Below are 57,671 nucleotides of genomic sequence, written 5' to 3' on the forward strand. Positions count from 1 at the left end.
CGACACCTATGGGCCATGCGTGTCGCCCAAGCAACCCTTATGGGCCATACGTGTCGCCCTGGCAACCCCTCTGGGCCATGCGTGTCGCCCTGCGCAATCCCCATGGGCCATGCGTGTCGCCCAGGAAACCCCCAGGGGCCATACGTGTGCCGCTGCGCGACACCTATGGGCCATGCGTGGCGCCCTGGCAACCCCTATGGGCCATGCGTGTGGCGCGGCGCGACACCTATGGGCCATGCGTGTCGCCCTGGCAACCCCTATGGGCCATGCGTGTGGCGCGGCCCGACACCCATGGGCCATGCGTCGCGCCCAGGAAACCCCCATGGGCCATACGTGTGGCGCTGTGCGGCACCTATGGGCCATGCGTGTCGCCCTGGCAACCCCTATGGGCCATGCGTGTGGCGCGGCGCGGCACCTATGGGCCATGCGTGTGGCCGCACGCGAGGTCCGATTCCCGCGGGAACATGTCGGCCGGGCGGATTAGTTTCGAGAGCGTGTCACGGCGAGCTGCGGTGCTCTTCGGCGCGATGTGCGTCATCTGGGGCATCCCCTACCTGCTGATCCGAGTCGCGGTCCGCGACTTCGACCCGGCTGCGGTCGTCTTCGGGCGCACCGCGATCGGCGCGCTGCTGCTCACCCCGATCGCGGTCTGGCGCGGCCAGCTGCGCTCATTGCGCGGTCACTGGTTGTGGCTGCTCGCCTATACCGGCTTCGAGCTGACGATGCCGTGGTACCTGCTGACCAGCGCCGAGCAGCACCTGACCAGCTCGCTCGCCGGGTTGCTGGTCGCCGCCGTACCGCTCGTGGGCGTCGTGCTCGGGCGGATCGTCGGCGGCGCGGAAGCGGTCGGCGGCCGGCGACTGGCCGGCCTCATCATCGGCGTCCTCGGCGTGGCCGCTCTGGTCGGCCTGCAGGTCGGCCACATCGACATGGTTGCGGTGCTCGAGGTGTTCTTCGTCGCGGTCGGCTATGCGGTCGGGCCATTGATCCTGTCCCGGCGGCTTTCCGAGCTTCCGAGCATGGCAGTGGTCTCGGTGTCGCTCGTCGTCACCGCGCTCGTCTATGCGCCGTTCGCGCTGACCAGCCACCCGACGAATGTCGGCAGCAAGTCGATCGCCTCCGTCCTCACCCTCGCGGTCATCTGCACCGCGTTGGCGTTCCTGTTGTTCTTCGCACTGATCGCCGAGGTCGGTCCGGTGCGGGCGACCGTCATCACCTACGTCAACCCGGCGGTCGCGATCCTGCTCGGCGTCACCATCCTCGGCGAGCACCTCACCGCAGGGATGATCGTCGGCTTCCCGCTCGTGCTGATCGGCTCGGTGCTCGCCACTGGCCGCGGTTCGCTCCGGCGGCGGAGCCGACCACGCGACGCGGAGGCCGAGCCGATGCCCGCGGTTACGACCGGTTGATCGCACTCACCAGCGCGTAGAGCGACGCGGTGGTGATGCTCGGCGAGACCCCGCAGCCCCATAACACCGAGCCGCCGACGGCGACCTCGAGGTACGCCGCGGCCTGCGCCTCCTCGCCGGCGCCGGTCGCGTGCTCGTGGTAGTCGAGCACGCGCGCGTCGATGTCGACCTCGGCGAGAGCGTGCACCAGCGCAGCGATCGGACCGTTGCCCGCACCCTCGATCTCGTGCTCGACGCCGTCGACCGTGACCTTGGCGCGGATCCGGTCGGCCTCGCCGCTCTCGATCGAGTAGCCGAGCAGCTGTAGCGGCGCGGTCCGGTCGAGATAGTGCTCCCGGTAGAGCTCCCAGATCCGCGCCGGCGCGATCTCGCCGCCGTCGGCGTCGGCGACCGCCTGCACGATTCGGGAGAACTCGATCTGCATCCGCCGCGGCACGTCGAGGTGGTAGTCGTGCTTGAGCACGTATGCGACCCCGCCCTTGCCGGACTGCGAGTTGACGCGGATCACGGCCTCGTAGCTGCGCCCGACGTCGAGCGGGTCGATCGGCAGGTACGGCACGCCCCACGGATAGTCCTCGACCGGTACGCCGGCCGCGGCCGCGTCGCGCTCGAGCGCCTCGAAGCCCTTCTTGATGGCGTCCTGATGCGAGCCCGAGAACGCCGTGTAGACGAGGTCGCCGCCGTACGGGTGGCGTGGGTGCACCGGCAGCTGGTTGCAGTACTCGACGGTCCGGCGGATCTCGTCGATGTCGCTGAAGTCGATGCCCGGGTCCATGCCCTGGCTGAACAGGTTCAGCCCCAGCGTCACCAGGCACACGTTGCCGGTCCGCTCGCCGTTGCCGAACAGGCAGCCCTCGACCCGGTCGGCGCCGGCCTGCACGCCGAGCTCGGCCGCGGCGACCGCGGTGCCGCGGTCGTTGTGCGGGTGCAGGCTGAGGATGACCGCGTCGCGGCGGGTCACGTTGCGGCCGAACCACTCGATCGAGTCCGCATACACGTTCGGGGTCGCCATCTCGACGGTGGCCGGCAGGTTCAGCACGACCGGCCGCTCGGCGGTGGGCTCCCACACATCCATGACCGCCTCGCAGACCTCGACCGCATAGTCGAGCTCGGTGCCCGTGAACGACTCCGGCGAGTACTGCCAGCGCACGTTCGCGGACTGGAGCAGCGACTCGGCGTACTTCTGGCAGCTCTGCGCGCCGCGTACGGCGATGTCCTTGATGCCCGCCTTGTCCAGCCCGAAGACGACACGACGCTGCAAAGTAGACGTCGAGTTGTAGAGGTGGATGAGCGTGGTGCCGCGGAAGCCGACGAGTGACTCGCAGGTGCGCTCGATCAGCTCGTCGCGGGCCTGGGTGAGCACCTGGATGGTGACGTCCTCGGGCACGAGGTCGTCCTCGACCAGGGTGCGGATGAAGTCGAAGTCGGTCTGGCTCGCGGCCGGGAAGCCGACCTCGATCTCGCGGTAGCCGAGGCCGACCAGCAGGTCGAACATCCGGCGCTTCCGCTCGCCGTCCATCGGGTCGATGAGCGCCTGGTTGCCGTCCCGTAGGTCGACGCTGCACCACTGTGGAGGGCCGGTGATCACGCGGTTCGGCCAGGTGCGGTCAGGGAGATCGATCGGAGGGAACGCGGTGTAACGGGAAGCCTTCGCCATGCCTGTCATGAGGTTTGCTCCAGAGTCGTCGTCGAGAACGAACGGCAAACCGGCGAGCTGGTGATGACACAGCCGAACCCCGCAGCGGGGGGCCGGTCGAAAGGCCCCGCTACGGGCGGCTAAGCAGGAGCAGCGATGTCATTGCGGTGAGGGTACCAGCCGGGCGTTCCACCGCGCACGGACGAAAACGATCGCCCCGAGCAGGGCGAGCGCGACGACACCGTCGAGCCAGTAGTGGTTGGCGGTGACCACCACGACGTACGCCGTAATGACCGGATGCAGGACGGCGAGCCAGCGCCAGCGGCTCCGGCTGACCGAGATGATCGCCGCCGCCACGATGACCGCCCAGCCGATGTGCACCGAGGGAATCGAGGAGAGCTGGTCGGTGATCCCCTTGCCGAGCGCCGAGTAGACCGACTGGTGATAGCGGTCGGCGAGATCCACCATCCCGAAGCTCGGGATCAGCCGGGGCGGCGCGACCGGGAGCAGGCCGATGAGCAACGAGATTCCCGTGAACGCAACCACCAGGTTGCGCCAGCGCGGGTAGGCATCGCGGTGCCGCCAGAGCAGCCAGATCAATGTTGCGGCGAGCAAGCCGGCGTGGGCGTACTCGTAGTAGCCGTTGCAGATTCTCGACAGCGTGACGTGCGGCAGGATCTGGCGCTGCAACGCCGCCTCGCTCGGCAGGTGCAAGGTCCGCTCGAGGTTCCAGATCCAGCGCCCGCGCCCGAACGCACCGGCCTCGTGGAACACCGAGACGTGACCGACGATCCGCCAGACGACGAACAGCACGTTGAGGACGACGAAGTCTCGGAGCACGAGCGCCCATCGACCCCAGTCGCGCGGGGTCGACGCCGCGCGGGCACGAGCAGGCGACAGGGCCAAGCCCTCGCCGAAGGCCCGCCCGCACGACGTGCAGGTATCCGCGGACATCGGCACGCGCGCGCGGCAACCGACGCACACCCACTCCGGCCCATCCCCCGCCGGGAGGGCACCGGCGGGCGCCGCCGCAACGTCCGTCACCTACCGGGTATCGGCCATTCGAGTGATCCACCTGAGCCGCCGCCGCTCCCGGCGCTCGCCGGATCGTGAAGGCTCCAGCCTGCACAACCCGTGAAACTCACGGTTGGCTGTACGCGGTGGAACCTCTTTGACGGTCCACGAGGTCCCTGTCTGTTGCTGGTGCTGCTGGCCGCAGGTGAGCGACCCGCCCAAACGGACGCGATCGTCCCCGCGACGCTCTGCACGCCCTGAACCAACCCAGCCACACCAGCAGCGCTTTCGCGGAAGCACTCGCGGCGGTCTAGGCGCCCACCCAGCGGCATCGTGTCCTGACCCGAACCCGACGAGCCGAGCAGCGCAAGATCAGTTGAGCTCGCGAACCCTGACGGTGTCGACGTGCTGCTGGAAGGCCTTCGCCTTGCCGTCCTCGACGGTCCACACGTGAGCCATCTTCACCGCCGCGGGCTCCCCGGAGCTCTTGCGCTTCCAGGTGTAGTTCCCGAGCACGACAACGGTGTCGCCATCCGCGACGAACTGCTCGGGCACCACGGCGAACTCGTCGCCTACTTCGACGAGTCGCATGAAGACCCCTTCCAGCACGGCCTGCGGGCCGACGTACGTGCCTGCGAGCGGGAAACCATCCGCCTCCGTCCACTGGATGTCCTCGGCCATCGCGCCAAGCGCGGCGGGTATGTCCCCCCGCGCAAAGCTCGCATACGCGGCTTCGATCAGGTCCTTGTTCGTGGCCATCGGGTTCCCCATTCCTCGGCACGGTGCCGGCTTGCACCGTAGTGCACTCATCGCCGTCCACGCCCGCTTCGCTCCGCGATCAGCGAAGGAACCCCGCCACCGTTTCGCGGAACTGTTCGGGGGTGTCGACCCAGGGGTAGTGCGCCGCTCCTGGGAGTTCGGCGACGCTTGCATGCGGCAGGCAGCCGGCGACGATGTGGCCGGCCTTGACTCCGGTCATGCCGTCGAGGTCGCCCACGATGACGAGCACCGGAGCGGTCACCGCCCGCAGCGCGTCGAGAAAGCTCTGACCCTCTGCTCGGAAGGACTCCGAGGCGAACGCGGCCATCGCGCGCAGCGACATCTGCCCATCGGTCGACGCGGCGTGCGCCCGCGAGCGCTCGTCCCAGCGGGCGTAGCCGAATGGTCGCAGTCCCCGGTCCATCCCGCCACCGGCCCGGCGACGCGGGGGCAGGTGGTGCAACTCCGCGTCGAGAGCAGCGACCTCGGCGTACCACGGCTCCTCACTTCGGCTCGCCCTGATCCGCTCGATGTCGTCCGTCACGTCCCCGAAGCCGCGCGCCGAAGGCGTCACGAGCACCATCCGCGACAAGCGGTTCGGATAGCGCGCCGCGTACACCAGCGCGACGAAACAGCCGGCCGAGTGCGCGAGCAGATCGATCGTGTCGAGGCCGCGCGCGATGCGGATGTCCTCGATGTCGTCCGCGAGTCGAGGGAACTGCAGCGACTCCCGATCATCCGGCAGCTCGGACACGCCGGTGCCGCGCAGGTCGAACCGCAGCAACGTGAAGTCGGCGGACAACCCGGCCAGCTCCTCGAGGTACTCCGACGCACGGCCCGGCCCGCCGGGCACGCACACCACGGGCGGACCCGAACCGAACACGTGCATCCCCAGCCGGGTGCCGTCCCGCGCCTCGAGGTGGACGACCGACGCCTCCGCCACGCCTACTCCTCGGGCAGGTACGCCGCGCGGATCTCCGACGCGCCCACAGCGGAGGCGATCTCCCCGAGGATGTCCGGCGGGATGACCGAGTCGACCGTCATCACCATCAGCGCCTCGCCGCCCTCGGCGGTACGCGAAACCTGCATGCCGGCGATGTTGACGCGCGCTTGGCCGAGCAACTGGCCGACGATGCCGACGATGCCCGGCCGGTCGACATAGGTGACGAAGACCATGTGCTCGTTGAGCGCGACCTCGATGTCGAAGCCGTTGACCTCGACCAGCTTCTGGATCAGCCGCGGACCGGTGAGGTTGCCACCGACCGAGACGACGCGCCCGTCCGCCATCGCGCCGCGCACGGTCAGCACGTTGCGGTAGTCGGGGCTGTTCTCCGTCGCGGCCAGCCCGACCTCGATCCCGCGCTCGGCCGCGAGCAAGGGCGCGTTGACGTACGTCACCTGCTCCTCGACGACGTCGGTGAACACCCCGCGCAGCGCCGCGAGCTGCAGCACCTTGACGTCGTACGCCGCCACCTCGCCCTTGATGTCCACCGTGAGGTTCGCCGGTACGCCGCCGGCCAGCGCGGTGAACAGCCGGCCCAACCGCTCGACCAGCGGCAGGCTCGGTCGGATCTCCTCCGCGACGACGCCCCCCGCCTGCACGTTGACCGCATCCGGCACGAACTCACCCGCGAGCGCGAGCTTCACCGATCGCGCCACGGCCAGGCCCGCCTTGTCCTGCGCCTCGTTCGTCGAGGCTCCGAGGTGCGGCGTGACAACCGCGTTCGCGTGCGCGAACAGCGGCGAGTCCGTGCACGGCTCGCTCACGAACACGTCGACCGCGACGCCTCCGATCCGGCCCGCTTTGAGCGCCTGCGCCAACGCGTGCTCGTCGACCAGCCCGCCACGGGCGGCGTTGACGAGGATCGCGCCCGGCTTCACGAGGGCGAGCTCGCGCTCCCCGATCAGCCCGCGCGTCTCCGCCGTCTTGGGCAGGTGGATCGAGATGAAGTCGCTTTCTCGCAGCAGCTGGTCGAGCGAGACGAGCTGAACCCCGACCTGCGCCGCGCGGGCCGCGGGGACATACGGGTCGTACGCCAGCAGCCGCACGCCGAAGCCGGCCATCCGCTGCGCAAACAGTACGCCGATCCGCCCGAGACCGACGACGCCGACAGTCTTCTCCGCGACCTCGACACCGGTGAAGGCGCTGCGCTTCCACTCACCTGACTTCAAGCTCGCGTTCGCGGCCGGAATCTTGCGGGCGGCGGAGAGCAGCAACGCGATGGCATGCTCCGCCGCAGAGACGATGTTCGACACCGGAGCGTTGACGACGAGCACGCCGCGTGCGGTGGCGGCCTCGACGTCGACGTTGTCCAGCCCGATGCCCGCACGAGCGACCACCTTCAGCCGATCACCCGCAGCAAGCGCCTCCGCGTCGACCTGCGTCGCGCTGCGGACGATCAACGCGTCCGCACCGGCGAGGGCGGCGAGCAAAGCTGCCCGGTCGGTGCCATCGACCTGACGGACCTCGCCGTCCTCGGCGAGCACCGCCAACGCCGCCGGCGCCAGCTCCTCGGCGACGATGACCACCGGCTTCGGCACGCCGCCCACCCTACTGAGCGCTCAGTCGGACTTGATCCAGGACATCAACCCGCGCAGCCGGCCGCCGACCTCCTCGATCGGATGGGCCGCACCCTCCGCCCGGTACTTGTCGAACTGCGGGCGGCCGGCGTCGTCCTCCGCGATCCACTCCCGGGCGAAGCTGCCGTCCTGGATCTCGGCGAGGATCCGCTTCATCTCCTGCTTGGTCGCGGCGTTCACCACGCGCGGTCCGCGGGTGTAGTCGCCGTACTCCGCCGTGTCGGAGATCGACCAGCGCATCTTCGAGATGCCGCCCTCGTACATCAGGTCCACGATCAGCTTCAGCTCGTGCAGGCACTCGAAGTACGCCGCCTCCGGTTGGTACCCGGCCTCGGTCAGCGTCTCGAAGCCGGCCTGGACGAGCGCCGAGATGCCGCCGCAGAGCACCGCCTGCTCGCCGAACAGGTCGGTCTCGGTCTCTTCGGTGAACGTCGTCTTCAGCGTCCCTGCGCGCGTCCCGCCGATGCCCTTGGAGTAAGCCAACGACAGCGGCAGCGCCTGCCCGCTCGCGTCCTGCTCCACCGCTACCAGGCACGGCACGCCGCGCCCTTCCTGGAACTGCCGGCGGACCAGATGCCCGGGACCCTTCGGCGCGACCATGCACACGTCGACCGTCGACGGCGGCGCGACGTAGCCGAACCGGATGTTGAACCCGTGGCCGAAGAACAGCGCGTCACCCTCGCTGAGGTTCGGCTCGACCGCCTCGGCGTACAGGTGTCGCTGCACCGTGTCCGGGGCGAGCACCATGATCAGGTCCGCCTCGGCGCAGGCCTCGGCCGGTGCCACGACCCGCAGCCCTTCCGCCTCGGCCGCGGCCCGGCTCTTGGAGGCCTCCGGCAGGCCGACGCGTACGTCGACGCCGGACTCGCGCAGGTTCAACGCGTGCGCGTGCCCCTGCGAGCCGTAGCCGAGCACGGCGACCTTGCGGGCTTGGACGAGCGCGAGGTCGGCGTCGTCGTCGTAGTAGATCTCGGGTGCCATGGTGCTCAGGCTGTCCTTTCCACGGAGCGGAGCGATCGGTCGGTGATGCTGCGGGCGCCGCGGCCGACCGCGACCATCCCGGACTGGACGAGCTCGCGGATGCCGAACGGCTCGAGCACCCGGATGAAGGCCTCCAGCTTGTCCACGGTGCCGGTGGCCTCGATCGTCACGGCATCCGCCGCGACGTCGACGACCTTGGCACGGAACAGCTGGACCACCTCGAGGACCTGCGACCGGCTGGTGAGGTCGGCCTTCACCTTCACCAGCAGCAGCTCGCGCTGGACCGACGCGTCGGTGTCGAGCTCGACCACCTTCAGCACGTTGACCAGCTTGTTCAGCTGCTTGGTCACCTGCTCGAGCGGGAGATCCTCGACGTTGACCGCGATCGTCATGCGCGACACGTCGGGATGCTCGGTGGGACCGACCGCGAGCGAGTCGATGTTGAACCCGCGCCGGGAGAACAGCGAGGCCACCCGGGCAAGCACGCCGGGCTTGTTCTCGACCAGCACCGACAGCGTGTGCCTACTCATCGGAGCTGACCTCACCCATCTCGTACTCGAAGTCCGGCGCGGTCTCGCGCGCGATCTTGATGTCGTCGTTCGAGGTGCCCGCAGCCACCATCGGCCAGACCATCGCGTCCTTGCCGACCACGAAGTCGACGACCACCGGTGCATCGTTGATCGCCATCGCCTTCTCGATCGTCGCGTCGACGTCGTCGGCGTTCTCGCAGCGAAGGCCGACGCAGCCCATCGCCTCCGCGAGCATCACGAAGTCGGGAATGTAGCGAGCGCCCTTCGCAAGATCGGTGTGGGAGTACCGACCGTCGTAGAACAGGGTCTGCCACTGCCGCACCATGCCGAGCGCCCCGTTGTTGATGATCGCGATCTTGATCGGGATGCCCTCGACCGCGCAGGTGGTGAGCTCCTGGTTGGTCATCTGGAAGCAGCCGTCGCCGTCGATCGCCCAGACCAGCGCCTCCGGCCGCCCGACCTTCGCGCCCATCGCCGCCGGTACGGCGAAACCCATGGTTCCGAGCCCGCCGGAGTTGATCCAGGTGTGCGGCTGCTCGTACGACACGAACTGCGACGCCCACATCTGGTGCTGGCCGACCCCGGCGACGATGACCGTCGACGGCCCGCAGACCTTGCCCAGCCGCTCGATCACGTACTGCGGCGCCATGGTTCCGTCGTCCGGGTGGTCGTATCCGAGCGGGTAGGTCCGCCGCCAGGCGTTGCACTGCTTCCACCAGGCGGTGAAGTCGCCCTTGCGACCGTCCGCGTGCTCCGCCTGGATCGCGATGATCAGATCAGCGATCACCTCACGCACGTCGCCGACGATCGGCACGTCCGCCGTACGGTTTTTCGAGATCTCCGCCGGGTCGATGTCCGCGTGGATCACCGTCGCTTCCGGCGCGAAGCTCGACAGCTTGCCGGTCACTCGGTCGTCGAACCGTGCACCCAGCGTGACCAGCAGGTCGGATCGCTGCAGCGCCGTCACCGCCGACACCGAGCCGTGCATCCCGGGCATGCCCAAGTGCTGCGGATGGGAGTCCGGGAACGCACCGCGCGCCATGAGCGTCGTGACGACCGGGACGCCGGTCAGCTCGGCGAGCACGCGTAGCTCCTCGGTCGCGTGTGCCTTGAGCACACCGCCGCCGACGTAGAGCACCGGTCGCTCGGCGTCCACGATCAGCCGGGCCGCCTCGCGGACCTGCTTGCCGTGCGGCTTGGCGGCCGGCCGGTAGCCGGGCAGGTGCATCTCCACCGGCCAGGTGAAGGTCGTCTCCGCCTGCAGCGCATCCTTCGCGATGTCGACCAGCACCGGTCCGGGCCGCCCGGTCGCGGCGATGTGAAACGCCTCCGCGAGGGTCCGCGGGATGTCCTCGGCGTTCTGGACGAGGAAGTTGTGCTTGGTGATCGGCATCGTGATGCCGCAGATGTCGGCCTCCTGGAAGGCGTCCGTCCCGATCGCGCCCGACGGCACCTGCCCGGTGATCGCGACCAGCGGCACCGAGTCCATGTAGGCGTCGGCGATCGGCGTCACGAGGTTGGTCGCGCCAGGACCGCTGGTCGCCATGCACACCCCGACCCGACCGGTGGCCTGCGCATAGCCGGTAGCCGCGTGCCCCGCGCCCTGTTCGTGGCGGACCAGGATGTGCCGGACCTTCGTCGAGTCGAACAACGGGTCGTACGCCGGGAGGATCGCGCCGCCGGGGATGCCGAACACCACCCGCGCGTCGAGCTCCTCCAGCGCCCGCACCATCGCCTGCGCGCCGGTCAGCCGTTCCACTGTCACCACTCCTACATCGGGTCCTTCATCGGGCCTTGCTTCCGGTGTGCCTGCATGAAAAAACCCCTCGCGCGAAGCGCTGAGGGGCGGCACGTGATCCAGGATCAGATCACGTGCTCACAAGTACGAGAATTCGCCGCACGCCACAACGGTGGACTACGGGTCCGGCCGGTGTCAAGGACGCGCGGGTGAAGATCGCGCATCCAACCGCGTGGGCAACCCGTCGATGCTCTCGGCGTTCCGCTCCGCCCGGTAGTCGGCGATCGCCTGGTCGTCCTTGCGCTCTGCCCACCGCTCGAGCAGGTCGCGGTCCTCGACGTAGTCCATGCGAGGTACCGCGAAACCGCACGAGTCACTCACGCGGGTCACATCGACCACAATGATCGCGCGGGCGCCCCGGCGCGCCGGGAACCGCGCGGCCAGCTGCTCCCACTCCGGATCGGCCGGCTGCACCGCCCTCCCGCTGCCGTGCAGCCGGACGATCTGCGGCGGCCCGTCGAACGCGCAGAGCATGACGACCACCCGGCCGTTCTCGCGCAGGTGCGCGATCGTCTCGGCCCCGCTGCCGGTGAGGTCGAGCCAGGCCACCGTGTGCTGGTCGAGCACGGCGAGCGAGCCACGCCCGCCCCGCGGCGAGACGTTGATGTGTCCATCCGCAGCCAGCGGCGCGGTCGCGACGAAGAACACCGGCTGCTGCTCGATCCAGGCGCGCAGCCGCGGCTCGATCCCGTCGGGGTGAACCTTGCTCATCCGAACACCACGCTCATCCGAACACCACGCTCATCCGAACCCCGCGCTCATCCGCACACCGCGCCCTGAGCCGCCGAGCCGACCAGCTTGACGTACTTGCCGAAGACGCCGGTCGGGTACCGCGGCGGCAGCGCGGACCACTCGGCGCGGCGGCGTTCGAGCTCGGCCTCGTCCACCAGCAGGTCGAGCCGGCGAGCCGGTACGTCGAGCCGGATCGGGTCGCCGTCGCGGACCAGCGCGATCGGCCCGGCATCGGCCGCCTCGGGCGCGACGTGCCCCACGCAAAGCCCGGTGGTCCCGCCCGAGAACCGGCCGTCGGTGAGCAGCAGGACGTCCTTCCCGAGCCCGGCGCCCTTGATCGCGCCGGTGACCGCCAGCATCTCCCGCATCCCCGGACCGCCGCGTGGGCCTTCGTACCGGATCACGACGACGTCGCCGGCCCGCAGCCCACCGCCGGTGACCGCGTCCATGGCCGGGCGTTCGGTGTCGAAGACGCGAGCGGTTCCTTCGAAGACCGCGGTGTCGAACCCGGCCGTCTTGACGACCGCACCATCGGGGGCGAGCGAGCCACGCAGGATCACCAGGCCACCGGTCTGGTGGATCGGGTCGGCCAGCGCGTGGATCACGGTGCCGTCCGGGTCTGCCGGCGCCACGTCCGCGAGGTTCTCCGCGACCGTCTTGCCGGTCACGGTGAGGCAGTCGCCGTTGAGCAGGCCCGCGTCGAGCAGCGTCCGCATGACCACCGGGATCCCCCCGACCCGGTCGATGTCACTCATCACGAAGCGCCCGAACGGTTTGACGTCCGCGAGGTGCGGGGTGCGGTCCCCGATCCGGTTGAAGTCGTCAAGGGTGAGGTCGACCTGCGCCTCGTGCGCGATCGCGAGCAGGTGCAGCACGGCATTGGTCGAACCGCCCAGCGCCATGACGACCGTGATCGCGTTCTCGAACGCCTCGCGGGTCATGACCGACCTCGCCGTGATGCCGGCATCGACGAGCGCCATCACGGCCTCGCCGGAGCGGATCGCGTAGTCGTCGCGACGCCGGTCGACCGCAGGCGGCGCGGCGCTGCCGGGCATCGACATGCCCAGCGCCTCGGCCGCACTGGCCATGGTGTTCGCCGTGAACATGCCGGCGCATGCACCTTCTCCCGGACAGGTGTTGCGCTCGATGGCACCGAGCTCGTCCTGGCTGATCAGCCCCCGGGCGCAGGCGCCGACCGCCTCGAACGCGTCGACGATGGTCAGGTCGCGGTCGCCGATGTGCCCCGGCAGGCTGGTCCCGGCGTACAGGAAGACCGAGGCCAGGTCGAGGCGCGCGGCGGCCATCAGCATGCCGGGCAGGGACTTGTCGCAGCCGGCCAGCAGCACCGACCCGTCCAGGCGCTCGGCGAACATCACGGTCTCCACCGAGTCCGCGATCACCTCACGCGACACCAGCGAGGCGTGCATCCCCTCGTGACCCATCGAGATGCCGTCGGAGACCGAGATCGTGCCGAACTCCAGCGCGACTCCCCCGGACTGCCGGATCCCGTCCTTCGCGCGCTTCGCCAACCGGTCGAGCGAGAGGTTGCACGGCGTGATCTCGTTCCACGACGAGGCGACGCCGATCTGCGGCTTGTCCCAGTCGTCGTCGGTCAGCCCGACTGCGCGGAGCATGGCCCGCGCCGGCGCGCGCTCGTACCCGTCAGTGACATCTCTGCTTCTCGGCTTCCGGTCCACGGCCAGAAGCGTATGCGGCGCGGGAGATTCGCCGTACGACGGCTCAGACCGACCCGCCGAGCCGTTCGAGCAAGAGCTCACGGGCTCGCTTCGCATCCGCCGTACCTCCGGTGGCCTTCATGACGGCGCCCACGAGCGGGCCGACCGCGCCGAGGTTGCCGTCCCGCACCTTCTGCGCGGCATCCGCCTGGCCGGCGATGGCGGCGTCAACCGCGGCGACCAGCTCGTCGTCGCCGGCGACCTGCCAGCCGTGCGCCGCGATCACCGCGTCAATGCCGCCCTCACCGCCGAGCATCGCGTCGACCACCTGCCGGGCCAGCTTGTTGGTGAGCGTACCGTCGTCCTCCATCGCGGACAGCCGCGCGACGTCGGCGGGGGTCACGGCCAGCCGGTCGACCTCTTCCCCGCGCTCGGTGGCCGCACCGACGAGGTAGCCGAGCCACCACCCCTTGGCCTTCGTCGGCGACGCCCCTGCCGCGATCGTCGCCCCGACCAGGTCGAGGATGCCGGCGTTGGTCATCTGCTCGAGGTCGAGCGGGCTGTAGCCGTTCGCCTCGGCGAAGCGGGCCCGCCGCACGCCGGGCGGCTCCGGAAGCGACGCCCGGATCGCTTCCACCTGCTGTGGAGGCGGCGCGAGCGGGACCAGGTCCGGCTCCGGGAAGTACCGGTAGTCCTGGGCCTCTTCCTTGCTGCGCCCCGAGCTCGTGGTGCCGCTGTCCTCGTGGAAGTGCCGGGTCTCCTGCACGATCCGCTCCCCGGCGTCCAGCCGGGCGCCTTGACGCTCGACCTCGTGGCGAACGGCCGCCTCGACCGAGCGCAGCGAGTTGACGTTCTTCGTCTCCGTCCGAGTGCCCAGCTCGGTCGACCCCTTGGGCATCAGCGAGAGGTTCACGTCCGCCCGCAGCGAGCCCTGCTCCATCCGCACGTCGGACACCCCGAGGTCGCGCAGCAGGTCGCGCAGCTCGCTGACATACGCACGCGCGACCTCGGCCACCCGCTCGCCGGTGCCGGCGACCGGTCGCGTGACGATCTCGACCAGCGGGATGCCTGCGCGGTTGTAGTCGACCAGCGAGTGGGTCGCACCGTGGATCCGCCCGGTGGCACCGCCGACGTGCAGCGTCTTGCCGGTGTCCTCCTCGAGGTGCACGCGCTCGATCTCGACCCGGTAGGGCTCGCCGTCGACGGTCACGTCCAGGTACCCGTCGGTGCAGAGCGGCTCGTCGTACTGGCTGATCTGGTAGTCCTTCGGCATGTCCGGATAGAAGTAGTTCTTGCGCGCGAACCGGGACCACGACGCGATGTCGCAGTGCAACGCAAGGCCGATCCTGATCGTCGACTCGATCGCGGCAGCGTTCGTCACCGGCAGCGACCCCGGCAGGCCGAGGCAGACCGGGCAGACGTGCGTGTTCGGCGGAGCGCCGAACTCGGTGGAGCACCCGCAGAACAGCTTGGTCACGGTGCCGAGCTCGACGTGGGTCTCGAGACCGAAGACCGGGTCGTAGCGGGTGAGGACGTCGTCGTATGCGGCCAGAGTCGCGGTCACGTCTCCAGTCTGGCAGCCGGGCGCAAACCCGATTCGCCGCAACCCGCGAGAATCAAGGGATGGCGGAACGCGCGATCAGGCTGTGGGGCGATCCGATCCTTCGCACCCCCTGCGACGAGGTGACCGGCTTCGACGACGCGATCGCCGCGCTCTGCGCCGACCTGCTCGACACGGTCACCGCACGGGACGGGCGGGCGGGGCTGGCGGCCAACCAGATCGGCGTCGGGCTGCGTGCCTTCAGCTGGTACGTCGACGGGCGGGCCGGCGTCATCGTCAACCCGCGGCTGGTCGAGCTGGCCGGCGAGCAGGACGGACCGGAGGGCTGCCTGTCGCTGCCCGGGCTGTGGTTCGACCTCCGCCGGGCGGAGCGAGCGGTGGTCGAGGGTCAGGATGCGGTGGGACGACCGCTACGGGTCGAAGGCAGCGGCCTGCTCGCCCGTGCGTTCCAGCACGAGTGCGGGCATCTCGACGGCGAGCTGTTCATCGACCGGCTCGAGGGTGACGCCCGGCGCGAGGCGCTGCGCGCGGCACGCGCGTTGTGAGCCGGACTCGCTCCGCAGGCCGGCTCAGGCGGTGGCAGCCAGCTCGGTCGCGGCGTCCTCGGTCGGCGGCTCGAGCGGGAAGTGGCAGGCCGCGAGGTGCCCGGGCCCGAACGGTCGCAGCAAGGGCACCTCGTCCGCGCACCGCTGCTGCGCGCGGGGGCAACGGGTGCGGAACCGGCAGCCGGACGGCGGGTTGATCGGGCTGGGCAGCTCGCCCCGGACGCCGACGTCGTCCTTCGCCCGCTCCACCGTCGGATCCGGAATCGGGATCGCGGTGAGCAAGCCGGCGGTGTAGGGGTGCACGGGGTGGTTGTAGATGTCGTCGCCGCTTCCGGTCTCGACCAGCCGCCCGAGGTACATGACGCCGATCCGGTCGGACAGGTACTTCACCACCGCGAGGTCGTGCGAGATGACGACGTAGGTCAGGTTGTGCTCGGCCTGCAGGCGCTTCATCAGGTTGAGCACCTGCGACCGGATCGAGACGTCCAGCGCGCTCACCGGCTCGTCCGCGACGATCACGGCGGGGTTGAGCATCAACGCGCGCGCCAGCCCGATCCGCTGCCGCTGGCCGCCGGAGAACTCGTGCGGAAAGCGGTCCACCGCGTTCTGCGGCAGGCCGACCTCGTTGAGCATCTCCGCGATCCGCTTGCGCCGGCTCGAGCGGCTCCCGACGCCCTGGATCACCAGCGGCTCAGCGAGGATCGTGCCGACCCGCATCCGCGGGTCGAGCGAGGCGTACGGGTCCTGGAACATCATCTGCAGGTCCCGACGGCGGCGGCGCAACCCGCGCCGGCGCATCTTCGAGATGTCGTCACCGTTGAGCAACAGCTCGCCCTGGTTGGGCCGGTCGAGAGCGACGATCAGCCGGCCGAGCGTGGTCTTCCCGCAGCCGGACTCGCCCACCAAGCCGAAGGTCTCGCCGGCCCGGACCGTGACCGAGACGCCGGACACCGCCTTCACCGACTCCCGGTACTTCGCCGGAAGCAGGGTGTTGCCGACCGGGAACTCCTTGACCAGCTCGCGGATCTGCAGCAGCGGCTCGGCGCCGTTGGTCGTGAAGGCACGTGCCGCACCCAGCGCGGCGACCGGCCGCTCGGCCGGCCCGTCGACCGGGTGGTGGCAGGCGTACTTGTGGTCCGGCGTGTCGGCGAGGAGCAACGGCTCGTCGGTGCGGCAGCGGTCCGTCGCAAGATGGCAGCGCGGGGCGAACCGGCAGCCGTCCGGCGGGTCGGCGAGATCCGGCGGCAGCCCGGGAATCGAGAACAGTACGGCGTTGGCGTCCTGGTCGAGCTGCGGGATCGAGCCGAGCAGGGCCTGCGTGTACGGGTGGTGCATGTGCTCGAACAGGTTGCGGGTCGAGGTCGCCTCGATCATCTTGCCGGCGTACATCACGTTGATCCGGTCCGCCCGCCCGGCCACGACCCCCATGTCGTGGGTGATCAGCAGGACCGCCATGCCGAGCTCTTCCTTGAGCCGGTCCAGCAACCGCAGGATCTGCGCCTGGATGGTCACGTCGAGCGCAGTCGTCGGCTCGTCCGCGATCAGCACCTTGGGCTCGCACACCAGGGACATCGCGATCAGGACCCGCTGGCGCAGGCCGCCGGAGAGCTGGTGCGGGTAGTCGTCCAGCCGCTCCCGCGGGCGCGGGATGCCGACCATGTCGAGGACCTGCGCGGCGCGGTCGAGGCCTTCCTTGCGGCTCAGCCCCCGATGCAGCCAGGCCGGCTCGGCGACCTGGTAGCCGATCGTCTTGGTCGGGTTGAGCGCGGTCAGCGAGTCCTGGAAGACCATCGCGATGTCGTTGCCACGCACGTTGCGCATCTCGTCCTGCGACAGCGCCGCGAGGTCGCGACCGTCGAAATCGACAGTGCCCTCGACGATGCTCCCGCCGGGCGGCAGCAGCCGCATGATCGACAGCCCGGTCATCGACTTGCCGCAGCCGGACTCGCCGACCAGGCCTAGGGTCTCGCCCGCGTCGAGGTGCAGATCGATCCCGTCCACGGCGCGAACCAGCGCCGAGGAGAGCTGGATGTGGGTCTTCAGGCCCTTGATGTCGAGGACGCGTTCGGGCACGTCAGCGCCTCCGCATGCGCACGTCGACCGCGTCGCGCAGCGCGTCACCCATGAAGTTGAACGCCATGACCGTGAGGATCAAACAGATACCTACCGGATAGATCTGCCACCAGTAACCGTCGCCAAGGTAGTTGACGCCGTTGGAGAGCTGGTCGCCCCAGTCGACCTGGGGGAAGTGCAGCCCGAAGCCGAGATAGCCGACGAAGGCAACAGTGAGGATCGCGTCCGCGATCTGGAAGGTCGTGTTGACGATGACCACGGACAGCGAGTTTGGAATCAGGTGGCGGTAGATCTGCCGGCTCTGGCTGGCCCCCATCGCGCGAGCGGCCGCGACGTAGTCGCGTTCCCGAATCGTGAGCACCTCCCCGCGAACCAGCCGGGCCGGCACGAACCACGCATTGACCCCGATGATGATCGACAGGCTGATCACCGTGGCGCTGTAGCGCGCGGAGATGATCAGGACGACGAACAGCGTGGGGATCGACAAGCCGACGTCGACGATCCGCATCATCAGGCCGTCGATCCAGCCCCCGACCAGACCGGCGACCGCGCCCCACAGCGTGCCGATGACGGTCGCGATGAGCGCGGTCAGCAGGCCGATCTCCAGAGCGGCCTGGCCGCCCTTCATGATCCGGCCGAGCTCGTCGAAGCCGTTGTCGTCGGTGCCGAGCGGGTGACCCTTGCCGGGCGGCAGGTCGTTGGCGCCGAGGTTTCCCGAGATCTGGTTCGAGTGGTAGAGGTGCGGCCCGACGAAGGAGAACAGCAGGAAGAACACGACCAGGCCGATGCCGACCAGCGCGAGCCGGTTCTCCGCGAACGCTTTCAGGGTGATCTTGAACCCGCTGCCCTGCTCGTAGACCTCGCCGGCGTCGGCCGGACCGAGCAGCGGCTCGAGTGCTTCGAGCCGCTCGCGGTTGCGCGACGGCATCCCTGGGATCAGGTTGGTCATGTCAGCCGGATCCGTGGGTCGGTGAACGTAAGTGCGATGTCGGCGATCAGGTTGCCGAGCACGACCAGGATGCCGCCGACCAGCGTGTAGGCGAGCAGGATCGGGTAGTCCTCCGTGCCGAGACTGTTGAAGAACAGCAGCCCGAGCCCCGGATAGTTGAACACCTGCTCCGTGATCAGGTTGCCGGCCAGCAGGTCGGGGATCGAGAGGCCGATCAGGGTGACCATCGGCAGGCTCGAGTTGCGGACCAGGTGCCGGAACAGCACGGACCGCTCCGACAGGCCCTTGGCCCGGGCCACCTTGATGTAGTCCTGGGCCAGGTTGTCCAGCGCCGAGGAGCGCATGTATCGCGAGTAGCCGGCGACGGAGAGCGCAACGAGTGATACGACCGGCAGGACCATCGACCGGGGTTGTTTGAGGACGCCGATGACCGTCGTCGACTGGCTCGCCTCGAACGGGAACCAGTGCAGGTGCAGAGCGAAGATGTCGATCAGGATCAGCGAGATGAAGAAGATCGGCATCGAGTAGAGCGTGAAGCTGACGCTCGTCAAGAGGTAGTCGGAGATCGAGTTGCGCTTGACGGCCTGGTAGATACCCATCGGCACGGCGATCAGGACCGCGAGGAACACGGAGACTCCGGACAGCAGCGCCGAGCGACCTGCGTTCTCCTTGAACAGGTCGGTGACCGACTGGTTGAGCTTGTAGGAGTACCCGAAGTTGAAGTGGACCGTCTGGTTCATGTAGGTGAGGAACTGGCGGGCCAGCGGGCGGTCGTAGCCGTGCTCGTGGTTGAAGCCGGCGATCGCGGCCGGCGAGGCCTTGATGCCCAGGACGGCACGCGCCGGCGAGGGCGCGATGATGTGCAGCATCGTGAACGTCACCAGCATGATCCCGATGACCACGATGACGGCGCTGACGAACCGGCGCAGGATGTAGGAGATCATCCTGCGACCGGCCCGTCCGCTCGCATGTCAGACATCTTGCGATGCCGTCGTCGTTTTGGCTACTTGCCGGTCACGAACCAGAACTCGGGCGTGAACGCGAACTGGGTCAGGTCGGCGAAGGAGTCCGGCGGGCCGGAGACTCCCTTCCAGGCGTAGATCCGGTCCTCGTTCGGGGTGAAGATCGCGGGCAGGTTGCTGGTGAGGTACTGCGCTTCCTTCTGCACGGCATTCGGGTCGCTGGAGTACTCCGAGTTCTTGATCAGCTGGTCCGCCTGCGGGCTGCTGTAGCCGCCCTCGTTGAACGAGCCCTTGGTGTTGAAGATCTCGTCGGTGGTCGGGTAGATGTCCATGCTGAACCCGCCGAAGTTCTCCATCTGCCACTTGTTGTCGTTCTGCGGCGCGGACGGGTCGTCGTAGTTGTCGATGATGTAGTTGAACGTCTTCGCCACCGGGTTGATGTTGATCCCGACCTGCTTGGCCGCCGAGGCGAGCTGGGTGGTCTCCTGGCCGGCGACCGGCGGGTCGTTGGTGTAGGGGATCGTGATCGAGATCTTCTGCCCCTTCGGGATGCCGGCGCCGCACTGGTTGGGCCCGCTGCCCGGGTTCTGGCAGGTCGTCGTGCCGTTCGGCACCACGTGCCAGCCGTGCGAGCTCAGCAGCTGGCTGGCCGCCGAGGTGCTGTACGGGTACGGGTTGGTGGCCGCGTTCGACGGCACGTATGCCGTCGCGGGCACCGCGGGGACCGGACCGTAGGCCTGGGCCGCGGCGCCGTGGTAGGCGCCGTGGATGACCGCCACCTGGTTCTCCAGGTGCGCCATCGCCTGCCGGAAGTACAGCTGGCCGACGAGGTTGGCCCAGTGGTCGGTCTGGTCCTTGAAGTTGAACACGATGTAGTCGAAGCCCAGGTCCGGGTAGCCGTAGACGTTGTAGCCCTCAGCCTTCAGCTTCGGAACCTGCGGCAGGCTGTCGGACGGAACCTCGCCCTCGTTGAGCTTGCCGGCCAGCATCGCGTTGAACTCCGCGGTCGATGATGCGAAGTACTCGGCCTTGAGGGTGCTGAAGACCGGCTTCTGACCGCCGTACGTCGCGTTCGGAACCATCGTGTTGGCATCCGTGGTCGGGTTGAACTGGGTCAGCTTGAACGGGCCGTCGACGTCCTGCCACAACGGGTTGCTCGCGTAGGTCGAGACCTTCTTCGACTGCGCGTTGAGGTAGTCGTAGATCTTCTTGGCGTTGGCCGGGTTGTTGAAGTTCAAGTGCTTCCCGCCGGCCGATGCCACGTTCCAGACGGTGGACGGGAGCGGCGAGATCACGTTGAGCTGGGTCTCGGTGTACCAGTTCGGGTTGTAGGCCTTGGTCAGGTGCAGGACCACCTGGAACTGGCTCGGCGCGGACATGCTGGCGATGTTGTCCGGAAGGTTGCCCTTGGTGTAGTTGCCGAAGTTCGCGGCGTTCTCGTGCACCGCGGCGGCGAGCTCCTTGAGGAAGAACAGCACGTCCTGCGCGTCGACCGGCTTGCCGTCTGACCACTTGTAGTTCTGCTTCATGTTGATCGTGATCGTCTTGTTGCCGTTGGAGTAGACCGGCAGCGAGGCCAGCGACAGCGTCGGGTCGATGATCGGCCGGTTGCCCTGCGGGGTCCAGTACAGCGGCCGCCAGAGCAGGTACTGGAACTCGGCGTTGTAGACCGAGGAGTTCGCGCCCGGCGTGATCGGCATGATGTACGTCGGCTGCGAGCCGGCCTCGATGCCGTAGGTGATCGTGCCGCCCGGCTTGGGCGTGCCGGTCTGGTTCGGCAGGCTGCCGTACTCCCCTGCCGTCGTGCTGGTGTTGCCAGAGCTGCTGCCGCCGCTCGGCTTGTTGCCCCCCGATGAGCTCGAGCCGCACGCGGCGAGCACGAGCACGCTGCTCACGGCCGCGATGAACGGCAGCTGGCAACGTCGCAGAATCGATCGCTTCATGGCTGACAACTCCGGTTCGACAGGTATGTCCGACGGTTAGCGGTTGGTGACGTTTTACCGTACGCCCGACGTACTCACAAGAAAATCCGGTCTAGGCCGCGCCGATGCTACAGATTCGTTACCTGGCGGGCGAACCGGCCATAGATCACGTAGCCCGGCCCGGCTCGGTTCAGGCCGGCTACTTGGTGAGGTACCAGTACTCGGGCGAGAACTCGTACTGGGTGAGGTTGGAGAAGGAGTCCGGCGGGCCCGAGATCCCCTTCCAGGCGAAGATCAGGTCCTGGTTGGGCAGGAAGATGCCCGGCAGGTCCTTGGTGATGAAGGCCGCCTCGGCGCGCACCGCGTTCGGGTTGCTGCTGTACTTCGAGGCCCTGATCAGCCGGTCCGCCTCGGGATTGTTGTACTCGCCCTCGTTGCCGCTGCCCTTGTTGAAGATGGTGTCGGTCGTCGGGTACGGGTTCTCGGTGTAGCCGCCGAAGTTCTCGACCTGCCACTTGTTGTTGTTCTGCGGCGCGACCGGGTCGTCGTACTGGTCGACGATGAAGTTGAAGGTCTTCGCCACCGGGTTGATGTTGATCCCGACCTGGCGGGCGGCCGAGGCCCACTGCGTGGTCTCCTGGCCGGCGGCGGCGGGATCATTGACGTAGTAGTCGGTGAAGTTGAGGTTCTGGCCCATGGGGATTCCGGCACCGCACTGGGTCGGGCCGCTGCCCGGGTTCTGGCAGGTCGTCGTACCGTTCGGCACCACGTGCCAGCCGTGCGAGGCGAGCAGGTTCTTCGCGTCAGCCACGCTGTAGGGGTAAGGATTGGTCGACGCGTTCGACGGCACGTAGGCCGTCGCCGGGATCGCGGGGACGGGACCGTACGCCGGCGCGGCGGCGTCCTTATATGCCCCGTGGATGATCGCGGTCTGGTCCGACAGATGTGCCAGGGCCTGCCGGATGTAGAGCTGGGCGATGATGCTGTTCCAGTGGTTGGTCTTGTCGGCGAAGTTGAAGACCGCGTAGGAGAAGCCGAGGTCGGGATAGCCGTAGACGTTGTAACCTTCCGCCTTCAGCCGCGGCACCTGCGGGATCTCGTCGGCGGTGACGTCGCCCTGGGTGAGCTTGCCGGCCAGCATCGCGTTGAACTCGGCGGTTGAGGACGCGAAGTACTCCGCCTTCAGCTCGGAGAACCGGGCCTTCTGCGGACCCCCGTAGTTCGGGTTCGGAACCATCGTGTTCGCGTCGGTCGTCGGGTTGAACTGGGTGAGCTTGAACGGGCCGTCCACGTCCTGCCACAGCGGGTTGGTGGCATAGGTCGAGAGCTTCTTGGCGGCCGCGTTGAGGTAGTCGAAGATCTTCTTGGCGTTGGCCGGGTTGCTGTAGTCGAGGTGCGGGCCGCCTTGGCGCGCGACGTTCCAGGCCGTCGACGGCATCGGCGTGATGTTGATCAGCTGCGTGTCGGTGAACCAGCTCGGGTTGTAGGCCTGGTCCAGGTGCAGCACGAGCGTGAACTTGCTCGGCGCGGACATGCTCACGACGTCGTCCGGGAAGTTGCCGGGGGTGTACGGACCCCAGTTCGACGCGTTCTCCTTGACCGCGGCGCGGACCTCGTCGATGAAGAAGATCATGTCCTGAGCGTCGACCGGCTGGCCGTTGCTCCACTTGTAGGTCTTGTACAGGTTGATCGTGACGGTCTTGTCCCCGTCGGAGTACGTCGGCGCCGGCGCGAGCGACAGCGAGTAGTTCATGACCGGCCGATTGCCGACGCTCTCCCAGTACAACGGCCGGTAGAGCAGGATCTCGAAGTCGTAGTTGTAGACCGTCCACGCCGATCCCGGGTAGACCGGTCCGATGTAGGTGGGCTGCGAACCGGCGATGATCGGGTAGCTGATCGTCCCGCCCGTGGTCGGCGTACCCGACTCGGCCGGCAAGGTGCCGTAGGCGCCCGCTGTCGTGCTCGTGTTGCCCGGGCCGGTGCTCGAGCCACCCTTGCCGCCGGAGGACCCCGAACTGCAAGCGGCGAGCACGAGAGCCACCACGACGGCGACGAACAGCGGGCGGGCGAGCGAGCGTGGGCGAGGGCGCGTCATAGTGCCTTTTATCCCACGCGCGCGATCACGGCAACAAACGTTGTGGCCGATGACGCCCGGCCGCGACAAATTTGCTACCGAGTCGTGATCTTGTCGAGGATTTGGTCGGATCCGAGCGCCCGCTCGACCGCGGCCGCCACCCGGTAGATCCGGTCGTCGGCGAGCACCGGCGCCATGACCTGCAGGCCGACCGGAAGGCCGTCATCGGACAACCCGCAGGGGACCGAGATGGCCGGGCCGCCGTAGAGGTTCGACGGGATCGTGCACAGGTCGGCGAGATACATCGCCAGCGGGTCGTCGATCCGCTCGCCGAGGGTGAAGGCGGTGGTCGGCGTGGTGGGCGACACCAGGACGTCGACCTGCCCGAACGCGGCCTCGAAGTCACGGGTGATCAGCGTGCGCACCTTCTGCGCCTGGCCGTAGTAGGCGTCGTAGTACCCGGCCGAGAGCGCATAGGTGCCGAGGATCACCCGGCGCTTGACCTCCGCGCCGAACCCCGCCGCCCGGGTGACCGACATGACCTGTTCGGCCGACGCCTCTCCGTCGTCGCCGACCCGGAGGCCGTAGCGCATGGCGTCGTACCGGGCCAGGTTGCTCGACGCTTCTGCCGGCGCGATCAGGTAGTACGCCGGCAGCGCGTAGTCGAAGTGCGGGCAGGACACCTCCTCGACCTTCGCGCCGAGGCTCGTCAGCAGGTCGACCGCCTCGCCGAATCGGGCGGTGACCCCCGGCTGGTAGCCCTCGCCCGCGAACTCCCTGACCACCCCGACCCGCAAGCCGGCGATGTCGCCGGACCGCGCGGCCTCGACGACCGGAGGGACCGGCGCATCGATCGAGGTCGAGTCCCGCGGGTCGTGGCCGGCCAGGACCTCGTGCAGGAGCGCGGCGTCGAGCACGTTCCGTGCGCACGGCCCGGCCTGGTCGAGCGAGGAGCTGAACGCCACCAGCCCGTACCTCGAGACCCCGCCGTAGGTCGGCTTCGCCCCGACCGTGCCGGTGACCGATGCCGGCTGGCGGATCGAGCCGCCGGTGTCCGTGCCGACGCCGAGCGGCGCCAGATGACCCGCGACCGCCGCGCTCGAGCCGCCACCGGATCCGCCCGGGGTCCGGCTGAGGTCCCAGGGGTTACGCGACGGCCCGAAGGCGGAGTGCTCGGTCGAGCTGCCCATCGCGAACTCGTCGAGATTGGTCTTGCCGAGGATGACGATCCCGGCCGCTCGCATCCGCTCGACGATCGTCGCGTCGTACGGCGGGACCCAGCCCTCGAGGATCCGCGAGCCGGCCGTGGTCGGGACCCCGCGGGTCACGACGATGTCCTTGAGGGCGAGCGGCACCCCGGCGAGCGGCCCGGAGCATTCGCCGGCATCGACCGCCCGTGCCTGCGCCAGCGCTCCTTCGGCGTCGACGTGAAGGAACGCGTGGTAGTCGCCGTCGACGTCTGCGATCCGGTCGAGGTGCGCCTGCGTGACCTCGAGCGCGGAAGCCTCGCGGTTCGCGACCGCCCGGGCGAGCTCGGCGGCGGTCATCCGCGTGAGGTCGGTCATTGCTCGTCGTCCAGGATCCTCGGCACTCGGAAGCGGTCGTCCTCGCTCGCGGGCGCCGCAGCCAGCGCCTCGGCCGGTGTCAGGCAGGGAGCGGGCAGGTCGGCGCGGAGCACGTTGACCACCGGCACGGCGTGCGAGGTCGGCGGGATGTCGGCCGCGGCGACCTCCTGCACCCGGCTCACGGCGTCCAGAATCACCTCGAGCTGGCTCGCCATCGCATCGAGCTCGCGGTCGTCGAGGGCGATCCGAGCGAGCTTCGCGAGGTGCGCGACGTCGGATCGCGAGATGTCGGGCACGCCAACGATCCTAGGCGGCCGGGATTCGAACGGCCTGCGAGTTTCCGCCGGTGCGGATCCGGTCAGCCGCGGGCGACGCCGAGTCGGGCGGACCGCGCGGACGGCAGGACGCGACCGTCGGAAGCCGGGCTCGACCCGACGTGCCGCACGTTCTGCAACCACTCGGTCGCGACGTCCGCCGGCATTCCCTTGGCGAGATACCACCCCTGCGCGGCGTCGCAGCCGTAGACCGCGAGCCGGTCCCACGCATCGCGGGTCTCGACGCCTTCGGCGACGGTGCGCAGGCCGAGGGCGCCCGCCAGGTCGATGATCGAGCGCACGATCGCCGCGTCGTCCTCGTTGACGTCCATCCGCATGACGAACGACTTGTCGATCTTGACCTCGCTGACCGGAAGCCGCTTGAGGTGTACGAGAGAGGAGTAGCCGGTGCCGAAGTCGTCGAGCGAGACACCGACCCCGAGACCGGCGAGCGCGAGCAGCGTGGACGCGGCGCGGGCCGGGTCGGCCATGAGGATGCTCTCGGTGACCTCGATCATGAGCGCGCGCGGCGGGACGTCGTGCTGCTCGATGTTGCGTTGCAGCAGCTCCGCGAACCCGCGGTCATAGAGGTCGAGGGCACTGACGTTGACGGCGGCGTGGACCTTGATCCCCATCCGCCACCAGACCGAGAGCTGACACAGGGCTTGCTCGAGCACGAACTTGGTGATCAGCCGCATGAGGCCGGTCTGCGCGGCGAGCGGCAGGAAGTCGTCGGGCTGGATCAGGCCGCGTTCGGGGTGCCGCCAGCGCAGCAGCGCCTCGACGCCGACGACATCTCCCGTGCGCAGGTCGGCCTTGGGCTGGTAGTGCAGCTCCAAGTCGTCGTTCTCGAGTGCGGTCCGCAGCTCGGCGAGCATGCTGAGCCGCAGCGTCGAGTGCCGGTCGATCTCGGTGGAGTACAGCTGTACGCCGGTGCCCCGGCCCTTCGCGACGTACATCGCGACATCCGCGCGCTGCAGCAGGGTCTCGAAGTCCGAGCCGTGCGCCGGGTAGATCGCCACCCCGATGGAACCGTCGATCTCGTGCGACAGCCCGTCGTAGTGGAACGGCTCGACGAGCGACATCCGCACGCGCTCGGCGAGGTCGACCGCGGCCCGGGGATCCTCGAGGTTCGGCACCAACATGGCGAACTCGTCGCCGCCGAGCCGGCCGATCACGTCGCCCGGGCGAAGCGCCGCGGTCAGCCGCCGGCCGACCAGCTGAAGCAGCTCGTCACCGACCCGGTGCCCCAGCGTGTCGTTGATCTCTTTGAAACGGTCGAGGTCGAGCAGGAACAGCGCGACGTGGTGACCCGCCTCGGCGGCCGCTGCGACTGCATCGGCGGTGCGGTCGGTCATGAGCGTGCGGTTCGGCAGCCCGGTCAACGGGTCGTGCATGCTCTCGCGCTCGCGCGTCCGCATCATCGCGGCCGTCGCGTAGACCGCGGCCAGCGGGAACAGCAGCAGCGGAACCATCGCCGAGCTGGTCTCCACCACGATCACGACGATCGGCGCGATGCCGAGCAGGGCGGCGTTCGAGAGCACCTGGAAGGCGAAGTCGGAGAAGAACTCGTGCTGCACCGTGGTGCGGTTCTTCAGCGCGAGCGCGGTGGACACGAAGCTGTTGTTGATGACGAAGTAGACGACCGCGGCAAGCGCGATGGACGGGAGGTCGCTCCCCTTGACCCCGAGCATGTGCGTGATCGACGCGTGCCGGCCGCAGAGCAGCAGGACCACGTCGGCCGCGCCGTAGGACAAGGTGAACTGGGCGACGTTGAACGCGGTCCGCCAGACGGCTCGCCGGTAGGCCATCGCCGCCGCGACCGTGGCGCAGGCCTGCAGCACCAGCGCGACCGGAAGCCCGGTATGCAGAAGGAGTGCGAACGTGAACGCGGTGGAGGTCGTCACGCCGGTGACGTCACCGACGCCGGTCACGACGAGCGGGCGGACCTCGCCGATGATCACCATGATCGCGATCACGATGAACGCGGTGCCCATGTCCTTGAGGTCCGCACTGTGCAGGAGCGTGAGCTGCCAGGCCAGCAGGGCGAACCCGGCGACGGTGACCGCGCTCAGGTAGGCCCAGAAAGCGTGCTCGCCCGATGCGGGGGCGACATTGCGCGCCTCGTCCTGCGAGCTCATGTCACCTCATTAGGTCATCGGGGTCCCAGACGAGCCCTTCCCTGGGCGAAGATCGACAGAAAATGCCGATTCTTGAGCGCGGCCAACGTGTTCGGGGTCATTCGGCACTGCGGATCAGGGCGTCCGCCGCGGCCGTCCCGCCGGTCAGCAGGGCTTCGAATCCGGCCTCGTCGAGGATCGGCACGCCGAGCTTGACCGCCTTGTCGTACTTCGACGCACCCGGCGCATCACCGACGACGACGTACGACGTGTTCTTACTGACCGAGTTGGTCACTTTGCCACCGAGTGCGGCAATTGCCTCGGTTGCCCGATCTCGCGAGTACCCCGTGAGCGTGCCGGTCACGACCACGGTGAGCCCGTCGAGCGGCCCGGGGCCACTGGCCGGGCCCTCGTCGACGGTGTTGACACCCCCGTCCCGCAGCCGGTCCAGGATCTCGCGGTGCCGCCGGTCGCCGAACCACTCGACCAGCGCGTCCGCGATCGTCGGGCCGACGCCGTCGGCCTTCGAGAGCTCCTCGGCCGACGCCGCCGCGATCGCGTCGAGCGAGCGGAACTCCCGGGCCAGCGCCTGGGCGGCGGTGGGCCCGACATGGCGGATGGACAGGCCGACCAGCAGCCGCCAGAGCGGCCGATGCCGGGCCGCTTCGACACCGTCGAGCACCTGCTGGATCTTCTTCGGACCGAACCCACGCAGCCCCTCGAAGGACTCGGGGGTCAGGTGGAAGACGTCGCCGATAGTGTCGATCCGGTCGGCGTTGAGCAGCGCGATCGCGGTCTCGTAGCCGAGCCCGTCGATGTCGAGCGCGCCCCGCCCGGCGATGTGGAAGACCGCCTCCCGGCGCTGGGCCGGACACCCGACTGTGTTGGGGCAGCGCCAGTCGACCTCGCCCTCGCCCCTGGTCAGCGGCGTGCCGCACTCCGGGCAGCGCTTGGGCATCCGGAACTTCTTCTCGCTGCCGTCGCGAAGCGTCACGACCGGCCCGACCACCTCGGGGATCACGTCGCCGGCCCGCCGCACGACCACCGTGTCGCCGATGAGGACGCCCTTGCGGCGTACCTCGTCCTCGTTGTGCAGGGTGGCCGTGCTCACCGTCACGCCTCCCACGTGCACCGGCTCGAGCGACGCGAACGGCGTGACCCGACCGGTCCGACCGACGTTGACGAAGATGTTGCGCAGCGTCGTGGTGACCTCCTCGGGCGGGTACTTCCACGCCACCGCCCAGCGCGGGGCCTTGGACGTCGCGCCCAGCCGGCCCTGCAACGAGAGCTGGTCGACCTTGATCACCACGCCGTCGATGTCGTGCTCGACGTCGTGCCGGTGCTCACCCCAGTAGGAGACGTAGTCGTGCACCCCGTCGAGGTCGGGCACGACCCGGTAGCGCGCGCTGACCGGCAGCCCCATCTCTTTCATGGCCGCGTAGGCGTCGGACTGCGTCTGCGGCGCGAAACCCTCGGTGGCGCCGAGCCCGTGGATCGTCATCGCGAGCGGGCGGCCGGCCGTGACCCGCGGGTCCTTCTGGCGCAACGACCCGGCGGCGGCGTTGCGCGGGTTGGCGAACGGCGCCTTGCCGTCCTCGACCAGCCCCGCGTTGATCTCCTCGAACGCCGCATGCGGCAGGTAGACCTCGCCGCGGACCTCGAGCAGGGACGGCACGTCCGACCCGGACAGCCGGCTCGGCACGACGTCGATCGTGCGGACGTTGAGTGTGACGTCCTCGCCGGTCACGCCGTCGCCGCGGGTCGCTGCCCGCACCAGCCGGCCCTGTTCATAGACCAGGTCGACGGCGAGCCCGTCGATCTTCAGCTCGCACAGCCAGGCAGGGACCGGCACCTCTCGCGTCGCCCGCGCGGCCCAGGTGGCGAACTCCTCATCGCTGAACACGTTGTCGAGCGAGAGCAGGCGTTCGAGATGCTGCACCTCGGCGAAGTCCGTCGACAGCGACTCCATGACCTTCTGGGTGGGTGAGTCCGGAGTTCGCAGCTCGGGGTAGTCCTCCTCGAGCGCCTGCAGCTCGTGCATCTTCGCGTCGTACTCCGCGTCCGAAACCGTCGGCTGCGTGAGCACGTAGTAGCGGTACGCGAGGTCCTCGACCTCCTGGGCGAGCTCGCGGTGCCGGCGGGCGGCGTCGGTCTGCTTGCTCACACGCTGGTTCCTTCCGGTGCTTCGGCGAGGGTGCGTGCGGCTTGCCGCACCAGTCGGTACGCCGAGTGGACCCAGCCCGTGGACGCGCGCGCGAGCCCGCAGCTGGGCGTGACGGTCACGAGCTCGGGCAGCCGCTCGGGCGCGAAACCGAGCTCGCCCCAGATCCGGCGGACCCGGTCGGCGGCTTCTCGCGGCGTGGGCGGCACCCCCGGGCCGAGTGACGGGACGACGCCGAGCCAGAGCCCGACGCCGGCCTCGACCAGCTCGCCGAGCTGGTCGTGATCCGGTGCGCCCACGAGCAGGTCCACGCCGACCGCGGCGGCACCCGCATCGCGCAGCAGCCGCAGCGGCGGGTTGGCGGCGCAGCAGTGCACGACGACCGGCGTGGGCCCGGCGGCCGCAATGACCCGGGCGATGGCGGCTTCGGCAACCGGTTGTTCCGGCGCGGCCACGACGCCGTAGCCGCTCTGGGTGCGGATCCGCCCAGCGAGAACCGCGGGCAGCGAAGGCTCGTCGAGCTGGAGCACGATCCGGGCGGCCGGGAGCCGCCGCGAAACCTCGGCCAGGTGCTCGCGGACGGTCTCGGCCAGCGACTCCCCGAGGTCGCGCACCGCGCCGGAGTCAGCGAGGGCCGGCCCACCACGGGGCAGTTCCACGCCCGCGGCGAGCGTCCACGGCCCGGCGAGGGCCACCTTCAGCCGGCCGTCGTACCCCGGACCCGCGACCGGCAGCAAGGCGTCGAGATCCGCGGTCATCAGGTCGCGGCCGCGCTGGACGTCGAGACCCGGCCGGTCGACCAGCCGCCAGCCGGAGGGCTGCAGGTCGACCGCGAGGTCGACGAGCTGAGTCGCGGTGCGCCCGATCAGGTCGGCGCCCGGGCCGCGGTCGGGCAGCTCGGGCAGGTGCGGGAGATCGGGCAGCTCGTCGAAGACCAGCGCGGTCGCGCGGTCGACGTCGTCGCCGGGCAACGACCCGACACCGGTCGCGACGCCCGCCGGCGCGCCTCGATCCGCCATATCGCCGAGAGTAGTGGCGGGGTGTGACTACCGATCCAGCATGTCCAGCAGAGCCGTGACCGTGCGCCAGTTGCGGTTGGTGCCGCGTACGCCGAGCCGACGCTCCCACGGTGCAGCGGCCATCTTCGACCGGCCGAACCCGCCCGGATAGAACTGGTAGAGGCAGCGATCGCCGACCGCGAAGCGCTCGGGGTCGAACTCCTCGGGATCCAGCGCGGCGACCTTGTCCTTGGCCGGCTGGGCGGCGAGGAAGTTCACGTGCACCCGAGTCGGGTCCTCGGCGGGTTCGAGAAACGGGTTGCCCTTGACGACCTTCGCGAGATCGGCTCGGCTGCGGATCATCACCTCGATGTCGAGCCCGAAGCCGTCTCGGAGCGCGGCAACGACATCCGCCTCGACGGCGGCCGGAGACGTGCCGGACAGCACGATGTTGCCGCTCTGCACGTAGGTCTGCACGTCGGGGTAGCCGCGCTCGGCGAGCAGCTCGCGCAGCTTCGGCATCGCGACCTTGTTGTGCGAGCCGAGGTTGACGGCGCGCAGGAGGACGGCGTACCCCGTCGGCTTCGCGGTCACGCCGCGCTGTCGATGGTGGCCGACCCGAGCACCTCGTCGCCGAGATACACCACGAGTGACTGGCCGGCGGCGACACCGTGCACGCCGGGTCCGAGGTCGGCGACCAGCCGGTCGTCGCGCAGGTCGACGTGGCAGGGTACGGCGGTGCCGTGCGCCCTCACCTGGGCAAGGCCGTCCAGCGGCAAGACCGGCACCCCGGCGCACCAGGTGGGCGGCCCGCACTCGATCCGGCGGACCGCGAGCCGCTCCCGCGGTCCCACCGTCACCGTCCGCGAGACCGGTGAGACCGACAGTACATAGCGCGGGCGGCCGTCGGCCGCGGGCGCTGAGATGGCCAGCCCCCGGCGCTGCCCGACCGTGAAACCGAACGTGCCGTCATGGTTGCCGAGGGTCGCCCCGGTCTCGTCGACGATCGCGCCGGGCGCGCTCCCGAGCCGGTCGCGCAGGAACCCGCTCGTGTCACCGGACGGGATGAAGCAGATGTCATGGCTGTCCGGCTTCGTCGCGACCGCCAGGCCGCGCCGGTCCGCCTCGGCCCGCACCTCGGACTTCAGCGAGTCGCCGAGCGGGAACATCGCGCGGGCGAGCTGGTCCGGGCGGAGCACGGCCAGGACGTAGGACTGGTCCTTGTCAGGGTCGGCCGCACGGTGCAGGCGGCCGTCGGCGAGCCGCGCGTAGTGGCCGGTGCAGACCGCGTCGAAGCCGAGCGCCACCGCGCGGTCGAGGACAGCAGCGAACTTGATCCGCTCGTTGCACCGCACGCACGGGTTCGGCGTGCGGCCGGCGGCGTACTCCGCGACGAAGTCGTCCATCACCTCGCGCTCGAAGCGCTCGGCGACATCCCATACGTAGAACGGGATGTCGAGGACGTCGGCCGCGCGGCGCGCGTCGCGGGCGTCCTCGATCGAGCAGCAGCCGCGGGCGCCCTCGCGATGCGAGGCGGGCGTCCGCGACAGTGCGAGGTGCACGCCCGTGACGTCGTGACCCGCGTCGACGGCGCGCGCGGCAGCGACGGCGGAGTCGACACCGCCGGACATCGCGGCCAGGACCTTCATCGGCGTGCCGTTCAGGCGGTCCGTCGTGCCGAGCGGGCACGAAGCACGGCCGGACCGATTGCCTCGACGAGCGCGTCGACGTCCGCAGCCGACGAGGAGTGACCGAGCGAGAACCGCAGCGAGGACTTTGCCCGGTCCTCGTCGTGACCCATCGCGAGCAGGACGTGACTCGGCCGCGCGACGCCGGCCGAGCAGGCCGAGCCGGTCGAGCACTCGACGCCGCGGGCGTCGAGCAGCATCAGCAGCGCGTCACCTTCGCAGCCCGGGAAGGAGAAGTGCGCGTTGCCGGGAAGCCGACGGTCGGCGGACAGCGTCTGGTCGCCGTTGAGCTGGGCGTCGGCGACGACCGCGCGAACCCGGCCGACGAGATCGTCCCGGAGATCGCGCAGCCACGCGGACCGGTCGGCCTGCTCCTTGACCGCGATCTCGACCGCGAGCGCAAAGGCAGCCACCCCTGGTACGTCGAGTGTGCCCGACCGGACGTCGCGCTCCTGGCCACCGCCGTGCACGATCGGGACCAGGTCGATGTCACGGCCGATCAGCAAAGCGCCGGCTCCGACCGGGCCGCCGACCTTGTGGCCGGTCACGGTGAGTGCCGCGACGCCGCTGGCCGCGAAGTCGATCGGGATCGCACCGAGCGCCTGCACCGCGTCGGTGTGTACGGGAATGCCAGCCTTGGCGGCGACTGCGGCCAGCTCGGCGATCGGCTGCACCGTGCCGACCTCGTTGTTGGCCCACATGACGCTGACCAACGCGATCTCGTCGGGTGCGCTCGCGATCGCCTCGGCCAGCGTCTCGGGAGCCAACCTCCCGGTCGGGTCGACCGGGAGCAGGACCAGTTCGGCCCCCTCATGCTCGGCCAGCCAGATGGCGGCGTCGAGGACGGCGTGATGCTCGACGGCGCTCACCAGGACCTTGCGGTGGCGGGAGTCGGCCGCGACCCGGGACCAGAACAGGCCCTTGATCGCGAGGTTGTCGCTCTCGGTGCCACCGCTGGTGAACACGACCTCGCTGGGACGGGCATTGAGGGCGGCGGCGATCGTCTCGCGGGCCTCCTCGACGACCCGGCGGGCACGCCGGCCGGTGGCGTGCAAGGACGAGGCGTTGCCGACCTGCCCGAGCAGCTCGGACATCCGATCGACCGCCTGCGGGAGCATCGGCGTCGTCGCCGCGTGGTCCAGGTAGGCCATCGCGGTTCAGCCTACGTGCTGGTTGCGACGGCAAACACCGCTTATCGCCCGCGTGCTTGCCGGGCCGGCTTTCGGCAAGGGCCGGGCTCAGGCCTTGCGCTGCTCGATCTGCTCGGTCAGCTGCGGTACGACGGTGAACAGGTCGCCCACGACACCGAAGTCGACCAGGTCGAAGATCGGAGCCTCCGGGTCCTTGTTGATGGCCACGATCGTCTTCGAGGTCTGCATGCCCGCGCGGTGCTGGATCGCGCCGGAGATCCCGACCGCGACGTAGAGCTGAGGCGACACCGTCTTGCCGGTCTGCCCCACCTGATTCTGGTGGGGGTACCACCCGGCGTCGGTAGCGGCACGGGAGGCTCCGACCGCCGCGCCGAGGGAGTCGGCGAGCTTCTCGATCAGCGCGAAGTTCTCACCGCCGCCGACCCCGCGACCGCCGGACACGACGATCGACGCCTCGGTCAGCTCGGGTCGGCCACCCTTCTTCTCGCTGACGCGGTCGAGGATCTTCGCCTTCTTGGCCGGCTCCGACAGCACGACGGACACCTGCTCCTCGGCCGGCTGCGCGGGCGCGGGCTCAGGCGCCGTGGAGTTGGGCCGGACGGTGATGACCGGCGTACCGCGGCTGACCTTCGAGCGCACGGTGAACGAGCCGCCGAAGATCGACTGCTCCGCGACCAGGCCGTCGGCGACTCCGGTGGCGTCGGTGATGATCCCCGAGTCGAGCTTGACCGCGAGCCGCCCGGCGATCTCCTTGCCGTCCGGGCTGCTGGCGATCAACACCGCGGCCGGCGAGCCGGTTGACGCGACCTGCGCGAGCACCTCGGCCTTGGGTGCGACCAGATAGGAGTCGAGCTCGGCGTCGCCGGCCACGTAGACCTTCTGCGCGCCGTACTCGGCAAGCGGTGCCTTCGCGTTGTCGTAGCCGGCGCCGACAAACACCGCGGAGGGCTCGCCGAGCGAGCGCGCCAGGGTCAGCAGCTCGAGCGTGACCTTCTTCGGTGTCCCGTCGACGTGCTCGACGAGAACGAGAACTTCAGCCATGAGTCAGCCCCGTCTCAGATGATCTTCTGCGCGGCGAGGAACTCGGCCAGCTTCACGCCGCCGTCGCCTTCGTCCTTGACGATCTGCCCGGCGGCCTTCGGCGGTCGCGCCGTGACCTCGACCACCTCGGAGCCCGATCCGGCCAGGCCGACCTTGTCCGCCTCGATGCCCGCGTCGGCGACCGTCAGAGTGGTCAGCGGCTTCTTCTTCGCCGCCATGATGCCCTTGAACGACGGGTAGCGCGGCTCGTTGATCTTCTCGACCACGGACACCACCGCAGGAGTCGGCCCCTCGACCACGTCGTACCCGGTGTCGGTCTGCCGCTCGATGCGCACCGTCCCGTCACCGATCTCGACCTTGCGCGCGAACGTCAGCGCGGTCGCGCCGAGCCGCTCGGCGAGCATCGCCGGCACGACGCTCATCCGCGCGTCGGTCGACTCGACGCCGAGGATCACCAGGTCGTATTGCACGGTGCCGAGCGCCTTCGCCAGCGCGTACGACGTAGCCAGCGCGTCCGAGCCGTGCAGCGCGTCGTCGACCAGGTGGATCGCCTGGTCGGCGCCCATCGACAGCGCCTTGCGGATGGTCTCGCTGGCCTTCTCCGGCCCCATCGTGAGGACGGTGACCTCGCCCTCGTGCGCCTCCTTGATCCGGAGCGCCTCTTCGATGGCGTACTCGTCGAGCTCGTTCATGACGCCCTCGGCGCCCTCGCGGTCGACCGTCTTGTCGGAGTCGCTGAGCTTCTTCTCAGCCCAGGTGTCCGGCACCTGCTTCACGCACACGACAACGTTCATGGCCGGCGGCCGACCTCCTGCCGAGGGGACTGGCGAATGATGCGACGGCTGCCGTCAATGCCAGCCGTGCCTAAGTGCAAACTCTAGCAAGCGCCGAACCGGATTCGCTTTCCGCCCCGGCGCGCCGCCCCCCACTTGTGAGCTCTCCGGTACACCCCGCTGTACCTGACGACTCACAACCCTCGGTTGACCTCCTCGCCGGGCAGCCGTGGCCAACTCTCCCGCCAGGTCGCCCCGCCATCCGTGGTCCGCCATAACGCCCCGTGAAACGCAAAGATCGCTCTGTCCCGCCCGGTGACCACGATCATGTGGGTCCAGTCCGGCACCCACGCCGGCATCCGGTACCCGATCCACGGGTGCCGCGGGCCGCCGCGATGCAGGACCCATGCGTCCTTGCGCGACCGAAGGGCGCAGAACCGCCATCCCCGAACCGCTCCGGTGCGGCAGCCGACCGAGACGTCATCGCCGGTACGGCGAAGGCGCGGCCGGTGCAGCAACCGGTCCGCTCGGGCCGCTGGCAGCATTCGCCACTTGTCGCCGGCATCGCGGCTACTGACCCAGCCGAGGTTGGTGCGCCACAGCAGGCGGGAGCCGACGCCGGTGAAGACATCTCCCCACACGTCACCCGGGCGGTTCTCGACCTGCAAGCCGGCTCGGGCGACCGCCCCGGTCGCGAGGCCATCTCCCCCGAGCCCCGGCCCAGCACGCCCCGCACCGGCTACGACGAAGTGTCCGCCCTGGGTGGGCGCCACCGCGAGCCAGCCGTTCGCCAACGGCGGGACCGGCGTCCGGCGCAGCCGCCGGCCCGCGCTCGACACCTGGTCGAGATCGCCCCGACACGGAAGGTCCTCGCCCTCCTGGCACGGACCGGTAACGACGAACCCCTGGGAGGGCGTGACGAACGCGACCCGGGCGAAGCCCACCACCTCTTCCTGTACGCCTACCTCCGTCGGAGCGACGTAGCGGGTGGTCCGCCAGCGGAGGCCGCCGTCGCTGGTCGTCTCGATGACCTGACCGCCGCCACCCGGGTACGACGCGCCGCCGACGGCCACCGCGTGCCGGGCATCGAGGAACTGGACGTCGAGCAACGGCTGCCGGCTGCACGAGCCAGGCAGCTCGGACCAGGTCCGTCCGAGGTCGACGCTGCTGAAGACGGCACCGCGACAGGCCGACCCGATCCCGGCAGCGGTTGCGACGATCGTGCCGCTCGCCGACATCTGCAACCCACCGGTGGCGAACGGCAGCCCGTCCGCCTTGGTCCATCGGCGCCCGGCATCGGTCGTCCTCAACATCGGGCCGCCGGACCAAGAGTCGTCGGCCCGGGCAACGGCAACGCCCACGGAACCGTCCAGGACGGCTCGGTATCCGAAGGTCGGCGACGACCGACGGCGCCCGGTCTCGATCCGGCGCACCTGCCAGTGCCGACCGCCCAAGCTGGTCGCAACGACCGGGCGATCCGGTCGCCGGCGCTGGGCTCCGATCGCGACGAACCCGGTCGGCCCGCGAGTGATCGACCACATCTCCACGCCTTGCAGCACGCTGCGCCACGTTCGACCACCGTCAACGCTCCGGCTGATTCCGCCGTACGTCGCGGCAAGCACGACGTCGCCGTCGGCGTAAAGGTCAAGCGCGCCCGACAGCGCAGTGGACCTCGGCGGGGCAGCGGCGACCAACCGCGCAGGACCGCCGTCACGCCAGCGCAGGCCGGGGAAAGGGTGTGCGCCCTGAACCCCGGAGCCGGCCGCAGGTGCCCCCGCGACAGGCGGATGCGGTGCCGACGAGTGCGAGCCGACCGCTATGCGATCTGCGGGTCGGCTTGTGCAGGCGGTCGCGAGCAACGTGATGCACGCCGCGGCCGAAGCGAAGCGAACTGCCACAGCCGGCAGACGCCGGGGGGGCTACTTCGGTTGTGCGCCGTGCGGTACAGCGGGGTGTACGGGACAGCTCACAACAGGGTGCCGGAGGTCAGGCGGCGGCGGTGGCGAGGGCGGTGACCGGCGTACCGCAGTCGCAGGCTCCCGCTGCGAACGACTGCGAGTCGCAGCCGTCACCCTCGCAGCCGTCGGTGCCACACCCGGCGCACTCGATCAGCAGGTTGTTGCAGGCGCTTCCGTCGAACAGTCGACCGTTGCAGCGGCGCATCGCGTCCTCCTGTGGGTACCCGTGTCCTCGATGGTTGGTCGGTCTAGTGGAACTGCTCTTCCTCGGTCGATCCCTTGAGCGCCAAGGTCTCCGCGGCGGGGTCGATCGCGGTCGCGACCGCGTCGAAATACCCAGCACCGACCTCGCGCTGGTGCTTGGTCGCGGTGTAGCCGAGCTTCTCCGCCGCGAACTCCTTCTCCTGCAGCTCGACGTACGCCGCCATGTCGCGCTCGGCGTAGTCGCGGGCGAGCTCGAACATCGTGTAGTTCAGCGCGTGGAACCCGGCCAGGGTGATGAACTGGAAGCGGTACCCCATCGCGCCGAGCTCGCGCTGGAACTTCGCGATCGTGTCGTCGTCGAGGTGCGCCTTCCAGTTGAACGACGGCGAGCAGTTGTAAGCCAGCAGCTGGTCCGGGTGCTCCTTCTTGATCGCCTCGGCGTACTGCCGGGCCAACTCGAGGTCCGGCGTCGACGTCTCCATCCAGAGCAGGTCCGCGTACGGCGCATACGCCACGCCGCGCGCGATGCACGGGTCGATGCCGTTGGTCACGCGGTAGAAGCCCTCCGCGGTCCGCTCGCCCGTGATGAACGCCCGGTCGCGCTCGTCGACGTCGCTGGTGATCAGCGTCGCCGCCTGCGCGTCGGTGCGCGCGACGATGACGCTCGGCACGCCTTCGACGTCCGCCGCCAGCCGGGCCGCGGTCAGGGTCTTGATGTGCTGACCGGTCGGGATCAGCACCTTGCCGCCGAGGTGCCCGCACTTCTTCGCGGAGGACAACTGGTCCTCCCAGTGCACGCCCGCCGCGCCGGCCTGGATCATCGCCTTCATCAGCTCGAAGGCGTTGAGCACGCCGCCGAAGCCCGCCTCGGCGTCGGCGACGATCGGCGCGAACCAGTCGATGTCCTCGTCGGCGCCCTCGCTCCAGCTGATCTGGTCCGCGCGGATCAGCGCGTTGTTGATCCGGCGTACGACGGCCGGCACGGAGTTCGCCGGGTAGAGGCTCTGGTCGGGGTAGGTCTGGGCGGCCAGGTTCGCGTCGCCCGCCACCTGCCAGCCGGACAGGTAGATCGCCTTCAGGCCGGCCCGCACCTGCTGCACCGCCTGGTTGCCGGTCATCGCGCCGAGCGCGTTGACGTAGCCGTCGGAGTTGATCAGCTCCCAGAGCCGCTCGGCGCCGCGCCGGGCCAGCGTGTGCTCCTCCTGCAGCGACCCGCGCAGCGCGACCACGTCGGCGGCGGCATAGCTGCGCTCGGTGCCCTTCCAGCGTGGGTTGGTCTCCCACTGCCGGGCGAGCTCGGCGGCCTGTTCGGCCTTGGACTGGGTGGTGATGGGGGCCACTGGGTGCGCTCCGTCCGTACGGCGACCGGTCGAAGAAGTTGCTCGGAACTTCTTGAGGTGTTTCACTATGACCATGATTTCGCGCGGCGCGAAGAGGCCTAGAACATGAAGAAGGGCGAATCTTCACTTTCGGCGAAGAACGCCTTACGCTCTGCCGCCGCCGACGTCGACCTGGTCACCCTCGGCCAGCGGGTCCGCCATCTGCGCCGGGCCCGGGAGCTGACCCTCGCCGATCTGGCCACTGCGGTCGGCTCGGCGAGCTCCGCCCTCTCGCTGGTCGAGAACGGCCGGCGCGAGCCCCGCCTTTCCCAGCTCCGGGCGATCGCCGCCGCGCTCGACGTACCCGTCGAGGACCTGCTCCGCCCGGAGCCGCCGAGCCGGCGGGCATCGCTGGAGATCGCCCTCGAGCGCGCCCAGCGCGAGCCGGCGTACGCATCGCTCGGCCTCGCACCGCTTCGGCCCAGCCCGCGGATCCCCACCGATGTCCTCGAACACGTGGTTGCCCTGCACGACGAGCTGCGCCGTCGGGACGCCCGGTTCGCCGCGACCCCGGAAGCCGCCCGGCAGGCAAACGTCGACCTGCGCCGGCAGATGCGCAGCATCGACAACTACTTCGCCGAGATCGAAGCCGAGGTCGGCACCGCGCTGCGGTCCGTGCACTACACCGGCGGCGCGCTCCCGCAACGGCTGATCAACGACCTTGCGGCGCACTACGGCTTCACCCTGCACAACGTGAGCGACCTGCCCGACTCGACCCGCTCGATCACCGACCTCGAGCACCGGCGGATCTACCTTCCGCAACAACCAGCCGGCCACGACCCGCGCTACGTGGTGCTGCAGACCCTCGGGCACTTCGCGCTCGGTCACACCGACCCGGCCGACTTCGCCGACTTCCTGCGCCAGCGGGTTGAAGCCAACTACTACGCGGCTGCCGTTCTCGTCCCCGAAACCACCGCCGTGCGCTTCCTTCAGGACGCGAAACGCGACCACGCCATCAACATGGAGGACATCCGCGATGTCTTCTCCGTGTCGCACGAGACCGCTGCACACCGCTTCACCAACCTCGCCACCCATCACCTCGACCTGCAGGTGCATTTCAGCCGGACCGACCGCAGCGGCACGATCTACAAGGCGTACGAGAACGACGGCCTGGCCTTCCCGACCGACGCCATCGGCGCGATCGAAGGCCAGCTCGCCTGCCGCGAGTACGCCTCACGCCAGGTGTTCACCTCGCCCGAGCGCTACGGCACCTACCTGCAATACACCGACACACCCGGCGGCACCTTCTTCTGTACGGCGCATGTCGAACCGGGACCGGGCGGCGAGTTCGCCGTGACCGTCGGCGTTCCCTTCCATCACGCGAAATGGTTCCGCGGCTCGGACACTCATCGCCGCCGGCGCTCGACCTGCCCGGCACCGACCTGTTGCCGGCGGCCGCCGGCCAAGCTGTCCGAACGCTGGGCCGGGCAGGCATGGCCCTCCGCCCGACCGCACACTCACCTGCTCGCCGCGCTTCCGCCGGGCACCTTCCCCGGCGTCGACACCACCGACGTCTACTCGTTCCTGGACCGGCACGCGCCGGACGGCGCAATCAGCGACGAGTAGCCGCCGCCGCGGTCGCGACATCGCGCGGGTAGCTCGACATCGCACGGAACAGCACGAGCGAACTGGCCATCAGCGGCACGAGCATCACGAGGAATGTCCAGTGCAGCGCGCCGTGCCGGTTGCCGAACACGATGTCCGAGGTGGCGCCGAACAGGATCGGCGCAAGCGCCTGCGCCGCGGTCCGCAGGAACGTGCGAATCCCCTCGGCCCGCCCCCATAACGGCGGCACCATGATGTCGAGCCGGGCCGCGTTGAGCGGCGCGTTCTGAGCCGACAACCCGAACGCCGCGACGACGAGGTAGGGCAAGGCCCGGGTCGAGTGATGGGTGAGCAGCGCAGGGATGAACGCAACGGCCGCGAGCCCCGACGTGATCGCGGCTACGAGCATCCGCCCGTTGAGCACCCCGCGCGCGAGCAACGCGTCGCCGAGCCGGCCGCCTACCAGTACGCCGATGACCGCGCCGAGGCCGAGCACCAGGATCAGCAGGTTGGCGAGCGCCTGGTTGATGCCGTACTGCTGGTGCACCAGTTCGGCACCGAAGGTCTGCACGCCGGCGAGATAGAAGTAGCCGCACGCACCCGCGATGATCATGACCACGTTGGTGCGGATCGACAGGATGTAGCGGGTGGCGGAGTAGAGGCTCATCGTTCGCGCGTCTTCGACCAGGATGTTGGCGTGGTCGGGCGCGACGCCTTTCTCGCGCGACACCCTTTGCGCGTCGGTCTCTTCGAGCTCGTCCGCTTCCGCGACGTCTTCGCCCGCGACCCGATGGTCGGCGACCACCGGGATGCGCTGGGCGCCGGTCGGGATCAAGCCGACGCCGCCACGCACGGGTTCCGGCAGCTTCAGCACCAGCCAGGCGATGAAGAACGCGGGCACCGCGAGCACGAGGAAGGCCAGCCGCCAGGACAGCGCCGCGATGTCGCCGGTGACCGCGAAGCCCACGCCGGCCCCGAGCAGCTCACCGGTCAGCACGTAGCTGTAGATCCGACCGCGTTCGGCACTGGCGAACCAGTCGCCGAGCATCGACGCGACGACCGGACCGGCTGACGCGGTGGCAATACCGAGACACAGCCGGGTCAACAGCAGGTAGGAGAACGAGCTCGCCGTCGCGCTCCACACCATGCACGCGCCCCAGAGCGCGATGGAGAGCCCGAGAGTCGTCGTACGCCGCATCCGGTCGGCCAGCACCCCGAACGGAATGCTTGCGATTGCACCCACCACGGAGTTGACCCCGACTAGTAAGCCGATGTCGGCGTTGTCGATGTGCAGCGCATGCCGCAGCACCGTTGCGGACGCACCGACCGTGGCGCTGTCCGCGCTGGACAGCGCCCACACCGCCCCGAAGATCAGGATCACCCGGGTGCGTGCCGGGCCGCCGAAGGAGTCTTCGATCCGGCGTGCGACAAATCCGGTCACGCGGCGGCCGACGCCCGGACGACCGGGCGTCGCCTCGGTCGTCGTCACCACCTGATCATGCACGAATACGGTGACCTCAAACGACGGGACATCAGGCCGGCCCGTGCCGGGTCAGACCAGGCTTTCCCGCCAGGCATGGGCGAGCGCGGCGTACTCCCCCGAGCCGGCTTCCAGCAGGTCGTGCGGCGTGCCATCCTCGATGATCCGCCCGTCGGCCATCACGAGGACGCGGTCGGCGATCGAGACCGTCGAGAGCCGGTGCGCGATGATCAGCGCCGTCCGGTTCGCGAGCACCGTGCGCAGGGCGTGCTGCACCAGCCGCTCGGTCGGGGCGTCGAGCGACGAGCTCGCCTCGTCGAGGATCAGCACCGCGGGATCGGCCAGCAGCGCCCGGGCGAGGGCGATCAGCTGGCGCTGGCCGGCCGACAGCCGCGAACCGTTCTTGCCGACACTCTCGTCGTAGCCGTTGCGCAGGTGCGAGACGACGGCATCGACGCCGACGGCGCGACCGGCCGCTTCGATCTCGGCGCGAGTCGCGTCCGGACGCCCGAACGCGATGTTGTCCGCCACCGATCCCGAGAACATGAACGACTCCTGCGTCACCATCGCAACCGCGCGACGCAGGTCGCCCTCCGCGAGCGCGGGCAGCGGGATGCCGTCGATCGACACGGTGCCGGACAGCGGGTCGTAGAACCGCGCGAGCAGTCGCGCCAGAGTGCTCTTGCCTGCCCCGGTGTTGCCGAGCAGCGCGACCGTCTGCGCCGCCGGGATGTCGAGGGAGAACTCGTGCACGACCTCTCGGCCGGGTCGGTAGCCGAAGCTCACGTGGTCGAACGACACCGCGCCGCGGAAGTCATCGGCCGGAAGCTCTGCCGATGCTTCGGGCAGCTTGACCGACGGCCGCTCGTCGAGCACTCCGGCGAGCTTCTCGATGCCGGCCGCCGCGCCCTGGAACGCGTCGTAGAACTGGCTGACCTCGGCCATCGGCTCGAAGAACTGGCGGAGGTAGAGCACGAACGCGGCGAGGACGCCGACTCCCATCTTGCCGTCGATCACCCGGGTTCCGCCGTACAGAAGGACTACCGCGGTGGTGACGTTGCCGACCAACCGGATCCCGGGCCAGTACACGGTCAGCAGCTGGAACGACGTCGTCATGGCCTTGCGGTTGCGCTCGTCGAGGTCCCGGAAGATCTCATCGTTGCGCGGCTCGCGGCGGAATGCCTGCACCGCGCGGATCCCGCGCAACGACTCGGTGAAGTGGATGATCACCAGCGCGATCGCCTCACGGGTACGCCGGTAGGCGACCGTCGAACGCCGCTGGTACCACCGGCTCATGTAGGCGAGCGGGATCAACGAGACCAGCGACACGAGCGCAAGCGGCCAGTCCAGCACCAGGAGGATCACGGTGATCGTGACGATCGTCAGCACCGACGTGACGAGAGTGTCGAGACCTGCGTCGAGCAGCGCGTTGATCGCGTCGAAGTCCGAGGTCAGCCGGCTGATCACGCGCCCTGACGTGTAGCTCTCGTGGAAGGACAGGCTCAGCCGTTGGAAGTGCACGAACACGCGGCGGCGCAGCTCGAGCACCGCGTCCTGCCCGATCCGTCCTGAGCCGAGCAGGAACACGCGGGTCAGCCACGCCTGGACCAGCGCGCATCCGACGATCGCCGCGGTGATGACCGCGATCGGCGTGTAGTCGCCTCCGCGGGCATGCTTGATGCCCGTGTCGATCCCGGCACCGACCAGCGCCGGGATCGCCATCGACGCCCCGGTGCCCACCACGATCGCGGCCGACACCTTGAGCATGGCGCGCCGGTGCGGCTGCAGGAGCGAGGAGAGCAGCGCGCGGGTCCGGCGGCGCAGGAGCACCGAGACCGATGTCGGCATCTCCTCGTCGGTGTCCGCGGCGACGCCGCGCCAGCGCGCGAGGTCGTCGAGCTCCTCGATCTCGTCGCTGAGGACATCCGAACGGTCGACGGTCACGACGCCTCCCGCTCGGTGCCGTCGACCGACAGGATCGCGGCGTACGCCGGCAGCCGCATGAGCTCCGAGTGCGTCCCGACCGCTGCGAGAGTGCCGTCCTTGAGCAGGGCGACGCGGTCGGCGAGGGCAACGGTCGACGGGCGGTGTACGACGACCAGCCCGGTCGTCTCCCTCAGCACCGCAGCGAGGGCCCGCTCGACGAGGGCTTCCGTGTGGACGTCGAGCGCCGACAGCGGGTCGTCGAGCACCAGCACGGTCGGCCGCGCGACCACCGCGCGCGCGAGCGCGAGCCGCTGCCGCTGTCCGCCGGACAGCGAGAGCCCCTGCTCGCCGATCCGGGTGTCGAGCCCCCACGGCAGGTCGTGGACGAAGGTGGCCTGGGCCAGCTCGAGCGCGGCCTGGATGTCGTCCTCGGACGCGTCCGGCCGACCGAGCGAGAGGTTCTCGCGAACGCTCATCGAGAACAGCACCGGATCCTCGAAAGCGGTCGCGACCTCGCGCCGCAGCTGCGTGAGCGGCAGGTCACGGATGTCGATCCCGTCGAGCGTGATCCGGCCGGCGGTGACGTCCTGCAGCCGCGAGGGCAGTGCGGTCAGCACGCTCTTGCCCGATCCGGTCGCGCCCACGATGGCGACCGTCTCGCCGGGCTCGATGTCCAGCGAGATGTCGTGCAGCGTCGGCTCATCGGCGTCGGCGAACTGGAAGGCCACCGACTCGAAACACAGCCGGCCGCGCGGCCGGATCAACGGAATCGGGGACGGCGGGTCGACGATCGTCGGCTCGGTCTCGAAGACCTCGATCAACCGCATCGCCGCGGTCGCCGCCTCCTCGCCCATCGCGAGGATCCAGCCGATGTCGATGACCGGCCACTGCAGCAGGACCAGCAGTGTGACGAACGCGACCAGTGCCCCGAGGGTCATCGCGCCGTGGACGACGGCGATCGTGCCGAGCAGGACCACGAGCGCCATCGTGAGGTTCGGGATCAGGAACAGCAGCGACCAGAACCGGCCGAGCAGGTTGACCATGTCCAGCTGCGAGCCACGGACCAGCTGCGCGGCCTCCATGAAGTGCCCGGTCAGCCAGGGACCGCGGCCGAACGCCTTGGTGACGCGGATCCCGCTCGCGGCCTCTTCGGCGATGGTCGCAAGGTCGCCCTGCTGGTCCTGCATGCGCCGTGACACGACGGCGTACGACTCACCGAAGCGGCGGGCCAGGTGCACGACCGGGAACGTCCCGACGCCGACGAGAATGCCGAGCGGCCAGTAGGTCAGAAGGAGAAGCACGATGACCGCGATGTACTGCACGGTGTTGACGACGAGATAGATCGCGCCGAACCCGAGGAACCGGCGAATCGTCGACAGGTCGCTGGTCGCGCGCGAGAGCAGCTGCCCGGTGCCCCAGTGGTCGTGGAACCCGACCGAGAGCTGCTGCAGATGCGCGTACAGGTCGTCGCGCATGTTGCGCTCGATCATCAGCACCGCGATCGACTGGATCCAGCGGCGGTAGGCGATCAGCCCTGCCTCGGTGATGCCGAGGCCGAGGACGGCGAGGAACAGCGGGAGCAGCTGGCCGCGATCACCGCGCTTGATCGGCCCGTTGACGATCGCCTCGATGACCAGAGGCACCACGGTGCTCGCCGCGACACCGATCATCGCGGCGACGAACATGGTCGCGATCTGGCGCGACCAGGGCCTGGCGTAGGAACGCAGCCACCAGAGAGCAGCGAACCGCGAGCGCGTCGTGGCGCCCGACGGTTCGGGAGTCTCTACGTCGGTGATGGACCCTTTCTGAGCCTGCTCACCCCCCGTTCCGGTCACACCCTCGACCGTACCCAAACCGGTCAACCGGATTCTTCCGGTTCGCTACCGGTGTGACGGGCAAAAGGCCTGATCAGCGGCCCTTAAAGACCGCCTTGCCGGGTCCGTGCTCCACGAACGAGGTCATTCCGGTGGTCTGGTCCTCGGTCGCGAACAGCGCCGCGAACTGCTGGCGCTCGATCGCCAGGCCGGTGTCGAGGTCGACCTCGAGCCCACGGTCGACCGACTCCTTGGCGGCCCGAAGCGCGTACGCCGGGCCGTTCGCGAACGCGCTCGCGTACTTGACCGCCGCGTCGTACACCGAGTCGGCCGGCACGACCTCGTCGACCAGGCCGATCCGCAGCGCCTCCTCGGCGCCGACGAAGCGTCCGGTGAAGCAGAGGTCCTTGGCCTTTGCCGGGCCGATCAGCCGCGGCAGCCGCTGCGTGCCGCCCGCGCCCGGAATGACGCCGAGCAGAATCTCGGGCTGACCGAGGTGGGCGTCCTCGGCGGCGATCCGCCGGTCGGCGCACAGCGCAAGCTCGCAACCGCCGCCGAGCGCGTACCCGTTGATCGCGGCGACGACCGGCTTCGGGATCCGCGCAACTGTCGAGAACGCCTCCGACAGGCCGGTCGACCGGTCGACCATGTCCGAGTACGACGCGACCGCCATCTCCTTGATGTCCGCGCCGGCCGCGAAGATCTTCGGGCCGCCCCAGATGATGACGGCGCGCACCTCTCGCCGCTCGCCGGCCTCGATCGCCGCCGCCTTCATCTCTTCCTGCACCTGCGCGTTGAGCGCGTTCATCGGCGGGCGGTCAAGGCGGATCGTCCCGATTGCGCCCTCGACCTCGAGCCTCACGTAGTCAGCCATGCCGCGAGCGTAACGACCCCCGTCGCCCACCCCTCTTCGTGATCTTGACCACCGAACGCCAGAGCGTGCGGGGGTGTGCGTGCGGGGTGTGCGTGCAGGGGTGTGCGTGCGGCGGTGTTGCGGGTTAGAAGAGGGCGTTCGCCAAGGCTCGGCGGCCGGCCGCCAGTCGGGGGTCCTGCGGGTCGAGCACTGCGAAGAGCTCGACCAGATGCAGTCGCGCCCGCTCGCGGTCGTCACCGGCGCTGCGTCGTACCAGGTCGACCAGCCCGCCGATCGCCTCGTCGACCCGGCCGTCGGCCAGGTCGAGGTCGGCGACCACCAGCGCCGCGTCGACGTCGTCCGGCGCGCCGGCCGCCCGCGCGCGGGCGGCCGCCTCGTCGACTCCTCTCACCCGCAGGAGCAGCTCGCAGCGGGCGACGCCGGCCAGCGCGATCGGGTCGGCCGGCGCATGCTCGAGGACGACGCGAAACGCGGCCAGTGCAGCCTCGAGATCTCCACGATCGAGAGCGGCCTCGGCATCGGCGTACCGCGGATCAACACCGGACTCGTCCGGAGCGGGCTCCGTGGGCTCCGCCGCCTCGACGGTCCCGCTCACGCCGTTCGCCGCGGCGACCCGCAGCACCTCGTCGATCACCTGGCGCGCCTGCTGCTCGGAGACGGCGCCCTGGAACAGCGGCACCGGCTGGCCGCCGATCACCGCCATCACGCTCGGGATGCTCTGGATCTGGAACGCCTGGCTCAACCGGGGCTGCGCGTCGACATCGATCTTCGCGAGCACCCAGCGGCCGCCACCCTCGCTCGCCAGCTTCTCCAGAACCGGCGAGAGCTGCTTGCACGGCCCGCACCAGTCGGCCCAGAAGTCGATGACCACCGGCACCTGCATCGAGCGGTTGACGACCTCGGTCTCGAAGCTCGCTTCGGTGACGTCGATGACCAGCGCACCAGGGGCCGCTGCAGGCGCGCCGGCCGCCGGCGCCGGTCGGTTGAGGGTGGACAGGTCGACGGCGCCTCGCAGCGGCAGGTCTCGGGGAGCGGAGGTCACGCGATCAAGGCTAATGAAGCCCGGCGCAGCTCAGAAGCGGGCAGGTTCCCGGTAGCTGCCCCACTCCTTGCGCAGTACGCCGCAGATCTCGCCCAAGGTCGCCTCGAGCCTGGTGGCCTCGAGCATGGGCGGGAGCAGGTTCGCGGACCCGCGGGCCGCCTCGCGCAGGGTCGCGAGCGAGGCCATGACGGCCGCGTCGTCGCGGGCATCGCGCCGCGCGGCGAGCATCCGGTTCTGCTCGATCTCGACCTCGTGGGAGACGCGGAGGATCTCGAGCTCGCCGACGACAGTGTCCTCGCCGACGTTGACGCCGACCACCTTCTTGTCGCCCTTCTCCAGCGCCTTCTGGTAGGCGAACGCGGCATCGGCGATCTCGGCCATGAACCAGCCGTCCTCGATGCCGCGAAGGATGCCCGACGTCATCGTGCCGTCGCTGCCCATCTCGCGGATCCGGCTGAAGATCGCCTCCGCCTCCGCCTCCATCCGGTCGGTGAGCGCCTCGAGGTACCACGAGCCGCCGAGCGGGTCGGCGACGTTCGTGACGCCGGTCTCCTCCATCAGCACCTGTTGAGTCCGCAGCGCGATCTCCGCGGCCTTCTCACTCGGCAGCGCGAGCACCTCGTCCAAAGCGTTGGTGTGCAGCGAGTTCGTGCCACCGAGCACGGCAGCGAGTGCCTCGACCGCGGTACGCACGACGTTGTTGTCCGGCTGCTGTGCCGTGAGCGAGACGCCGGCGGTCTGGGTGTGGAAGCGCAGCCACTGTGCGCGCGGATCGGTTGCGCCGTACACGTCACGCATCCACCGCGCCCAGATCCGCCGCGCGGCACGGAACTTCGCGATCTCCTCGAAGAAGTCGATGTGCGCGTCGAAGAAGAAGGACAGTCCGGGTGCGAACCGGTTGACGTCCAGGCCGCGCGACTGCCCGAGCTCGACGTAGCCGAACCCGTCGGCGAGGGTGTACGCCAGCTCCTGTACGGCGGTCGAGCCGGCTTCGCGGATGTGGTAGCCCGAGACCGACAGCGGCTTGTAGCGCGGGATCCGCTGGTCGCAGAACTCCATCAGGTCGCCGATCAGGCGCAGGTGCGGCTCGGGCCCGAACAGCCACTCCTTCTGCGCGATGTACTCCTTGAAGATGTCGGTCTGCAGCGTTCCGTCGAGTACGCCGATGTCTGCGCCCTGCCGCTCGGCGGCGACGAGGTACATGCAGAAGATCGGTACGGCGGGACCGCTGATCGTCATCGACGTGGTGACATCCGCCAGCGGGATGCCGGCGAACAGCACGTCCATGTCCGCGGCGGAGTCGATGGCGACGCCACAGTGCCCGACCTCGCCGAGCGAGCGCGGGTCGTCGGAGTCGCGGCCCATCAACGTCGGCATGTCGAACGCGACCGACAGCCCGTGGCCGCCGGCCTCGAGGATCATCTTGTAGCGCTGGTTGGTCTGCTCCGCGTTGCCGAACCCGGCGAACTGCCGGATCGTCCACTGCTTGCCGCGGTAACCGGTCGGATACAGCCCGCGGGTGAACGGGTACTCGCCCGGCCACCCGATCCGCTCGAAGCCGTCGTAGCCCGTGCCGGGCGCCGGGCCGTAGACCGGGTCGACCTCACTGCCCGACAGGGAGGTGAAGTCGGCCTCGCGAGTGCCGGCCGCGTCGAACCGCTGCTGCCAGCGTGCGCGGCCCGCCTCGATGTCCTTCGCGTCCATCGCACACTCCCGGGTGAAGGCCCCTCAGTAGATACTAGGACGTCCTAGTATCTTGGCCAACCCCCGCCACTCCGAAGTCTCCCGCCGCCAGCCGCAAAGTACGCAGCTGCTCGAAGATTGCTCGCAGGTCGCTCTCGTCGTACGCCGTGAGCCCGAAGCCGTCGGCGGTCAGGTCGACGGTGGCGCGCTCGAGCGTCTCCCGACCCGCGTCGGTCAGCTTCGCGAGCACTCCGCGACCGTCGCGCGGGTTGCGCCGGCGCTCGACGAAGCCTTGCGCGGCCAGCCGGTCAATCGTGTTGGTGACGCTGGTCGGGTGCACCATCAACCGTTCGCCGATGACCGACAGCGGCAGCTCCCCGGTGCGGCTGAAGTGCAGCAGCACCAGCGCCTCGTAACGCGCGAACGTCAGCGCATACGGCCTGAGGATCTCGTCGTAGCGCGAGAGCAACAGCTGCTGGGCGCGCATGACCGAGGTCGCGACCCGCATGGCGGCCGCCGGTCCGAAGTGCGACTCCCACAGCTCGCCGGCCCGTTCGATCGGGTCGAACGGCAGGTCGAGCGGCTCCCGGCTCACAGCCGCCGATCGTACGGCGAACCGTCGTGCCTTTGGTCTCTGGACAAAAGAGGTTTGTAATGCAAACCTTGTGCTATGACGTCTACGCCCGCATCCGCATCGGGTGACCCGCAGAACCTTCTGGCAGCCACCCGCAGCCTGACCAGACGGGTACGCCGCGACCAGCGGAGCGCGTGGTTGCCGCTCCTCGTGTTCGCAGTGGTGACCTTCGGTGCGATCCCGTTCGACCGCTATGGCCCGCACCACACGCACTGCGCGGCCGAGTCCGGCGGGCGCGAGATCTGCCGGGCCTACGGAGTCCTGTCGCTCTGGTACTGGACGGTGGCGCTGCTCCTCGCCTATGCGGTCATCGGGTGGTTCTACCTGCGCCGGTCCAACGAGCGCGGCATCGGCACCAGGGTGCAGCCCTACCTTGCGGTCGGCGCCGCGCTCACCGTGCTCACGATCGCATGGGCACTGTGGTCGAGCGCGAACCCGACCTCCCTGCACGCCATTTCGAACCCCGGCAGTCCCGGCACCCTCGTCGACCGGATCGCCAGTCCGGAGGGAGCGATCGGGTTGGCGCTGCTGCTGCTCGCCTGGATCGAACGCGACTGGGTGCTGGCGGCGGTCACGGTGGTCTACCTGGTGGTCGCGATGACCGTCGTCCACCACACCCGCCTGGCCGCGCACTCGGCCTCGCTCCTGACCCATCTCGCCCACCCCGATATCTGGGGCTTCCTTCCCCGGCTGCTGGCCAGCGGCGCTGTCCTGCTGGCCGGCAGCCTCGTCGTCGCCCTCGCCCATGCCCGTCGTCAGCGGCCGGCCGGATGAGCGAGCACCCGGTCAACGGGCTCGACGACGTCGTACACCAACGGGTCCGGCTCGGCATCCTCGCCATCGCGCAACAAGCGCGACGCGTGGAGTTCACCTACCTGCGCGACGCGCTCGACCTCACCGCCGGCAACCTCTCGCAGCACCTCACCGTCCTGGAGAAAGCGAAGCTGGTCACGATCGAGAAGGGGTACGACGGCAAGCGACCCCGTACCTGGATCGAGCTGACCAACGCCGGCAAGAAGGCGCTCCGCGACGAGGTCGCGAGCTTGAAGAGCCTGATCCACCAGCTCGAGCGACGCAGCCCGCGACAACCGTGATCGGTGGCAGGTTTGCGTGAGCCTTCGGTACCCGGATCGGCGCGCAGAGCGCGTTAATGAGGTGTGGGCGCGGAGTTCGATGAGTGGGCGGTCGCGCGCGGGCCGGCTCTGATCCGGTTCGGCTACCTGCTCACCGGCGACCGACAGCTCGCACAGGACCTTTCGCAAGAAGCGCTGACGCGCGTGCATCGCCGCTGGCGGCGGCTGGCGGACGAGGGCAACCCGGACGCTTACGCCCGCAAGATCATGGTCAACCAGCTCACCTCCTGGCGCCGCCGCCGGTCCTTCTCCGAGCGAGTGACCGACACCGCCGAGCTGCCCACAACGACGATCGAGTTCGACCAGACGGCGATCGACCGGCAGGCCCTCTGGGTAACCATCCAAAGCTTGCCGACTCGTCAGCGTGCCGTGGTCGTCCTGCACTTCTACGAGGATCTCGACGATGACGCGATCGCCCGGATCCTCGGCTGCGCGGCGAGCACGGTGCGCGTTCATCTCCGTCGCGCTCTCGCCGCGCTTCGCACCCATCCCGTTACTCGCGACTTCGCTGGGAGAACGCCATGACCGACCTCGACACCATGATCCGCGACTGTCTGCAGGAACGCGCGGAGACGGTGGAGTACGCCGATCCCGTCGCCGGCGCCCGCGAGCGCAGCCGCAGGAAGGTGCGTCGGCAGCAGATCGCGGCCGGCGCGACCACGACGCTGGTCGTTGCGGCGGGAGTTCCACTCGGGCTCGCTCTGGCCAGCCATCATCCGGCGCGGCACCGGCAGCCGGCAGTCGTCGTCCAGGCATCGCCGACCCAGTCACCCCAGCCGCCGAGCTGTCCGAGCGGCCGGGTGCCGAACCTCACCGTCGACGAAAGCGCCGCACCGCAACCGCTGAGCAACCTGATCCACGACGTCGCCGACGCGAGGATCTACTTCGTCGTCGCGAACGGAGTCGTGTTCCACGCCAACGGTCAGGCGCCGCCGGCGCGCAGCTACCTGCTGATCGTGACCAACCGCAGCGGTGCCGGCGCGCAGGACATCGTGACCTCACCGGACGCGTTCACGGCCGGCGGCAAATCTCTCCGAGACCGCGCGCATGACTACGTCGAGAAGCTCAAGGGTTGGAACGCGACCTTCGCCGGCTGCCAGGCGAAGGGATCATGACGCCCGAGTCAGCGGCCGGCGCAGCGGCCTACTCCGCGCTCGCGGCCGCAACCAGCTCGTCGGCTGCGGCGTAAGGATCGGTCGAACCGGACAGCACCCGATCGGCGAGCGCGTCCAGCGCCGCACCTCCGCGCAGGTCGCTGAACCGTTCGCGTACGGCGGTGACCGCGATCGCCTCGATCTCGTCGGCAATGCGGGCGCGGCGGCGACGCTCGAGCTGACCCGAGGACAGCAGCCACTCGCGGTGTCGTGCGATCGCCTCGACGAGCGCGTCGCTGCCCTCGCCCTGGGACGCGATCGTCTTGACGATCGGCGGCTTCCAGGCGCCGGGGTCCGGCGACTCGGCCAGCGACATCATCGTGCGCAGATCGCGCACGGTGTGGTCGGCATCGTCGCGGTCGGCCTTGTTGACGACGAAGACATCCGCGATCTCGAGAATGCCGGCCTTCGCCGCCTGGATGCCGTCGCCCATGCCGGGCGCGAGCAGCACGACTGTCGTGTCCGCGAGCGAGGCGATCTCGACCTCGGCCTGCCCGACTCCGACGGTCTCCACGATCACGACGTCGCAGCCGGCCGCGTCGAGCACGCGGACCGCCTGCGGTGTCGCCCACGCCAGGCCGCCGAGGTGCCCGCGGGTGCCCATCGAGCGGATGTAGACGCCGGGATCCGTCGCGTGGTCCTGCATGCGCACGCGGTCACCGAGCAACGCGCCGCCGCTGAACGGCGACGACGGGTCGACGGCCAGCACACCGACCCGCTTGCCGGCCGCCCGGTACGCCGTCAGCAACGCAGACGTCGTCGTCGACTTGCCGACCCCCGGCGAGCCGGTCAACCCGATGACCTCGGCGGCACCGGCGTGCGGCGCGAGTGCGGCCGTCACCTCGCGCAGCTGCGGTGAAGAGCTCTCGATCAGGGAGATCAGCCGGGCGACGCTGCGGTGGTCACCGTCGCGGGCACGCGCGACGAGCTCCGCGACGTCGAAGGCCATAGCTCGACCCTAGGGGTCGCTCCGGACTCAGGCAGCGGGGACGCGCAGGAGCAGGGCGTCGCCCTGGCCGCCGCCGCCGCAGAGCGCGGCCGCGCCGTATCCGCCACCGCGCCGGCGGAGCTCGAGCGCGAGGGTGAGCGCGAGGCGCGCGCCGGACGCACCGATCGGGTGGCCGAGCGCGATCGCGCCGCCGTTCACGTTGACCTTGTCCCACGACACGTCGAGCAGCTTCGCGGAGTGCACCGCAACCGCAGCGAAGGCCTCGTTGATCTCGATCAGGTCGAGGGCTGAGACGTCCTCGCCGGCACGGGCCAGCGCCTTGTTGATCGCGTTCGCCGGCTGGGCCTGAAGCGACGCGTCCGGTCCGGCGACGACGCCGTGATAGCCGATCTCGGCGAGCACCGGCGCGCCGTGCCGCTCTGCGGCGTCGCGCGACATCACGACGACCGCACAGGCGCCGTCGGAGATCTGTGACGCCGAGCCCGCGGTGATCGTGCCGTCCTTGGCGAAGGCCGGACGCAGCGACGTCAGCCCCTCGACCGTCGTGTCGGCGCGCACGCCTTCGTCGGTCGTCACGACGATCGGGTCGCCGCGACGCTGCGGAACGCTCACGGTGACGATCTCCTCGTCGAACGCGCCGTTCTTCTGCGCCGCGGCAGCAAGCTGGTGCGACCGCGCGGCAAACTCGTCCTGTTCCACGCGGCTGATCCCGAGAAGCGCGTTGTGCTTCTCGGTCGACTCCCCCATCGCGCACTGGTCGAACGCGCAGAACAGCCCGTCGTACGCCATCGAGTCGAGCAGCACGCCGTCGCCGTACCGGTAGCCGCGGCGAGCACCCGGCAGCAGGTGCGGCGCGTTCGTCATCGACTCCATGCCGCCGGCGACCACGACGTCGAACTCACCCGCGCCGATCAGCTGGTCGGCCAGCGCGATCGCGTCGAGACCGGACAGGCAGACCTTGTTGACCGTCAACGCCGGCACCGTCATCGGGATGCCGCCCTTGACGGCGGCCTGCCTGGCCGTGATCTGGCCGGCGCCGGCCTGCAGGACCTGACCCAGGATCACGTAGTCGACGTCGTCGCCACCGATGCCCGCCCGCGCCAGAGCCGCCTCGATGGCGAAGCCACCGAGATCAACCGCCGGGAAGTCACCGAGCGAGCCGAGCAGCTTGCCGATTGGAGTACGGGCACCACCGACGATCACCGAACCAGGCATAACTGACACGATACGGCGATGTTCACCCGCATCGACCACGTCGGGATCGCGTGCAGGGACCTCGAGGCGACGATCGCCCGCTACACGGCGGCGTTCGACCTCACCGTTCTCGGCCGCGAAACGAACGAGGCGCAGGGCGTGCACGAGGCGATGCTCGTCGTTGCCGACAGCGCCACCGGCCGGTCCTGCGTCCAGCTGCTCCAGCCGACCCGTCCCGACACGCCGGTCGGCAAGTTCCTCGAGACGCGCGGTGAAGGGCTGCACCACGTCGCCTACGGCGTCGACGACATCGTCGGCTCGCTCAGCGCGCTGCGCGAGAGCGGCGCCGAGCTGATCGACGAGACGCCGCGGCACGGTTTCGGCGGGTCCGCGATCGCCTTCATCCATCCGCGCAGCGCCGGCGGCGTGCTGACCGAGCTGGTCGAGGCGGTCCGGCGCTCCTAGCCGGCCGCGCCGTCGCCCGGCGGCCACTCCCGCGGAAGCGGCGCCCGATCGGGGGCAACGGTCGCGACGATGGCGTCGAGCACCGCCTCGGTGTAGCCGACGAACAAGTGCTTCGCCCCCGGTACGTCGATCACTCTCGCCTGCGGCACGACCGCGAACCGTTCACCCGCCTGCTTCGGTCTCAGGTAGTCGTCGAGCTCCGGGACGATCGCGACCAGCGGCTTGCCGGAGGCCGCCCACGTGGCGAGGTCGACGTCGGTTGCGGTCTTCAGCGGCGGCGAGATGAGGATCGCGCCCGTGACGCTCGGGTCGCAGCCGTAGCGCACCGCGAGATCGGTGCCGAACGACCAACCGACCAGCCACAGGGCGGGCAGGTCCCGCGACTCGGCGAGGTCGAGCGCGGCGGCGACGTCGTACCGCTCGGACTCGCCACCGTCGAACTGCCCCGCGCTGCGCCCGGCCTCGCTCTGGGTGCCGCGCGTGTTGAAGCGGAGCACCGCGAGATCGGCGAGCGCGGGCAGCCGGTTCGCCGCCTTGCGGAACAGGTGGCTGTCCATCATGCCGCCCTGCGTGGGCAGCGGATGCAGCGTTATCAGCGTGGCGACCGGCGGCGCGGACTCCGGGAGCGCGAGCTCGCCGACCAGCTCGAGCCCGTCGGCGGTGTGCAGTGTCACCGGCTCCCGCCGTGCCGGCAGGACGGTATTCGCCAGGATCTGTGACATCGCGGCTCGCACGATAGTGGCTCGCACGATAGTGGCTCGCGCGATCGTGGCTCGCGCGATGGTCGCCAGGGCGAAGGAGCCCGGCGGCGCGCAGGAAAGGGACGCGCCGCCGGGCTCTGCGCGGCTACGCCGCCGGGCCGTCGATCAGCGTGACGGTGGCCTGGTGCGTGCCGCCTGAGGAGTCGGTCCATCCGACCGTGACGCGATCACCGCCGTGGGTGCGATCGAGCGCCGCGGTGAGCTGCTCCTCGGTAGTGACGGTCGTGCCGTTGATCGAGCTGATCGTGTCGCCCTCGCTGATGCCGGCCTTGGCCGCCGGGCTGTTCGCGACCACGCCGAGCACGGTCAGGCCCGCGTCGGTCGACGCCGCGGTGCGGTAGGCGGTGCCGTACGTCGTACCGCCCGGGGACTGGCTCGATCCGGTCGAGCCGAACCCGGGCCAGGTCCCACTACTGCCGCCAGGGATCCCGCTGCCGAGTCCCGGCCAGCCGTTGCCGGTACCGCCGTTGCCGAAGCCGGGGTAGGCCCCGCTGCCCGATCCGGTCGACGCGGACGAGCCGAGCTCGACGCCGAGGAATCCCGGCGTACCGATGACGATGGTCGAGCTGGCCTTGCCGCCGGCGATCTTCTTCGCGATCGACAGCGCGGTCGTGATCGGGATCGCGTAGCCGTCGTTGGACTCCGTCACGCCGCTCGCGTCGGCACCGAAGCCCGATGAGCTCGAGGCCGCCGTGTCCATCCCGATCACCTGACCGCTGGAGTCGACCAAGGGCCCGCCGGAGTCTCCGGACACGATCTCGGCGTCGATCTCGAGCATGCCGTTCAGCTGCTCGGGGTCCGAGCCGTCCTCGTCCGAAGCGGTGATCGTCCGGCCGGTGCCGGTGATCTTCCCCGTCGTGACGGTCGGCGTGCCCGAGCGGCCGAGTGCGTTGCCGATGGCGGCGACCGACGTACCCGTCTTCGCGGCCGATGCATCAGCGGCGCTGATCGTGGACAGCCCGCTGGCACCTTGGATCTTGACCAGCGCGACGTCGTCGGTCGCGTCCGTGCCGATGACCTTGGCGTGGTAGCTGCGACCGGACGACACCAGGGTGACCGTCACACTGGTCGCGCCCCGAACCACATGGTTGTTGGTGAGCACGACACCGCCCGACGTGATGACCATGCCGGTGCCGGCGTCCTCCTCGCCGCTGTAACGGTCGGTCGCGTCGATGTCCACGACGGCGTTGTCGACCGCAGCCGCGGCATCCGATGCGTTGACCGCACCGGCGGCGGACAGCGAAGCCACGTGAGGGAAGCCGTGGGTCGCGTGCCCGCCCGCCAGTGCGTCGGTGAGGCCCCAAGCGCCGACCGCCAGCCCGGTCGCCACCAGAGTGCCGCCGGCGATGATCTTGCGGCGCCGGGAGTGCCGGTACGCCGGATCGGGCTCGCCCGCGACCTCCGTGATCTCGGGAAGGTCGAGGTGCTGCTGGCCGGGAATCTCGCTGTCGTACGTCTCGTCGCTCACGTATCCACCGTTGCCGCCGGTTGTGAAACTTCTCTGAACGTGGCCTGGAAACTCGCTGCAACCGGCCGTCCCCGCACGCAGGGCCGATCGCACGCATGGCCCATTGGTGGTGCTGGGGGCCCACGCATGGCCCATTGGTGGTGCTGGGGGCCCACGCATGGGCCATGCGTGGGGAGACAAGACCGCGAGTCGCCGCGCGGCTACTCGGCGGCGGTGTCGGCGGTCTCGGCGGCGGTGTCGGCGATCTCGGCGGCGGTGTCGGCGGACTCGGCGGCGGTGTCGGCGATCTCGGCCGTCCCGACGACCTCAGCGCGGCCGGCGACCTCGGCGGGTTCGTCCGGCGACACCCGCATCCCGCAGAGCAGGCTCACGATCAGCTCGCCGATCTCCGCCTTCGCCGCCACCGGGTCATCGGCCTCGGCGAGATACAGGCAGGCCTCGCTCAGCGCGCCGATCAGCATGAGGGCGAGCGGCCGCAGCGGCTCGCGCCTGATCACCCCGGCGTGCATCGCCTTGCGCAGCGCGCCGCGCAGCGCAACGGTGCTGAACCTGGTCTCGATCAGCCGCGCGGTCTCCCAGCCGAGCACGACCCGGGCGTCGATCAGCACGATCTGGCGGACCGCCGGATCGGCGTGCGCCTCGACCCACAGCCGGCAACCGACCACCAGCGCGTCCCACGAGTCGGGCTGAAGGAACTCGATCACGGCTTGGTCCGAGACCTCTTGCTGGACCTGCTCGAAGACCGCGCGGAAGAGCCGCTCCTTGTCCGCGAAGTGGTGGTAGAGCGCGCCCTTGGTCACCCCTGCGCGCTCGACGATCTCCTCGGTCGACGTGGCCGCGTACCCCTGCGCGCCGAACATCTCCCGGGCGGCCGTGATCAGGGCCTCCCGGGTGCCCAGTCCCTGCGCGACCCGCTTATCTTTCGATGTGGGCTTGACTTCCATACCAGCGGTATGCATATTCTCCTACTGTCGGAATGTGATCGACGTACCGCCG

49 protein-coding genes are annotated in these 57,671 nt (G+C 69.7%); 8 read left to right on the top strand and 41 right to left on the bottom strand.

From position 1 onward, the window contains the following. Positions 1 to 494: 494 nt before the first annotated feature. Positions 495 to 1,409, top strand: a complete 915-nt coding sequence (locus VME70_04340) for a DMT family transporter (GenBank protein HTW19426.1) — start codon at positions 495 to 497, stop codon at positions 1,407 to 1,409. Here VME70_04340 and leuA read toward each other — a convergent pair. The 11 genes from leuA to gatB all read right to left on the bottom strand — a co-directional run bounded on the left by leuA (position 1,396) and on the right by gatB (position 14,679). Further along, entirely contained in the window at positions 1,396 to 3,066 is a 1,671-nt protein-coding gene (gene leuA / locus VME70_04345) for a 2-isopropylmalate synthase (protein HTW19427.1), read from the bottom strand. The genes VME70_04340 and leuA overlap by 14 nt on opposite strands. Before the next feature lie 138 nt (positions 3,067 to 3,204). Beyond that, complete coding sequence (locus tag VME70_04350; protein HTW19428.1) at positions 3,205 to 4,089, bottom strand: phosphatase PAP2 family protein; 885 nt, start codon at positions 4,087 to 4,089, stop codon at positions 3,205 to 3,207. Between the two features lie 342 nt (positions 4,090 to 4,431). Beyond that, positions 4,432 to 4,818: a nuclear transport factor 2 family protein gene (locus VME70_04355; protein ID HTW19429.1), complete on the bottom strand. Its 387-nt coding sequence runs from the start codon at positions 4,816 to 4,818 to the stop codon at positions 4,432 to 4,434. A gap of 79 nt (positions 4,819 to 4,897) precedes the next feature. Next, positions 4,898 to 5,761: an alpha/beta hydrolase gene (locus VME70_04360; GenBank protein HTW19430.1), complete on the bottom strand. Its 864-nt coding sequence runs from the start codon at positions 5,759 to 5,761 to the stop codon at positions 4,898 to 4,900. A gap of 2 nt (positions 5,762 to 5,763) precedes the next feature. Next, a complete protein-coding gene (gene serA / locus VME70_04365; protein ID HTW19431.1) occupies positions 5,764 to 7,359 on the bottom strand; it encodes a phosphoglycerate dehydrogenase in 1,596 nt (531 codons plus the stop codon). Between the two features lie 21 nt (positions 7,360 to 7,380). Next, complete coding sequence (gene ilvC, locus VME70_04370) at positions 7,381 to 8,379, bottom strand: ketol-acid reductoisomerase (GenBank protein ID HTW19432.1); 999 nt, start codon at positions 8,377 to 8,379, stop codon at positions 7,381 to 7,383. A gap of 5 nt (positions 8,380 to 8,384) precedes the next feature. Then, on the bottom strand, positions 8,385 to 8,909 hold the full coding sequence (gene ilvN / locus VME70_04375) for an acetolactate synthase small subunit (protein HTW19433.1): 525 nt from the start codon (positions 8,907 to 8,909) through the stop codon (positions 8,385 to 8,387). Beyond that, positions 8,902 to 10,776, bottom strand: a complete 1,875-nt coding sequence (locus tag VME70_04380) for an acetolactate synthase large subunit (protein HTW19434.1) — start codon at positions 10,774 to 10,776, stop codon at positions 8,902 to 8,904. Before VME70_04380 ends, ilvN begins: the two co-directional genes overlap by 8 nt. 66 nt (positions 10,777 to 10,842) lie before the next feature. Then, positions 10,843 to 11,418: a pyridoxamine 5'-phosphate oxidase family protein gene (locus VME70_04385; protein ID HTW19435.1), complete on the bottom strand. Its 576-nt coding sequence runs from the start codon at positions 11,416 to 11,418 to the stop codon at positions 10,843 to 10,845. Positions 11,419 to 11,465: 47 nt separating this feature from the next. Continuing rightward, on the bottom strand, positions 11,466 to 13,142 hold the full coding sequence (gene ilvD / locus VME70_04390) for a dihydroxy-acid dehydratase (protein HTW19436.1): 1,677 nt from the start codon (positions 13,140 to 13,142) through the stop codon (positions 11,466 to 11,468). A 37-nt stretch (positions 13,143 to 13,179) separates the two neighbouring features. Continuing rightward, positions 13,180 to 14,679, bottom strand: coding sequence for an Asp-tRNA(Asn)/Glu-tRNA(Gln) amidotransferase subunit GatB (gene gatB / locus VME70_04395; protein HTW19437.1), 1,500 nt, complete (start codon positions 14,677 to 14,679; stop codon positions 13,180 to 13,182). A gap of 59 nt (positions 14,680 to 14,738) precedes the next feature. Here gatB and def point away from each other — a divergent pair, with 59 nt between their 5' ends. Beyond that, positions 14,739 to 15,221 carry a peptide deformylase gene (def, locus tag VME70_04400; GenBank protein ID HTW19438.1) on the top strand — a complete coding sequence of 161 codons (483 nt, stop codon included), beginning with the start codon at positions 14,739 to 14,741 and terminating at the stop codon, positions 15,219 to 15,221. Positions 15,222 to 15,245: 24 nt separating this feature from the next. Here def and VME70_04405 read toward each other — a convergent pair whose 3' ends face one another. The 18 genes from VME70_04405 to aceA all read right to left on the bottom strand — a co-directional run bounded on the left by VME70_04405 (position 15,246) and on the right by aceA (position 38,505). Continuing rightward, complete coding sequence (locus tag VME70_04405; protein HTW19439.1) at positions 15,246 to 17,294, bottom strand: ABC transporter ATP-binding protein; 2,049 nt, start codon at positions 17,292 to 17,294, stop codon at positions 15,246 to 15,248. Between the two features lies 1 nt (position 17,295). After that, positions 17,296 to 18,243, bottom strand: coding sequence for an ABC transporter permease (locus VME70_04410; protein HTW19440.1), 948 nt, complete (start codon positions 18,241 to 18,243; stop codon positions 17,296 to 17,298). After that, complete coding sequence (locus VME70_04415; protein ID HTW19441.1) at positions 18,240 to 19,187, bottom strand: ABC transporter permease; 948 nt, start codon at positions 19,185 to 19,187, stop codon at positions 18,240 to 18,242. The genes VME70_04410 and VME70_04415 overlap by 4 nt, the downstream gene beginning before the upstream one ends. 59 nt (positions 19,188 to 19,246) lie before the next feature. Next, positions 19,247 to 21,148, bottom strand: coding sequence for an ABC transporter substrate-binding protein (locus VME70_04420; GenBank protein HTW19442.1), 1,902 nt, complete (start codon positions 21,146 to 21,148; stop codon positions 19,247 to 19,249). 178 nt (positions 21,149 to 21,326) lie between these two features. Beyond that, a complete protein-coding gene (locus tag VME70_04425; protein HTW19443.1) occupies positions 21,327 to 23,222 on the bottom strand; it encodes an ABC transporter substrate-binding protein in 1,896 nt (631 codons plus the stop codon). Positions 23,223 to 23,296: 74 nt separating this feature from the next. After that, a complete protein-coding gene (gene gatA / locus VME70_04430; protein ID HTW19444.1) occupies positions 23,297 to 24,766 on the bottom strand; it encodes an Asp-tRNA(Asn)/Glu-tRNA(Gln) amidotransferase subunit GatA in 1,470 nt (489 codons plus the stop codon). After that, positions 24,763 to 25,062, bottom strand: coding sequence for an Asp-tRNA(Asn)/Glu-tRNA(Gln) amidotransferase subunit GatC (gatC, locus tag VME70_04435; GenBank protein HTW19445.1), 300 nt, complete (start codon positions 25,060 to 25,062; stop codon positions 24,763 to 24,765). Before gatC ends, gatA begins: the two co-directional genes overlap by 4 nt. A 62-nt stretch (positions 25,063 to 25,124) precedes the next feature. Beyond that, positions 25,125 to 27,221 carry a bifunctional diguanylate cyclase/phosphodiesterase gene (locus VME70_04440; protein ID HTW19446.1) on the bottom strand — a complete coding sequence of 699 codons (2,097 nt, stop codon included), beginning with the start codon at positions 27,219 to 27,221 and terminating at the stop codon, positions 25,125 to 25,127. Positions 27,222 to 27,318: 97 nt separating this feature from the next. Further along, positions 27,319 to 29,364 (bottom strand): NAD-dependent DNA ligase LigA, encoded by a 2,046-nt coding sequence (gene ligA, locus VME70_04445; protein HTW19447.1) that lies wholly within the window; start codon positions 29,362 to 29,364, stop codon positions 27,319 to 27,321. Beyond that, positions 29,361 to 30,380 (bottom strand): methionine synthase, encoded by a 1,020-nt coding sequence (locus tag VME70_04450; GenBank protein HTW19448.1) that lies wholly within the window; start codon positions 30,378 to 30,380, stop codon positions 29,361 to 29,363. The genes ligA and VME70_04450 overlap by 4 nt, the downstream gene beginning before the upstream one ends. A 27-nt stretch (positions 30,381 to 30,407) precedes the next feature. After that, positions 30,408 to 30,953, bottom strand: a complete 546-nt coding sequence (locus VME70_04455; protein HTW19449.1) for a DUF1697 domain-containing protein — start codon at positions 30,951 to 30,953, stop codon at positions 30,408 to 30,410. Next, entirely contained in the window at positions 30,950 to 32,008 is a 1,059-nt protein-coding gene (gene mnmA / locus VME70_04460; protein ID HTW19450.1) for a tRNA 2-thiouridine(34) synthase MnmA, read from the bottom strand. The genes VME70_04455 and mnmA overlap by 4 nt, the downstream gene beginning before the upstream one ends. An 11-nt stretch (positions 32,009 to 32,019) precedes the next feature. Further along, a complete protein-coding gene (locus tag VME70_04465; GenBank protein ID HTW19451.1) occupies positions 32,020 to 33,198 on the bottom strand; it encodes a cysteine desulfurase family protein in 1,179 nt (392 codons plus the stop codon). 87 nt (positions 33,199 to 33,285) lie between these two features. Next, positions 33,286 to 34,239, bottom strand: coding sequence for an electron transfer flavoprotein subunit alpha/FixB family protein (locus tag VME70_04470; GenBank protein ID HTW19452.1), 954 nt, complete (start codon positions 34,237 to 34,239; stop codon positions 33,286 to 33,288). Positions 34,240 to 34,253: 14 nt separating this feature from the next. Then, a complete protein-coding gene (locus VME70_04475; GenBank protein HTW19453.1) occupies positions 34,254 to 35,033 on the bottom strand; it encodes an electron transfer flavoprotein subunit beta/FixA family protein in 780 nt (259 codons plus the stop codon). A 173-nt stretch (positions 35,034 to 35,206) separates the two neighbouring features. Beyond that, on the bottom strand, positions 35,207 to 36,706 hold the full coding sequence (locus VME70_04480; protein HTW19454.1) for a hypothetical protein: 1,500 nt from the start codon (positions 36,704 to 36,706) through the stop codon (positions 35,207 to 35,209). Positions 36,707 to 36,998: 292 nt separating this feature from the next. Further along, positions 36,999 to 37,175, bottom strand: a complete 177-nt coding sequence (locus tag VME70_04485) for a hypothetical protein (GenBank protein ID HTW19455.1) — start codon at positions 37,173 to 37,175, stop codon at positions 36,999 to 37,001. A 43-nt stretch (positions 37,176 to 37,218) separates the two neighbouring features. Next, a complete protein-coding gene (gene aceA, locus VME70_04490; GenBank protein HTW19456.1) occupies positions 37,219 to 38,505 on the bottom strand; it encodes an isocitrate lyase in 1,287 nt (428 codons plus the stop codon). 114 nt (positions 38,506 to 38,619) lie between these two features. Here aceA and VME70_04495 point away from each other — a divergent pair, with 114 nt between their 5' ends. Further along, positions 38,620 to 40,119 carry a helix-turn-helix domain-containing protein gene (locus tag VME70_04495; GenBank protein HTW19457.1) on the top strand — a complete coding sequence of 500 codons (1,500 nt, stop codon included), beginning with the start codon at positions 38,620 to 38,622 and terminating at the stop codon, positions 40,117 to 40,119. Here the strand turns inward: VME70_04495 and VME70_04500 are convergent. From VME70_04500 to VME70_04530, 7 genes are all read right to left on the bottom strand, one after another. Beyond that, positions 40,106 to 41,587 (bottom strand): MFS transporter, encoded by a 1,482-nt coding sequence (locus tag VME70_04500; protein HTW19458.1) that lies wholly within the window; start codon positions 41,585 to 41,587, stop codon positions 40,106 to 40,108. The two genes, VME70_04495 and VME70_04500, sit on opposite strands and share 14 nt — an antisense overlap. A 63-nt stretch (positions 41,588 to 41,650) precedes the next feature. Then, positions 41,651 to 43,522: an ABC transporter ATP-binding protein gene (locus VME70_04505; protein HTW19459.1), complete on the bottom strand. Its 1,872-nt coding sequence runs from the start codon at positions 43,520 to 43,522 to the stop codon at positions 41,651 to 41,653. Further along, positions 43,519 to 45,339: an ABC transporter ATP-binding protein gene (locus tag VME70_04510; GenBank protein HTW19460.1), complete on the bottom strand. Its 1,821-nt coding sequence runs from the start codon at positions 45,337 to 45,339 to the stop codon at positions 43,519 to 43,521. The genes VME70_04505 and VME70_04510 overlap by 4 nt, the downstream gene beginning before the upstream one ends. Positions 45,340 to 45,412: 73 nt before the next feature. Further along, complete coding sequence (locus tag VME70_04515; GenBank protein ID HTW19461.1) at positions 45,413 to 46,192, bottom strand: enoyl-CoA hydratase-related protein; 780 nt, start codon at positions 46,190 to 46,192, stop codon at positions 45,413 to 45,415. 124 nt (positions 46,193 to 46,316) lie between these two features. Then, complete coding sequence (locus VME70_04520; protein HTW19462.1) at positions 46,317 to 47,234, bottom strand: tetratricopeptide repeat protein; 918 nt, start codon at positions 47,232 to 47,234, stop codon at positions 46,317 to 46,319. A 30-nt stretch (positions 47,235 to 47,264) separates the two neighbouring features. Then, positions 47,265 to 48,938: a methylmalonyl-CoA mutase family protein gene (locus tag VME70_04525; GenBank protein HTW19463.1), complete on the bottom strand. Its 1,674-nt coding sequence runs from the start codon at positions 48,936 to 48,938 to the stop codon at positions 47,265 to 47,267. Positions 48,939 to 48,972: 34 nt separating this feature from the next. After that, complete coding sequence (locus tag VME70_04530) at positions 48,973 to 49,512, bottom strand: MarR family transcriptional regulator (protein ID HTW19464.1); 540 nt, start codon at positions 49,510 to 49,512, stop codon at positions 48,973 to 48,975. A gap of 75 nt (positions 49,513 to 49,587) precedes the next feature. On the opposite strand from VME70_04530, the gene VME70_04535 reads away from it, so the two are divergent. The 4 genes from VME70_04535 (at position 49,588) to VME70_04550 (ending at position 51,799) form a co-directional block, all read left to right on the top strand. Further along, positions 49,588 to 50,325: a hypothetical protein gene (locus VME70_04535; protein ID HTW19465.1), complete on the top strand. Its 738-nt coding sequence runs from the start codon at positions 49,588 to 49,590 to the stop codon at positions 50,323 to 50,325. Next, positions 50,322 to 50,645, top strand: a complete 324-nt coding sequence (locus VME70_04540; GenBank protein HTW19466.1) for a transcriptional regulator — start codon at positions 50,322 to 50,324, stop codon at positions 50,643 to 50,645. Before VME70_04535 ends, VME70_04540 begins: the two co-directional genes overlap by 4 nt. Before the next feature lie 63 nt (positions 50,646 to 50,708). Beyond that, positions 50,709 to 51,209, top strand: a complete 501-nt coding sequence (locus VME70_04545; protein HTW19467.1) for a SigE family RNA polymerase sigma factor — start codon at positions 50,709 to 50,711, stop codon at positions 51,207 to 51,209. After that, complete coding sequence (locus VME70_04550) at positions 51,206 to 51,799, top strand: hypothetical protein (protein HTW19468.1); 594 nt, start codon at positions 51,206 to 51,208, stop codon at positions 51,797 to 51,799. Before VME70_04545 ends, VME70_04550 begins: the two co-directional genes overlap by 4 nt. A gap of 28 nt (positions 51,800 to 51,827) precedes the next feature. Here VME70_04550 and meaB read toward each other — a convergent pair whose 3' ends face one another. Beyond that, entirely contained in the window at positions 51,828 to 52,787 is a 960-nt protein-coding gene (gene meaB / locus VME70_04555; protein HTW19469.1) for a methylmalonyl Co-A mutase-associated GTPase MeaB, read from the bottom strand. Positions 52,788 to 52,814: 27 nt separating this feature from the next. After that, positions 52,815 to 54,002, bottom strand: coding sequence for an acetyl-CoA C-acetyltransferase (locus VME70_04560; GenBank protein ID HTW19470.1), 1,188 nt, complete (start codon positions 54,000 to 54,002; stop codon positions 52,815 to 52,817). Between the two features lie 18 nt (positions 54,003 to 54,020). Between VME70_04560 and mce the strand changes: the two genes are divergently transcribed. Beyond that, positions 54,021 to 54,446 carry a methylmalonyl-CoA epimerase gene (gene mce, locus VME70_04565; GenBank protein HTW19471.1) on the top strand — a complete coding sequence of 142 codons (426 nt, stop codon included), beginning with the start codon at positions 54,021 to 54,023 and terminating at the stop codon, positions 54,444 to 54,446. On the opposite strand, the gene VME70_04570 is transcribed toward mce, so the two are convergent. From VME70_04570 to VME70_04580, 3 genes are all read right to left on the bottom strand, one after another. Further along, positions 54,443 to 55,168 (bottom strand): hypothetical protein, encoded by a 726-nt coding sequence (locus VME70_04570; GenBank protein ID HTW19472.1) that lies wholly within the window; start codon positions 55,166 to 55,168, stop codon positions 54,443 to 54,445. The two genes, mce and VME70_04570, sit on opposite strands and share 4 nt — an antisense overlap. 124 nt (positions 55,169 to 55,292) lie before the next feature. Continuing rightward, positions 55,293 to 56,675 (bottom strand): trypsin-like peptidase domain-containing protein, encoded by a 1,383-nt coding sequence (locus tag VME70_04575; GenBank protein HTW19473.1) that lies wholly within the window; start codon positions 56,673 to 56,675, stop codon positions 55,293 to 55,295. 200 nt (positions 56,676 to 56,875) lie between these two features. After that, positions 56,876 to 57,619, bottom strand: coding sequence for a helix-turn-helix domain-containing protein (locus VME70_04580; GenBank protein HTW19474.1), 744 nt, complete (start codon positions 57,617 to 57,619; stop codon positions 56,876 to 56,878). Positions 57,620 to 57,671: the final 52 nt, after the last annotated feature.

The sequence above is a fragment of the Mycobacteriales bacterium genome (genome assembly GCA_035504215.1).
Lineage (GTDB): Bacteria > Actinomycetota > Actinomycetes > JAFAQI01 > JAFAQI01 > DATAUK01.

Coding starts and splice junctions, on each gene's coding strand:
- leuA (HTW19427.1), bottom strand. CDS start 3,066: ATGGCGAAGGCTTCCCGTTACACCGCGTTCCCTCCGATCGATCTCCCT.
- VME70_04355 (HTW19429.1), bottom strand. CDS start 4,818: ATGGCCACGAACAAGGACCTGATCGAAGCCGCGTATGCGAGCTTTGCG.
- ilvC (HTW19432.1), bottom strand. CDS start 8,379: ATGGCACCCGAGATCTACTACGACGACGACGCCGACCTCGCGCTCGTC.
- ilvN (HTW19433.1), bottom strand. CDS start 8,909: ATGAGTAGGCACACGCTGTCGGTGCTGGTCGAGAACAAGCCCGGCGTG.
- VME70_04385 (HTW19435.1), bottom strand. CDS start 11,418: ATGAGCAAGGTTCACCCCGACGGGATCGAGCCGCGGCTGCGCGCCTGG.
- def (HTW19438.1), top strand. CDS start 14,739: ATGGCGGAACGCGCGATCAGGCTGTGGGGCGATCCGATCCTTCGCACC.
- VME70_04410 (HTW19440.1), bottom strand. CDS start 18,243: ATGACCAACCTGATCCCAGGGATGCCGTCGCGCAACCGCGAGCGGCTC.
- VME70_04415 (HTW19441.1), bottom strand. CDS start 19,187: ATGATCTCCTACATCCTGCGCCGGTTCGTCAGCGCCGTCATCGTGGTC.
- VME70_04420 (HTW19442.1), bottom strand. CDS start 21,148: ATGAAGCGATCGATTCTGCGACGTTGCCAGCTGCCGTTCATCGCGGCC.
- VME70_04425 (HTW19443.1), bottom strand. CDS start 23,222: ATGACGCGCCCTCGCCCACGCTCGCTCGCCCGCCCGCTGTTCGTCGCC.
- gatA (HTW19444.1), bottom strand. CDS start 24,766: ATGACCGACCTCACGCGGATGACCGCCGCCGAGCTCGCCCGGGCGGTC.
- VME70_04440 (HTW19446.1), bottom strand. CDS start 27,221: ATGAGCTCGCAGGACGAGGCGCGCAATGTCGCCCCCGCATCGGGCGAG.
- VME70_04450 (HTW19448.1), bottom strand. CDS start 30,380: ATGGCGGATCGAGGCGCGCCGGCGGGCGTCGCGACCGGTGTCGGGTCG.
- mnmA (HTW19450.1), bottom strand. CDS start 32,008: ATGAAGGTCCTGGCCGCGATGTCCGGCGGTGTCGACTCCGCCGTCGCT.
- VME70_04465 (HTW19451.1), bottom strand. CDS start 33,198: ATGGCCTACCTGGACCACGCGGCGACGACGCCGATGCTCCCGCAGGCG.
- VME70_04470 (HTW19452.1), bottom strand. CDS start 34,239: ATGGCTGAAGTTCTCGTTCTCGTCGAGCACGTCGACGGGACACCGAAG.
- VME70_04475 (HTW19453.1), bottom strand. CDS start 35,033: ATGAACGTTGTCGTGTGCGTGAAGCAGGTGCCGGACACCTGGGCTGAG.
- VME70_04485 (HTW19455.1), bottom strand. CDS start 37,175: ATGCGCCGCTGCAACGGTCGACTGTTCGACGGAAGCGCCTGCAACAAC.
- VME70_04495 (HTW19457.1), top strand. CDS start 38,620: ATGAAGAAGGGCGAATCTTCACTTTCGGCGAAGAACGCCTTACGCTCT.
- VME70_04515 (HTW19461.1), bottom strand. CDS start 46,192: ATGGCTGACTACGTGAGGCTCGAGGTCGAGGGCGCAATCGGGACGATC.
- VME70_04525 (HTW19463.1), bottom strand. CDS start 48,938: ATGGACGCGAAGGACATCGAGGCGGGCCGCGCACGCTGGCAGCAGCGG.
- VME70_04535 (HTW19465.1), top strand. CDS start 49,588: ATGACGTCTACGCCCGCATCCGCATCGGGTGACCCGCAGAACCTTCTG.
- VME70_04540 (HTW19466.1), top strand. CDS start 50,322: ATGAGCGAGCACCCGGTCAACGGGCTCGACGACGTCGTACACCAACGG.
- VME70_04550 (HTW19468.1), top strand. CDS start 51,206: ATGACCGACCTCGACACCATGATCCGCGACTGTCTGCAGGAACGCGCG.
- meaB (HTW19469.1), bottom strand. CDS start 52,787: ATGGCCTTCGACGTCGCGGAGCTCGTCGCGCGTGCCCGCGACGGTGAC.
- VME70_04560 (HTW19470.1), bottom strand. CDS start 54,002: ATGCCTGGTTCGGTGATCGTCGGTGGTGCCCGTACTCCAATCGGCAAG.
- mce (HTW19471.1), top strand. CDS start 54,021: ATGTTCACCCGCATCGACCACGTCGGGATCGCGTGCAGGGACCTCGAG.
- VME70_04570 (HTW19472.1), bottom strand. CDS start 55,168: ATGTCACAGATCCTGGCGAATACCGTCCTGCCGGCACGGCGGGAGCCG.
- VME70_04580 (HTW19474.1), bottom strand. CDS start 57,619: ATGGAAGTCAAGCCCACATCGAAAGATAAGCGGGTCGCGCAGGGACTG.